At 69.3% G+C, this 53,086-nt stretch carries 61 protein-coding genes and 1 tRNA gene (1 of these 62 cut by a window edge); 31 read left to right on the top strand and 31 right to left on the bottom strand.

The features are described from left to right. Both KBZ12_RS09395 and KBZ12_RS09390 read right to left on the bottom strand, forming a co-directional pair. Nucleotides 1–222, bottom strand: partial view of a transposase gene (locus KBZ12_RS09395; protein WP_254957666.1) — the 5' end (the start) only. It extends 867 nt beyond the left edge of the window; only the first 222 of its 1,089 coding nucleotides appear in the window; its start codon is at nt 220–222; the stop codon falls past the left edge of the window. Next, nucleotides 222–1,085 (bottom strand): site-specific integrase, encoded by an 864-nt coding sequence (locus KBZ12_RS09390; RefSeq protein ID WP_254957665.1) that lies wholly within the window; start codon nt 1,083–1,085, stop codon nt 222–224. Before KBZ12_RS09390 ends, KBZ12_RS09395 begins: the two co-directional genes overlap by 1 nt. A 123-nt stretch (nt 1,086–1,208) precedes the next feature. On the opposite strand from KBZ12_RS09390, the gene KBZ12_RS09385 reads away from it, so the two are divergent. Both KBZ12_RS09385 and KBZ12_RS09380 read left to right on the top strand, forming a co-directional pair. After that, nucleotides 1,209–1,844, top strand: a complete 636-nt coding sequence (locus tag KBZ12_RS09385; RefSeq protein ID WP_254957664.1) for a type I restriction-modification enzyme R subunit C-terminal domain-containing protein — start codon at nt 1,209–1,211, stop codon at nt 1,842–1,844. A gap of 564 nt (nt 1,845–2,408) precedes the next feature. Beyond that, entirely contained in the window at nt 2,409–3,113 is a 705-nt protein-coding gene (locus KBZ12_RS09380) for a B12-binding domain-containing radical SAM protein (RefSeq protein WP_254957663.1), read from the top strand. A gap of 181 nt (nt 3,114–3,294) precedes the next feature. Here KBZ12_RS09380 and msrB read toward each other — a convergent pair whose 3' ends face one another. Genes msrB through gpmI form a run of 3 tightly spaced genes read right to left on the bottom strand, consistent with a single transcriptional unit; the run spans nt 3,295 to nt 5,635 of the window. Beyond that, the gene (gene msrB, locus KBZ12_RS09375; RefSeq protein ID WP_254957662.1) at nt 3,295–3,798 is read right to left on the bottom strand and encodes a peptide-methionine (R)-S-oxide reductase MsrB; all 504 of its coding nucleotides are present in this window, start codon (nt 3,796–3,798) and stop codon (nt 3,295–3,297) included. 5 nt (nt 3,799–3,803) lie between these two features. Next, nucleotides 3,804–4,034, bottom strand: a complete 231-nt coding sequence (secG, locus tag KBZ12_RS09370) for a preprotein translocase subunit SecG (protein WP_254957661.1) — start codon at nt 4,032–4,034, stop codon at nt 3,804–3,806. A 32-nt stretch (nt 4,035–4,066) separates the two neighbouring features. Beyond that, the gene (gpmI, locus tag KBZ12_RS09365) at nt 4,067–5,635 is read right to left on the bottom strand and encodes a 2,3-bisphosphoglycerate-independent phosphoglycerate mutase (RefSeq protein WP_254957660.1); all 1,569 of its coding nucleotides are present in this window, start codon (nt 5,633–5,635) and stop codon (nt 4,067–4,069) included. A 193-nt stretch (nt 5,636–5,828) separates the two neighbouring features. Between gpmI and pyrR the strand changes: the two genes are divergently transcribed. Next, complete coding sequence (gene pyrR, locus KBZ12_RS09360) at nt 5,829–6,389, top strand: bifunctional pyr operon transcriptional regulator/uracil phosphoribosyltransferase PyrR (RefSeq protein WP_254957659.1); 561 nt, start codon at nt 5,829–5,831, stop codon at nt 6,387–6,389. Nucleotides 6,390–6,410: 21 nt separating this feature from the next. Here pyrR and KBZ12_RS09355 read toward each other — a convergent pair whose 3' ends face one another. The 3 genes from KBZ12_RS09355 to KBZ12_RS09345 all read right to left on the bottom strand — a co-directional run bounded on the left by KBZ12_RS09355 (nt 6,411) and on the right by KBZ12_RS09345 (nt 9,149). Further along, entirely contained in the window at nt 6,411–6,629 is a 219-nt protein-coding gene (locus tag KBZ12_RS09355; protein ID WP_254957732.1) for a ferredoxin-thioredoxin reductase variable chain, read from the bottom strand. A gap of 39 nt (nt 6,630–6,668) precedes the next feature. Next, entirely contained in the window at nt 6,669–7,496 is an 828-nt protein-coding gene (locus KBZ12_RS09350) for a hypothetical protein (RefSeq protein ID WP_254957658.1), read from the bottom strand. 99 nt (nt 7,497–7,595) lie between these two features. Further along, nucleotides 7,596–9,149, bottom strand: coding sequence for an Hsp70 family protein (locus KBZ12_RS09345; RefSeq protein WP_254957656.1), 1,554 nt, complete (start codon nt 9,147–9,149; stop codon nt 7,596–7,598). Between the two features lie 120 nt (nt 9,150–9,269). On the opposite strand from KBZ12_RS09345, the gene KBZ12_RS09340 reads away from it, so the two are divergent. The 3 genes from KBZ12_RS09340 to KBZ12_RS09330 all read left to right on the top strand — a co-directional run bounded on the left by KBZ12_RS09340 (nt 9,270) and on the right by KBZ12_RS09330 (nt 10,497). Next, on the top strand, nt 9,270–9,497 hold the full coding sequence (locus KBZ12_RS09340) for a DNA-directed RNA polymerase subunit omega (RefSeq protein WP_216901535.1): 228 nt from the start codon (nt 9,270–9,272) through the stop codon (nt 9,495–9,497). Nucleotides 9,498–9,522: 25 nt separating this feature from the next. Beyond that, the gene (locus tag KBZ12_RS09335; protein WP_254957654.1) at nt 9,523–9,945 is read left to right on the top strand and encodes a DUF1818 family protein; all 423 of its coding nucleotides are present in this window, start codon (nt 9,523–9,525) and stop codon (nt 9,943–9,945) included. Between the two features lie 297 nt (nt 9,946–10,242). Next, complete coding sequence (locus tag KBZ12_RS09330) at nt 10,243–10,497, top strand: DUF2811 domain-containing protein (RefSeq protein WP_254957652.1); 255 nt, start codon at nt 10,243–10,245, stop codon at nt 10,495–10,497. Between the two features lie 16 nt (nt 10,498–10,513). On the opposite strand, the gene KBZ12_RS09325 is transcribed toward KBZ12_RS09330, so the two are convergent. From KBZ12_RS09325 to KBZ12_RS09305, 5 genes are all read right to left on the bottom strand, one after another. Further along, on the bottom strand, nt 10,514–10,981 hold the full coding sequence (locus KBZ12_RS09325; RefSeq protein ID WP_254957651.1) for an EVE domain-containing protein: 468 nt from the start codon (nt 10,979–10,981) through the stop codon (nt 10,514–10,516). Between the two features lie 12 nt (nt 10,982–10,993). Next, the gene (gene murD / locus KBZ12_RS09320) at nt 10,994–12,400 is read right to left on the bottom strand and encodes a UDP-N-acetylmuramoyl-L-alanine--D-glutamate ligase (RefSeq protein ID WP_254957650.1); all 1,407 of its coding nucleotides are present in this window, start codon (nt 12,398–12,400) and stop codon (nt 10,994–10,996) included. Nucleotides 12,401–12,497: 97 nt separating this feature from the next. Beyond that, nucleotides 12,498–12,569, bottom strand: a tRNA-Val gene (locus tag KBZ12_RS09315). A 164-nt stretch (nt 12,570–12,733) separates the two neighbouring features. Further along, nucleotides 12,734–13,507: a photosystem II S4 domain protein gene (locus KBZ12_RS09310; RefSeq protein WP_254957649.1), complete on the bottom strand. Its 774-nt coding sequence runs from the start codon at nt 13,505–13,507 to the stop codon at nt 12,734–12,736. Between the two features lie 12 nt (nt 13,508–13,519). Further along, a complete protein-coding gene (locus KBZ12_RS09305) occupies nt 13,520–14,023 on the bottom strand; it encodes a hypothetical protein (protein WP_216906137.1) in 504 nt (167 codons plus the stop codon). Nucleotides 14,024–14,110: 87 nt separating this feature from the next. Here KBZ12_RS09305 and serA point away from each other — a divergent pair, with 87 nt between their 5' ends. The 4 genes from serA (at nt 14,111) to KBZ12_RS09285 (ending at nt 17,557) form a co-directional block, all read left to right on the top strand. Beyond that, nucleotides 14,111–15,697 carry a phosphoglycerate dehydrogenase gene (gene serA / locus KBZ12_RS09300; protein WP_254957648.1) on the top strand — a complete coding sequence of 529 codons (1,587 nt, stop codon included), beginning with the start codon at nt 14,111–14,113 and terminating at the stop codon, nt 15,695–15,697. Beyond that, nucleotides 15,697–16,641: a 50S ribosomal protein L11 methyltransferase gene (prmA, locus tag KBZ12_RS09295; protein ID WP_254957647.1), complete on the top strand. Its 945-nt coding sequence runs from the start codon at nt 15,697–15,699 to the stop codon at nt 16,639–16,641. Before serA ends, prmA begins: the two co-directional genes overlap by 1 nt. A gap of 142 nt (nt 16,642–16,783) precedes the next feature. Continuing rightward, the gene (locus KBZ12_RS09290) at nt 16,784–17,083 is read left to right on the top strand and encodes a ferredoxin (protein ID WP_094585612.1); all 300 of its coding nucleotides are present in this window, start codon (nt 16,784–16,786) and stop codon (nt 17,081–17,083) included. 78 nt (nt 17,084–17,161) lie between these two features. Further along, entirely contained in the window at nt 17,162–17,557 is a 396-nt protein-coding gene (locus KBZ12_RS09285) for a hypothetical protein (protein ID WP_254957731.1), read from the top strand. Nucleotides 17,558–17,623: 66 nt separating this feature from the next. Here KBZ12_RS09285 and psbV read toward each other — a convergent pair whose 3' ends face one another. Then, nucleotides 17,624–18,166, bottom strand: a complete 543-nt coding sequence (gene psbV, locus KBZ12_RS09280; RefSeq protein ID WP_254957646.1) for a photosystem II cytochrome c-550 — start codon at nt 18,164–18,166, stop codon at nt 17,624–17,626. Nucleotides 18,167–18,262: 96 nt separating this feature from the next. Further along, nucleotides 18,263–19,210, bottom strand: a complete 948-nt coding sequence (gene rnz, locus KBZ12_RS09275; protein ID WP_254957645.1) for a ribonuclease Z — start codon at nt 19,208–19,210, stop codon at nt 18,263–18,265. Nucleotides 19,211–19,297: 87 nt separating this feature from the next. On the opposite strand from rnz, the gene KBZ12_RS09270 reads away from it, so the two are divergent. Both KBZ12_RS09270 and KBZ12_RS09265 read left to right on the top strand, forming a co-directional pair. Next, nucleotides 19,298–20,626, top strand: coding sequence for a SpoIID/LytB domain-containing protein (locus KBZ12_RS09270; RefSeq protein WP_396100944.1), 1,329 nt, complete (start codon nt 19,298–19,300; stop codon nt 20,624–20,626). Further along, nucleotides 20,623–21,396: a glucosamine-6-phosphate deaminase gene (locus tag KBZ12_RS09265; RefSeq protein ID WP_261359947.1), complete on the top strand. Its 774-nt coding sequence runs from the start codon at nt 20,623–20,625 to the stop codon at nt 21,394–21,396. The genes KBZ12_RS09270 and KBZ12_RS09265 overlap by 4 nt, the downstream gene beginning before the upstream one ends. Here KBZ12_RS09265 and KBZ12_RS09260 read toward each other — a convergent pair. Continuing rightward, nucleotides 21,389–22,165, bottom strand: coding sequence for a YebC/PmpR family DNA-binding transcriptional regulator (locus KBZ12_RS09260; protein WP_254957643.1), 777 nt, complete (start codon nt 22,163–22,165; stop codon nt 21,389–21,391). The genes KBZ12_RS09265 and KBZ12_RS09260 overlap by 8 nt on opposite strands. 18 nt (nt 22,166–22,183) lie before the next feature. Beyond that, complete coding sequence (gene truB, locus KBZ12_RS09255; RefSeq protein ID WP_254957642.1) at nt 22,184–23,107, bottom strand: tRNA pseudouridine(55) synthase TruB; 924 nt, start codon at nt 23,105–23,107, stop codon at nt 22,184–22,186. A 12-nt stretch (nt 23,108–23,119) separates the two neighbouring features. Between truB and KBZ12_RS09250 the strand changes: the two genes are divergently transcribed. Then, a complete protein-coding gene (locus KBZ12_RS09250; protein ID WP_254957641.1) occupies nt 23,120–23,875 on the top strand; it encodes a queuosine precursor transporter in 756 nt (251 codons plus the stop codon). Here KBZ12_RS09250 and rpmA read toward each other — a convergent pair. After that, nucleotides 23,872–24,138 (bottom strand): 50S ribosomal protein L27, encoded by a 267-nt coding sequence (rpmA, locus tag KBZ12_RS09245; RefSeq protein WP_254957640.1) that lies wholly within the window; start codon nt 24,136–24,138, stop codon nt 23,872–23,874. The two genes, KBZ12_RS09250 and rpmA, sit on opposite strands and share 4 nt — an antisense overlap. A 51-nt stretch (nt 24,139–24,189) precedes the next feature. Next, nucleotides 24,190–24,591 carry a 50S ribosomal protein L21 gene (rplU, locus tag KBZ12_RS09240; protein WP_254957639.1) on the bottom strand — a complete coding sequence of 134 codons (402 nt, stop codon included), beginning with the start codon at nt 24,589–24,591 and terminating at the stop codon, nt 24,190–24,192. 150 nt (nt 24,592–24,741) lie between these two features. Between rplU and KBZ12_RS09235 the strand changes: the two genes are divergently transcribed. From KBZ12_RS09235 to kaiC, 3 genes are all read left to right on the top strand, one after another. Next, nucleotides 24,742–25,590: a circadian clock protein KaiA gene (locus KBZ12_RS09235; protein ID WP_254957638.1), complete on the top strand. Its 849-nt coding sequence runs from the start codon at nt 24,742–24,744 to the stop codon at nt 25,588–25,590. Between the two features lie 9 nt (nt 25,591–25,599). After that, the gene (gene kaiB / locus KBZ12_RS09230) at nt 25,600–25,962 is read left to right on the top strand and encodes a circadian clock protein KaiB (protein WP_254957637.1); all 363 of its coding nucleotides are present in this window, start codon (nt 25,600–25,602) and stop codon (nt 25,960–25,962) included. Nucleotides 25,963–26,025: 63 nt separating this feature from the next. Then, the gene (gene kaiC / locus KBZ12_RS09225) at nt 26,026–27,570 is read left to right on the top strand and encodes a circadian clock protein KaiC (RefSeq protein ID WP_254957636.1); all 1,545 of its coding nucleotides are present in this window, start codon (nt 26,026–26,028) and stop codon (nt 27,568–27,570) included. Between the two features lie 16 nt (nt 27,571–27,586). Here kaiC and KBZ12_RS09220 read toward each other — a convergent pair whose 3' ends face one another. Both KBZ12_RS09220 and purD read right to left on the bottom strand, forming a co-directional pair. Next, nucleotides 27,587–29,590 (bottom strand): ATP-binding protein, encoded by a 2,004-nt coding sequence (locus KBZ12_RS09220; RefSeq protein WP_254957635.1) that lies wholly within the window; start codon nt 29,588–29,590, stop codon nt 27,587–27,589. Beyond that, a complete protein-coding gene (gene purD / locus KBZ12_RS09215; RefSeq protein WP_254957634.1) occupies nt 29,587–30,945 on the bottom strand; it encodes a phosphoribosylamine--glycine ligase in 1,359 nt (452 codons plus the stop codon). The genes KBZ12_RS09220 and purD overlap by 4 nt, the downstream gene beginning before the upstream one ends. A 115-nt stretch (nt 30,946–31,060) precedes the next feature. On the opposite strand from purD, the gene KBZ12_RS09210 reads away from it, so the two are divergent. The 9 genes from KBZ12_RS09210 (at nt 31,061) to KBZ12_RS09170 (ending at nt 39,722) form a co-directional block, all read left to right on the top strand. Continuing rightward, the gene (locus tag KBZ12_RS09210; RefSeq protein WP_254957633.1) at nt 31,061–32,233 is read left to right on the top strand and encodes a hypothetical protein; all 1,173 of its coding nucleotides are present in this window, start codon (nt 31,061–31,063) and stop codon (nt 32,231–32,233) included. Nucleotides 32,234–32,235: 2 nt separating this feature from the next. Next, nucleotides 32,236–32,988, top strand: coding sequence for a phosphoribosylaminoimidazolesuccinocarboxamide synthase (purC, locus tag KBZ12_RS09205; protein ID WP_254957729.1), 753 nt, complete (start codon nt 32,236–32,238; stop codon nt 32,986–32,988). Nucleotides 32,989–33,031: 43 nt separating this feature from the next. After that, nucleotides 33,032–35,398, top strand: a complete 2,367-nt coding sequence (locus tag KBZ12_RS09200) for a BamA/TamA family outer membrane protein (RefSeq protein ID WP_254957632.1) — start codon at nt 33,032–33,034, stop codon at nt 35,396–35,398. Then, nucleotides 35,398–36,270, top strand: coding sequence for a UDP-3-O-acyl-N-acetylglucosamine deacetylase (gene lpxC, locus KBZ12_RS09195; protein WP_254957630.1), 873 nt, complete (start codon nt 35,398–35,400; stop codon nt 36,268–36,270). The genes KBZ12_RS09200 and lpxC overlap by 1 nt, the downstream gene beginning before the upstream one ends. Before the next feature lie 79 nt (nt 36,271–36,349). Next, complete coding sequence (fabZ, locus tag KBZ12_RS09190; protein WP_254944405.1) at nt 36,350–36,778, top strand: 3-hydroxyacyl-ACP dehydratase FabZ; 429 nt, start codon at nt 36,350–36,352, stop codon at nt 36,776–36,778. Nucleotides 36,779–36,797: 19 nt separating this feature from the next. Further along, the gene (gene lpxA / locus KBZ12_RS09185) at nt 36,798–37,604 is read left to right on the top strand and encodes an acyl-ACP--UDP-N-acetylglucosamine O-acyltransferase (protein WP_254957629.1); all 807 of its coding nucleotides are present in this window, start codon (nt 36,798–36,800) and stop codon (nt 37,602–37,604) included. Continuing rightward, on the top strand, nt 37,604–38,803 hold the full coding sequence (lpxB, locus tag KBZ12_RS09180) for a lipid-A-disaccharide synthase (RefSeq protein WP_254957628.1): 1,200 nt from the start codon (nt 37,604–37,606) through the stop codon (nt 38,801–38,803). Before lpxA ends, lpxB begins: the two co-directional genes overlap by 1 nt. Continuing rightward, nucleotides 38,794–39,420 carry a peptide-methionine (S)-S-oxide reductase MsrA gene (gene msrA / locus KBZ12_RS09175; protein WP_254957627.1) on the top strand — a complete coding sequence of 209 codons (627 nt, stop codon included), beginning with the start codon at nt 38,794–38,796 and terminating at the stop codon, nt 39,418–39,420. Before lpxB ends, msrA begins: the two co-directional genes overlap by 10 nt. 98 nt (nt 39,421–39,518) lie before the next feature. Continuing rightward, nucleotides 39,519–39,722: a hypothetical protein gene (locus tag KBZ12_RS09170; protein WP_254957626.1), complete on the top strand. Its 204-nt coding sequence runs from the start codon at nt 39,519–39,521 to the stop codon at nt 39,720–39,722. A 3-nt stretch (nt 39,723–39,725) separates the two neighbouring features. On the opposite strand, the gene KBZ12_RS09165 is transcribed toward KBZ12_RS09170, so the two are convergent. The 5 genes from KBZ12_RS09165 to KBZ12_RS09145 all read right to left on the bottom strand — a co-directional run bounded on the left by KBZ12_RS09165 (nt 39,726) and on the right by KBZ12_RS09145 (nt 43,650). Next, on the bottom strand, nt 39,726–40,001 hold the full coding sequence (locus KBZ12_RS09165; RefSeq protein ID WP_254957625.1) for a hypothetical protein: 276 nt from the start codon (nt 39,999–40,001) through the stop codon (nt 39,726–39,728). 86 nt (nt 40,002–40,087) lie between these two features. After that, nucleotides 40,088–41,590, bottom strand: a complete 1,503-nt coding sequence (locus KBZ12_RS09160) for a leucyl aminopeptidase (RefSeq protein WP_254957624.1) — start codon at nt 41,588–41,590, stop codon at nt 40,088–40,090. Nucleotides 41,591–41,638: 48 nt separating this feature from the next. Then, a complete protein-coding gene (locus KBZ12_RS09155) occupies nt 41,639–42,265 on the bottom strand; it encodes a GIY-YIG nuclease family protein (protein ID WP_254957623.1) in 627 nt (208 codons plus the stop codon). Further along, entirely contained in the window at nt 42,262–42,912 is a 651-nt protein-coding gene (locus KBZ12_RS09150; RefSeq protein ID WP_254957622.1) for a hypothetical protein, read from the bottom strand. Before KBZ12_RS09150 ends, KBZ12_RS09155 begins: the two co-directional genes overlap by 4 nt. Nucleotides 42,913–42,945: 33 nt before the next feature. After that, complete coding sequence (locus tag KBZ12_RS09145) at nt 42,946–43,650, bottom strand: response regulator transcription factor (protein ID WP_254957621.1); 705 nt, start codon at nt 43,648–43,650, stop codon at nt 42,946–42,948. A gap of 161 nt (nt 43,651–43,811) precedes the next feature. Between KBZ12_RS09145 and KBZ12_RS09140 the strand changes: the two genes are divergently transcribed. Genes KBZ12_RS09140 through pyrF form a run of 4 tightly spaced genes read left to right on the top strand, consistent with a single transcriptional unit; the run spans nt 43,812 to nt 47,647 of the window. After that, on the top strand, nt 43,812–44,135 hold the full coding sequence (locus KBZ12_RS09140) for a DUF1825 family protein (protein WP_254957620.1): 324 nt from the start codon (nt 43,812–43,814) through the stop codon (nt 44,133–44,135). 6 nt (nt 44,136–44,141) lie between these two features. After that, nucleotides 44,142–45,527: a flavin monoamine oxidase family protein gene (locus KBZ12_RS09135; RefSeq protein WP_254957619.1), complete on the top strand. Its 1,386-nt coding sequence runs from the start codon at nt 44,142–44,144 to the stop codon at nt 45,525–45,527. Nucleotides 45,528–45,581: 54 nt separating this feature from the next. Next, nucleotides 45,582–46,883, top strand: coding sequence for a tyrosine--tRNA ligase (gene tyrS, locus KBZ12_RS09130; RefSeq protein ID WP_254957618.1), 1,302 nt, complete (start codon nt 45,582–45,584; stop codon nt 46,881–46,883). After that, a complete protein-coding gene (pyrF, locus tag KBZ12_RS09125) occupies nt 46,883–47,647 on the top strand; it encodes an orotidine-5'-phosphate decarboxylase (RefSeq protein ID WP_254957617.1) in 765 nt (254 codons plus the stop codon). Before tyrS ends, pyrF begins: the two co-directional genes overlap by 1 nt. Nucleotides 47,648–47,802: 155 nt before the next feature. Here pyrF and KBZ12_RS09120 read toward each other — a convergent pair whose 3' ends face one another. Further along, nucleotides 47,803–48,375 carry a peroxiredoxin gene (locus KBZ12_RS09120; RefSeq protein WP_254957616.1) on the bottom strand — a complete coding sequence of 191 codons (573 nt, stop codon included), beginning with the start codon at nt 48,373–48,375 and terminating at the stop codon, nt 47,803–47,805. 183 nt (nt 48,376–48,558) lie between these two features. On the opposite strand from KBZ12_RS09120, the gene KBZ12_RS09115 reads away from it, so the two are divergent. Continuing rightward, entirely contained in the window at nt 48,559–49,065 is a 507-nt protein-coding gene (locus KBZ12_RS09115) for a DUF1993 family protein (RefSeq protein ID WP_254957615.1), read from the top strand. Between the two features lie 7 nt (nt 49,066–49,072). Here KBZ12_RS09115 and KBZ12_RS09110 read toward each other — a convergent pair whose 3' ends face one another. The 4 genes from KBZ12_RS09110 to KBZ12_RS09095 are packed head-to-tail and all read right to left on the bottom strand — an operon-like array spanning nt 49,073 to nt 51,448. Next, nucleotides 49,073–50,113 (bottom strand): DUF3326 domain-containing protein, encoded by a 1,041-nt coding sequence (locus tag KBZ12_RS09110; RefSeq protein WP_254957614.1) that lies wholly within the window; start codon nt 50,111–50,113, stop codon nt 49,073–49,075. Beyond that, nucleotides 50,110–50,319 (bottom strand): hypothetical protein, encoded by a 210-nt coding sequence (locus KBZ12_RS09105; protein ID WP_254957613.1) that lies wholly within the window; start codon nt 50,317–50,319, stop codon nt 50,110–50,112. The genes KBZ12_RS09110 and KBZ12_RS09105 overlap by 4 nt, the downstream gene beginning before the upstream one ends. Next, nucleotides 50,316–50,669 (bottom strand): 2Fe-2S iron-sulfur cluster-binding protein, encoded by a 354-nt coding sequence (locus tag KBZ12_RS09100; RefSeq protein ID WP_315859296.1) that lies wholly within the window; start codon nt 50,667–50,669, stop codon nt 50,316–50,318. The genes KBZ12_RS09105 and KBZ12_RS09100 overlap by 4 nt, the downstream gene beginning before the upstream one ends. A 41-nt stretch (nt 50,670–50,710) precedes the next feature. Continuing rightward, entirely contained in the window at nt 50,711–51,448 is a 738-nt protein-coding gene (locus tag KBZ12_RS09095; RefSeq protein ID WP_254957612.1) for a putative 2OG-Fe(II) oxygenase, read from the bottom strand. Nucleotides 51,449–51,569: 121 nt separating this feature from the next. Here KBZ12_RS09095 and KBZ12_RS09090 point away from each other — a divergent pair, with 121 nt between their 5' ends. Beyond that, complete coding sequence (locus tag KBZ12_RS09090; protein ID WP_254957727.1) at nt 51,570–52,553, top strand: integron integrase; 984 nt, start codon at nt 51,570–51,572, stop codon at nt 52,551–52,553. Nucleotides 52,554–53,086 lie beyond the last annotated feature (533 nt).

The raw sequence follows: 53,086 nt of genomic DNA, 5'->3' as shown, positions 1-53,086 counted from the left end.
GTCCGTGTGCTGGCAGTGGGGGCAGCTGCGGTGGCCGCAGGAGTGGGGAACCTTGAGGCTGTGGCTGCAGTCGCTGCAGCGGAGCACCATCAGGTCGCCGCCCTGGCGGCGGCAGCGCCGCATGGCTTGCAGTGCCTGGTAGTGGCTTGGCAGCAGCTGGGGGCCATGCAGCCGCTCCAGTTCGCCCTGGTGGCGTTCGACCACCTCGGAAAGGAGCACCATCACAGCCCCTCCTCCCAGCGCAGCTGGAAGCCATCGAGCAGCCTCTCGATGCGATCACTGCTGTGATCCCGCACCACCTGGGTGATGTGGGCATAGCGGGCGGTGGTGTTGCTGTTGCTGTGGCCGAGCAGTGACTGGATCAGCCTCAGGTCCATCCCCTGCTCCAGCAGGTGGGTGGCATAGGCATGGCGCAGGCTGTGGACCGTGAGTTTTTTCTGGATGCCACAGTCCAGCCGTGCTGCCCTCAGAGCAGCCTGCACACCACTGGCGTCCATCGGTGCACTGGCGATGCGCACGATGAACTGGTGACCGGCCGGGGAAGGGAACAGCAGCCGTGGGTGGCGGTGGCTGCTCCAGAAGCGGCGCATCGCCTGCAGGGTCAAGGCCGGCAGGGGGACGTAGCGATCCTTGCCGCCCTTGCCATCGCGGATGTGCACGCGACGCTGGCTGCCATCGATATCAGCTACCTGCAGAGCCAGGCACTCACTGATCCGCAACCCCAGGCTATAGACCACCAGCAGAAAAATCCGGTAGCGCAACTTGCGCACCGTGTTGATCAAGAGCTGAACTTCCTCCCGGGTTGGAATGTCCGGCAGCGTGCGCACACGCGGGGGACGGATAATCTTGATCCATTCCATCTCCCGCTCCAGCACATAGCGGTGGAAGAACTGCAGACTGGAGAGGTCAACCTTGATCGTGCTCCAAGAATATTGCTCCAGCATGGTAGAGAAGTAGTCTTTCAACTCATCAGGCTGGAGGTCGTCCGGGCAGCGGCTAAAGTGTCCAGCTATCCGATAGAGCGTGCGTCTGTAACTGTCGATCGTTTTGTCGCGCAGACCATGCAGGTGCATGGCCTGCGTCATTGCATCTAAGCGCGAATCAAATCTGGCCTGCTCAGCAGGATCCATGGGCCGCGTCCCTTCGCGTGGTGTAAATCCCGAGGCCCGAATGCCCTGATCAGAGGTTGAACAGGATGGTGGCAGGACGTGACCTTGCCGATGCTTGAGGAGGTGCGCCGTCGCCTTCGGGGCCTGGTGGGACTGATCGAAACCGAGGCCCAGGATCCCCTCTACACTGACTTCAGTGATGAGATCGTCGCCATCAAGGAGGTGGATGGTGCTGCCCTTCTTACTCGTGATGAATTCCGCCAGTTCCGCCTACGGGCCCAGAACTTCCTCAAACAACATGAGGACCACCTCACCATGCAGCGGTTGCGGCGCAACCAGCCCCTCACCGCCACCGACCTGCAGGAACTGGAGCACTTCCTGATCAGCCATGGCATCGGCAATCAGCCCCTGATCGAACGAGCCAGTGAGGAGGCGAACGGCTTCGGCTTGTTCATCCGCTCCCTGGTGGGACTCGACCGAAAGGCCGCCAAGGAGCAGTTCGCTGACTTCCTCATTGAAGGCACCCACACCGTCACCCAGATCCAGTTCATCAACGGGATCATCAACGAACTCACCAGCCGGGGCGTGATGGATCCAGCCCGCCTCTACGACCCACCCTTCAGTGATCTGGCTCCCACAGGACCGGAAGGATTGTTCTCAGATTCCGAAGTGAACCGCATCTGCGCCCTGCTGAGCGACATCCGCCAGCGGGCCGAGCTGCCACTGGCGGCCTGAACGCATCTCATCCGGTGGCACTTGCTGAAGCCACCGCCACCAGCCTTCGTGCCCGAAGTTGCCCTGCTCACGCTGTTCGCTATCGACTCCGGCGAGCAGCAACACTTTCTGATGACTGACTGTGCTCCGCCGGAACGGCTGGTGCCAAGGCTTGTTCGTTCGATGCACGAGATCAGCCCTGGATCCAGGCCAACCTCCCTGGAGCACCTGAGACACTGCATCCTGCAGGCGGGCGGCCAACCGCTGGAGGGGTCTGAGGATGGCCGCTGCTTGCGGAAGCACCTCATCACCCACTATCTAAAACGCCGAAGGCTTCTCATCTCGTCCTGGTCTCGCCCGGTGGCCTGCAGCCCCTGGCAAAGGGAATGGCTGCCAAGGCCGTTGCTGCTTCATGACACTAAGCGATGGGCACTTTAACGCCAAAAATGCGTCACGCAGCGATCAGCAACTCAGCAGCGGAATGCAGTTGAACTGCATCAAAAGACGTCGATGACTATCACAGCTTCCGCCTGCACTTTCACCCGGTGCCTACGTTGAACGGAACGATTCGGCGCTGCGGGCCGGATGCCTTTTCATGACCTCGGCTGGCGGGGATCTATCTTCATGGTGGATGACAACTTCATCGGCAATCAGCACAACGTCAAACGCCTGCTCCGCGACCTCATTCCCTGGATGCGAGAGCATCGCTTTCCCTTCAACTTCCTGACCGAAGCCTCGGTGAATCTGGCCGAACAGCCCGAGCTCCTGGATCTGATGGCCAGGGCCGGCTTCTTCGGGGTCTTCCTGGGCATCGAGACCCCCGACCAGGACAGCCTCGCGGTCACCCGCAAACAGCAGAACACCCGCCATCCCCTCGCGGAGGCCTGCGGGACGATCAGCGCGGCGGGATTGGTCATCTACGCCGGGTTCATTCTCGGTTTCGACGGAGAACGATCAGGAGCTGGAGAGCGTATCGAGGCGTTCGTCGCTGAAACGGCCATTCCCCAGCCGATGCTGGGGATTCTCCAGGCCCTGCCGAACACAGCCCTATGGACCAGGCTGGAGGGGGAGGGGCGGCTCCTGCCGGAGGCCGATGTTCTCTGCGGCGACCAGAACACCCTGATGAACTTCGTGCCCTCCCGTCCGTCCCAGGACATCGGCCGCGAGTATGTGCGGGCCCTCTGGCGGATGTATGAGCCCGCCGCCTACCTGGAGCGCTGCCTGCGCCACTGCCTCGCCATCACCCCCAATCCCCACTGCTCCCAGCAGATGCACGTGCCGCCGCCCTGAACTCCGCGGCCAGTTCTGGCGACAGCTGCTGCAGATGGCACGGCAGCAACCCCGCCTGCTGCCCCTGTATCTGGGCCTCTGCGCCGCCGGCGAACACGTCTTCGAGTACCGCCAGCTGGCCCGGGAGGCATCGGCGACCAGTTGTGGGGCACGATCCGCTCGCAGCACCGCCGCAGGCGGCTCAGCCCCCAGCCACGAAGGCCAGGGCCACGCCGTTGTTGCAGTAGCGCTTGCCGGTGGGCTTGGGGCCGTCGTCGAACACGTGGCCCTGGTGGCCGCCGCAGCGGCGGCAGTGGTATTCCGTGCGCGGCAGGATCAGCTTGAAGTCGGTTTTGGTGACCACCGCCTTGGGCAGGGGTTGCCAGAAGCTGGGCCAGCCCGTGCCGGAGTCGAACTTGGCGGTTGAGGCGAACAGGGGCAGGCGGCAGCCGGCACACACGTACGTACCGCTGCGCTTCTCCTTGTTGAGCGGGCTGCTGAAGGGGCGCTCGGTGCCCTCTTGGCGCAGCACCGCATAGGCAGCCGGGCTGAGGCGCTTCTTCCATTCCTCCGGGCTCAGCTGCCAGGCGGGATCGGTGGCCTTCGCCGCCGCCAGGGCCCGGTCGGCCGGCAGGAAGGGCAGCAGCCCCGCCAGGGGCGCCCCCAGCCGGGCCAGCAGGCTGGAGAGAAAGTTGCGGCGGTCCATCCGGTTCAGCCCAGCCAGCCGGCGCTCAGCACCACGGCCAGCCCCAGGAACAGGGACAGCAGGGTCCAGGTGACGCGGTTGAGGGTGTTCTCGGCGCTGCGGGCGCTGCTGAACATCGAGCCGCCACTGGAGGCCAGCCCCCCCATGCCATCGCCCTTGGGGCTATGAAGCAGCACGCTGACGATCAGCAGGGCGCCGCTGAGCATCCAGAGCAAGGAAACGATGTTCTTGACCATCGCCCCAGACTAGCCGCCGCTGAACCGGGCCTTCAGGCGCCGAGGGTCTGGGGGATCCGGGCGGTGGGGGCGGTGGCCGGCACCACCAGGGAGGTGCCCGTCATGCGGGCCGGCTTGGGCAGGCCCAGGATCTCCAGCAGGGTGGGGGCGATGTCGGCCAGGCCGCCGTGCTCCCGCAGGCTGACGTCGTTGCCGTGGCCGTCCAACTTGCGCTTTTCGCCCTCCACCAGGATCACCGGTACGGGGTTGGTGGTGTGGGCGGTCCAGGGCAGCCCGTCTGGGCCCTGCATCACTTCGGCGTTGCCGTGGTCGGCTGTGATCAGCAGGGTGCCGCCCATGCGGGTGGTGGCCTCCACCAGCCGGCCCACACAGCGGTCGACCATGGCGATGGCTTCGGTGGCGGCCTCCATCTGGCCGGTGTGGCCCACCATGTCGGGGTTGGCGTAGTTGATCACCACCAGGGAGTAGATCCCCCGGCCGATGGCGGCGATGCAGCTGTCGGTGAGCTTCTCCGCCGACATCGCCGGCGCCTGGTCGTAGGTGGCGACGCGGGGCGAGGGCACCAGGTGGCGGTCTTCGCCGGAAAAGGCCTGCTCGATGCCACCGTTCATGAAATAGGTGACGTGGGGGTACTTCTCGGTTTCGGCGGTGCGGAACTGCCGCAGACCGTGTTCGGAGACCACCTGGCCCAGCAGGCCGTCGAGGGATTCGGGCGGGAAGGCCACCTGCACGGGCAGGCCCTGCTCGTACTGGGTGAACGTGACGACATGGAGGGGGCCGATCCACTGGCGCGGGAAGCCGTCGAAGTCCGGCAGCACCAGGGCGCGCATCAGCTGGCGCACCCGGTCGGGGCGGAAGTTGAAGCAGACCAGGCCGTCGCCGCTCTCCAGCAGTCCCTCGGCGAGGCGCACCGGCTCCAGGAACTCGTCGGTGATGCCCTCTGCATATGAACCCTCCAGCGCCTCGGCTGGGCCCAAGGGGCAGATCTCGGCCGGTTCGGTGAGCAGCCGGTAGGCCTTCTCCGTGCGCTCCCAGCGCTGGTCGCGGTCCATGGCCCAGTAGCGGCCGCAGAGGGTGGCGATCCGCCCCACACCCACCTCCTGGATCATGGCCTGGATGCGGGCCAGATAGCCGGGGCCGCCATGGGGAGCCGAATCACGGCCATCGGTGACCACGTGCACGAGCACATCGCTGAGGCCGCGGCCGGCCGCCCAGCGCAGCAGGCCGCCGAGATGGTCGATGTGGCTATGGACGCCGCCATCGGAGCAGAGGCCGATCAGATGCAGGGGGCGGCCGCTGGCCACCAGCGTGTCGCCCAGGTCGTTGAGGGCCAGGTTGCTGGCGATCGTGCCGCTGCGCACCGCCTGGCCGATTCGCACCAGCTCCTGGCGGATGATCCGGCCGGAGCCGATCGTGAGGTGGCCCACCTCCGAGTTGCCCATCTGGTGATCGGGCAGGCCGACGGCGGCGCCGCTGGCTTCGATGAGGGTATGGGGATAGGCGTGCCACAGGGCGTCCATCACCGGGGTGTCAGCCGCCCTGACGGCGTTGTGGTCACGCTCGTGGCTATAGCCCCAACCATCAAGAATGGCCAGGACCATCGGAGCTACGGGGCCAGCCGCCTCACAGGAAACGCGTTCGGCATTGCCGTTAGCAGACTGCTTCTGGGAGGGAACTGCGGTCACCAGAGAGAAATACTGCACGTTTCAACACAAACCCAACCTACAGCGCTCCCCTGGGAAGACGTTCTTTCGCCCAGAATGCGTCAGGCTTTGGTTACACGCCATACGCTTCATGGCCAGGCCCACGGCCGGTCCGGCACCCGCGGACAGGTTGGAACTGCTCTCCGCCCAGGACCTGGGACGCACCCTCGACAGGCTCGCCTCCCAGGTGCTGGAGGCCGTGGCCGACAGCCAGGACCTGGTGCTGCTTGGCATCCCCACCCGTGGTGTGGCCCTGGCACGGGTGCTGGCCGGACGGCTGGAGGCGATCTGCGGCCATCCGATCGCCCACGGCAGCCTGGATCCCACCTTCCACCGCGATGACCTGGAGCGGGTGGGCACCCGGCTGGTGGAGGCCACCCAGCTGCCGGTGCCCGTGGACGGCCGCCAGGTGGTGCTCGTCGACGACGTGATCTTCACCGGCCGAACGGTACGGGCCGCCCTGGAGGCCCTGCAGGCCTGGGGACGTCCCCGCCGGGTTGGGCTGCTGGTGATGGTGGACCGGGGCCACAGGGAAGTGCCGATCCAGCCCGATTACTGCGGCCGGGTGGTGCCCACCGCCCGCCACGAGACGATCCAGCTCTGCCTCCAGGCCATCGATGGCGAGGAGGGGGTTTACCTGCTGCGGGACTGAAGCGGACTCAGACGGGGACTGTCAGACGGTGGCCAGTTCGTCCTCGCGGAAGTGGGCGCGGAACTTGCCGAAGGCCACCACCACCGGCAGATTCGGGCTGATGGGGCGTCCCTTCCAGTCGTTCAGGACGTTGAACACTTCCCCCTGCTGCCCTTCCATGTCGAAAGCTTCACCCCGGTGCTGGGGGTGGTTGTAGACGACCACGCTGCTGCTCACCTTGACCTGATCACCTGGCTGCATGTCCACCGGGAGGCTCTGCGCAGCCATCCTGTCATGGGCTCAGCGCTGGCAGGCGCTTTCGGGACCGGCCTCGACCACCCGGCCCCCCAGCTCCTTGCAGGCCGCCTGGAACGCCTGCCACTCGTCCATGCCGGCGGCGATGCGGCGTTGCACCAGGCCATCCAGCTTCTCGCCGGAGACCGTGTGGGGCAGGGAGCCGTGGCTGTCGTGCTCCCGGTCCTTGCCCTTGAGCTGGTCGAGGCCCTTTTTCACCTCGAGCCGCAGGGGATCGCTCTGCTGGCGCCACCAGGGGTGGTCGATGCGGTTGAGGCTGTCGAGCGCCTCCCACCAGCGCTTCTGCTTGACCAGAAGCGTCGCCCGCTCCAGCTGGGAGCGGTTGCGGTTCCAGATCTCCTGGAGGTCGTCGCCCATGGAACTGCCATCGTCCTTGCGCTCCTCCCCCAGGGGCGTGAGCGCCGCGAGGGCCCCCGGCAGATCACCGGCCTGGAAGCGGTTCATCGCCACGGCCCGCAGCTGGCGCTGCCAACGGGCGAGCCGCTCGCGGTCGGCGGGGGTGCCGGCCCTGGAGTTGATCACCTGGCGCTGGAGACGCAGGGCCTCGCTCCAGTTCTCCTGGCCCCAGAGCTGGTCGGCCTTGGCCCGCTGACAACGGCCCCGATCAAAGGGGGTGCGGCCGGGCAGCCAGCTAAGGGCGGCCAGCTGCTCGCTGTAGCGAAGGCAATCATCGAGACGGCCGGTGGCGGAGGCCTGCTCCAGGCGCACGGGCAGCTGCCGCTCCCACCAGTAGCCCAGTCCGACGGCGGCGGCGACCGAACCCAGGGTGATGGCCAGCCAGAAGCGCGGGAGTCTGTGCCGGCGGAGGGCCAAGGGGGGACAGCGGGGCGAATCTCTCTCCTTTGTATGCAACGGCGGCCACCGGCGCCCGGTTGCAGGGGCAGCCTGGTCGGCGTCCACCGTCCCTGGCCGTCAGCACACCGGACCGAGGCGTTGGGGCCCCAGGCTCTCAGCCCCTTCAGGGGACTCCAGATCGTCGCCGTCAACAAGGAGCTGGGCCTCGGCATCGATGGAAAACCGCAGCCGCAGCCGGTCGACGCCACGGCGGCCTGGGGAGGCCAGGGGGATGGTCAGCGGCGGCGTTGACCAGGGCCGCACCGGGGCCGCCCCCGCCGGCCGCTCCCGCAGCACCGGCAGCCCCCCCTCGAACACCACCTCGGCCCGCTCCTCGGGCAGGGGCTCCCCCAGAACCACCTCGAACTGGTCCTGACCATCCCGGCTGCAGGCCAGCACCAGCTCCAGGGGCTGCTCGGTGGGCCAGCTCTGGCCCGCCATGAACAGGGGATGCCAACGGTGGCAGCTGCTGCGCCGGTCCCAGCAGCGCAGGGACACGCCGCGGGCCAGCACGTCCCGCACCCGCACCCCGGGCGTCAGGGCCAGGGCCCCCAGGGCCACGGCCTCCACGGGCCGCTCGCCGCGCAGGGGCACGCCCGGACAGCGGCTTTCCAGCCACTGGCGGATCAGGGGGATCCGGCTGCTGCCCCCCACCGGCAGCACCGCGTCGATGGCGGCCAGGCCCAGCCCTTCGCGGCGCGCCGCCGCCAGCACCGTCTCCAGCAGACCATCGAGCAGCTGCAGCAGTCCCCGCTCCTGCAGCAGCCGCTCGAAGGCCGGCCGGCTCAGGGTCAGTTCGCGGAAGGATCCCCCCGTCGATTGGATCTGCCGGGCTTCGGGGGCGCCGCTGAGCTGGCACTTGAGCCGCTCGGCGAGCTGCAGCAGGGCGCCGTCGGCGGGAACGTCCGGGCAGAGGTGGGCCGCGATCCAGCGGTCGATGTCCCGACCACCGAGGGCCACACCCGCCTTGCCGATCACCCGGGCACAGCGCAGGGTCTGGGTGCTGCGGGTCAGATCCCGTCCCGCGAAGCGCAGCAGCTGGGCGATCGGCGCGGCCCGCCCCTCACCGCCCTCCAGGGCCACCAGGGAGAGATCGATCGTGCCGCCGCCCATGTCCACCACCAGCACCCGGCTGCCGGCGGGCAGGCCGGCACCGATGGCGGCGGCGGTGGGCTCATCCACCAGCGCCAGCTCCGGCACCGCCAGCTCGCTGCTGGCCCGCTGCAGCCAGGCCCGGTAGCCCCGGTAGGTCTCGATCGGGGCGGTGAGCACCAGCCGTTCCGGCACCAGTTCCGGCGGCAGGGCCCGCCAGAGCCCCTGCAGCAGCAGGGCACCGGCCCGCTCAGCGGTGAGCCAGCCCGGCGATGGGCCCGTCGCCGGGGCGCCGATGTGGCGCTTGAAATCCCGGCAGAGGCCGGGATGGTCGCCATCGGCCAGGGCCGCCTCCAGCACCTGGCGGCCGATCAGGGGCTGATCGGCCTCGGGGCTCTCCAGCCACAGCAGGCTGGGCACCACGCAGGGGTCGCCGCAGCTGTAGGGGGGCAGGGGCAGCAGCCCGGGGGGACCCTGGCTGTCCTGCCAGGCCACCACGGTGGTGCTGCTGCCCAGGTCGATGGCGAGGGTGCCGCTCATGGGTCGGAGGGGGTGCGGTGTTGGCGCAGGGGCACGGGTGGCCCCCTTCTAGGCCGTGACATTTGAAGTGGGGCGAACGGGGGGCTGAACTACGCTGTTGAAATTGATGATCAGGTCCGCATGCCAAGCAGCGAACTCAACGCCAAGGAGTTGGCCCAGAGAGGAGAGAGCCTGATCCGGCACTCCAGCAACCGCTACCTGACCACCGTTCGCATCGCTTTTCGGGCCAAGCAACGCCGCTTCGACGATTTCGACGGCCTGCTCGATGACTCCATGATCAAACCCGTGCAACGGGCCATCGTCGAACTCAGCGACGAGCAGGACCAGCCCGACCTGCTGCCCGGCTGAACGGGGACCATGCCTCGACCGACCGGTGGAGATCTGCGAAGGTCAGGGCTGGCGGCTGGTGGTGGATCCCTCCCGCAGCCCCTACACCGCCCTGATCGGGGGTGAGGGCTGGGCCTGCGAACTCACCGACGCCGAACTGCTCGCCCTGCAACGGGCCAGCGGGCGGCTCACCGCTCAGCATCTTGCCCTCGCCGGCACCTTGATGGCGGAAGAGGCCATCGATATCGAACTGGAGTTGCCGATCGGCGATCCCCGCTCCAATGCCGGCGGGTCGCTGTGGCTGGGGCTGCGGGGGGATCGCGGCAACTGGTCGCTGCACCTGGTGCTCACCCCGGAGCCCGGATGGCGGGGGATGGAAGGGGGTTGGCCTGCCCCCGCCAGCGCCGCGTTCGCCGCGGCCCTGGAGCGCCTGAGACCCGCTGAGCGGGATGGCGGGGATCAGGATTGATGATCGTTGGCGGATTCCACAGCCGCCAGCTCCGTTTTGCACCGTTTCTCCCCAGGCGCCCCCCCTCGGAGGCTGCCCGCTGGCCGCGGCTGGGGAGAAGCTGTCCTGGCCGCCGCCCCGGCTTGACAGATCACGGCCACCACAGCGGCGCCTGGCTGGTGAAGGCTGAGGCGGCCCCAACGCCTTGCCAGGGCTTGTGTCTCAACCTGAGACCAGGGACCCATCGCCGCAGCCGGCGCCGTTTGACGTTCCCCCTTCGGTGTGGAGAAGTGGCTGACGCGCTGCTTGGAGTCCGCAATGGCCCGCCTAAGTACCCTGCCGTTGGACGGGGCCGAGTCGCTGGTGAGCCTGCGGGCGGAGGTGCCCGAACCGCTGCTGGAGGCGATGCGGCAGTTCATCGAGCGCCACCCCAACTGGGACCAGTACCGGCTCTTCCAGGCCGCCCTGGCGGGCTTCCTGGTGCAGAACGGCATCCGCAACCGGGGGGTGACCCGCTGCTACCTGGCCAACCTGTTTCCGGGCCATCAGGCGTTCTCGGCGCCGGCGGCCTGAGCTGGCCTGGGGCGCCTCAGGCGTCAGGCTCCACCCCCAGCAGGCTGAAGATCCGCGCGGCGCTGGCATCAGCCACCGGCAGGATCGAGAGGCGGTTGCCCCGGCGCACCACCACCAGTTCCTCCACCGAGAAATGCTCCCGCAGGGCATCAAGACCCAGCATCGCCGGGAACGTGGCGCGATAGGCCAGACGGACACAGTCCCAGCGGGGGGCCTCGGGCTTGGAGGCCGGATCGAAGTACTTGGACGTGGGATCGAACTGGCTGGGATCCACCAGCCCCGTTTCGAGCACCTCCATCAGACCGACGATGCCGGGGGGACTGACATTGGAGTGATAAAAAAAGGCGCGATCACCGCTCTGCATGGCGCGCATGAAGTTGCGGGCCTGGTAGTTGCGGATCCCGTCCCAGAGGGTGGTGCCCTCGGCCTGCAGATGCTGGATGCCGTAGACATCCGGCTCGCTTTTCATCAACCACCAGGCCATGGATGTTCGCTCTCAGAGGGACAGCACCAGCTGGCGGAAGTGGTCGCCGCGGGCTTCGAAACTGGTGTATTGATCGAAGCTGGCACAGGCCGGGGACAGCAACACCCCCTGGCAGTCGAGCTCCGGAGCCAGGCTGGCGGCCAGGGAGACCGCAGCCTCGAGATCCTCCACCTGCCGCACCACACCAGCGAAACCGCTGGTGTGCAGGAGGCCGGTGAATTCCTCCCGGGCCGCGCCGTACAGCACGACCGCCGCCGCCCGCTGCTGGAGCTGCTCCAGCCAGGCCGCTGCATCCCCCTGCTTCGATTGACCACCGGCCAGCACCACCAAGGGTCCATCCAGGGCCCGCAGGGCCACCTCGGCGGCATCGTAATTGGTGGCCTTGCTGTCGTTGAACCAGGTGATGCCGTTCAGCTGGCGCAGGCGCTCCAACCGGTGCGGCACGCCGGGGAAGCAGCGGCAGGCGGTCTCCATCGCCGCCGGCTCCAGGCCGGCATGGAGCCCCACCGCCACCGCCAGCAGCAGGTTCTGGCGGTTGTGGGCCCCGGGCATCGCCAGGGCGCTGGCGGGGAACAGGGGCCCCTGGCGCCCCTGCACCATGTCGTGCTCGTCAATCCAGAGCAGCGGATCGAGGCCCGCCGGCAGGGCTTCTTTGGGCCCGGCGGTGATCCAGTCGGCGTGGTCCCAGGTGTCCGCATGGCGGCGGATGTCGGGGTCGTCGGCGTTGAGGATGCGGATCAGCGCGTTCTCCAGCAGGCGCCGCTTGATGGCCCGGTAGGCGGCCAGGGTTCCGTGGCGCTCGAGGTGGTCGGGGGTGAGGGTGGTCCAGACACCGATGGCGGGGGCGACCGCCGACGCCGCCTCCAGCTGGTAGCTGCTCAGTTCCACCACCAACCAGTCGGGACGGGGGCCCTGCTCCAGTCGGCGCTGCAGCACCACCTCGGCGGCGGAGATGCCGACATTGCCGCAGAGCGGCGCATCCTTGCCGCCCTGCTCCAGCAGGTGGTGCACCAGGCAGGTGACGGTGGTCTTGCCATTGGTGCCGGTGATGCCGATCCAGGGCACATCCCGGCTGGCCTGCCAGGCGGGCACGATCTCCCCCTGCACCTGCACCCCCTGGCCGCGCAGCTCCTCCAGCACCGGATGGTTCCAGGCGATCCCCGGACTCACCACCACAACGGACGGTGGCAGGGGCAGGGCCTGGAACGCCTCGACGCGGAGGGGCACCCCCAGGCGCGCCGCGATGGCCTCGTTCTCCAGCTCGGCGGCCCGAGCCCGAAGCTCCGGGGAGTCGCCACTTTCGATCACCACCACCGTCTCGCCGCGGGCGCGAAGCAACCGGGCGGCCCCCAGTCCCGATCGGCCAAGGCCCACCACCACCGTGCAGGACAGGGGTGGATTGGCCTCATTGGGGCTCACGCTGGCAGGCTCTCAACCACGATCGGCCGAGGGTAGCAGCGAAGCGCACATCGACCTCAACCGTGGCCGATTCGCAAGTAATGAATAGATCGGAAGATGGGCGATACTGGAATCGAACCAGTGACTCCTACCGTGTCAAGGTAGTGCTCTACCTCTGAGCTAATCGCCCGTTGCCGGGATCACCGAGGTGTGGGGAAATCGACTGTCATCTCGATGAAGATCGAGAGGAATGGTTGTCGTAACTTCGCCAACGGGAAATCCGTTGGATCCGCTTCTTCCTACGACTTTTCCTACTCGCCGGCCTTCCCTCCTGTCAACTTCGGGCCCGAGGCCTCAATGGCGCTCCATCCGGATCCGGAAGCGCTCCCGCTTGGTGGGATCGATCGCCAGCACCTCCAGCTCCCCCCGCCCCTCCAGCTGGACCCGCGACCCCACGGCCAGCGGCTGGCTGGGGCTGCTGACCACGGTCCAGTCGATGCGCACGGCCCCCTGGCGGATCAGGTTGGCCATGCGGTTGCGGGACAGGCCGAAACCGGCTGACGCCAGGGCATCCAGCCGCAGGGAGGCTTCCACCGTGGTCAGCTGGCGGGGCAGGCGCCGGGCCGGGAGCTGCAGCACCTCGATGGGGCGGGCCTCGAAGCGCACCGGCACCGTGCGCACCACGCCCTCGCCCCCATCCAGCCTCGCGGCCAGGGCCGCCGTGACGATGGCCTGAGCGCCCCGATCACCCCGCAGCCACAGATCGCCCCACTCCGCCGCGCTGGCACCGGAGCGGGCCAGCCCCTCGAGCATGTCGGCAGCAGTGGCGGGATCGAAAAGAAAATTGCCGCTGATCTCCAGCCCCGTCAGGACGGGAGGCACGGGCTCCTGGCCTGCCCGAGCCAGCAGCAGGCAGCGGCGTTCGGCGCCGGGGTGACCGCCGTCGCTGGCCAGACTCAGCTCACTGAGGGCACCGAGCCTGGCCTCGGCCTCCTCCCAGACGACGGCGTCCAGAAATCCACTCACCTGGGGCTCCCAGGTGCGCAGGACCGTTTCCGCCAGGCTGAACAGGCCTTCGAGGGCCTCCGGCTGGCGGCTTCCTGCCAACAGGTCCCGTCGTGGAAGCATGGCGCCAGCGGCTCAGGTGTCGTCCAGCCGCACGACCGCCTTCGGTCGTGCCAGCTGGATGGTGGTCCAGGGGATCTCGCTCCCGGCGGGGGCCTCCAGCAGCAGCAACCAGCAGCCTTCGTCGAGCCGGTTGCGCAGGATGCGGATGCGGTCGTCCTCCTCGGAGCTGACACTGGCGGCGGCGGCGAAGCTGCCCATCCAGCCGGAGCCCATGCCCAGCAGGCCGCCGATCAGCGGTTCTCCGTAGGCCCCGGCGAAGCTGAAGGTGTGCAGGTCGGTGATCTGGGTGAAGGTGAGTCCGGCCAGAAAGCCGAAGGGCAACAGCCAGCGGACCATCGACTGCTGCCGCCGCCGCCGGGCCGTGGCCGGATCGAGCCGCTCCACGTCCGACATGGTCGCCTCACCGCTGCCGATCGCCAGCACCCGGGTCGGGGCGGGCTGCAGCGCCAGTAAGCGTTCCCGCAAGGCCTGCAGGCGATCGCGGTCGTCCAGCACGACCACCACACTCAAGGACATGGGCTCGTCTCCGCACCGCTCTCTACACTGCACCTCCGGCCTGCCCCCCTGGGGGCGTACCCCCCGCCCCCCGCACCGCTGCCGGACATGACGAAGGTTCTGGTCTCTGATCCCATCGACCAGGCGGGGATCGACATCCTCTCCCAGGTGGCCCAGGTGGACGTGCGCACGGGCCTCAGCCCGGAGCAGCTGGTGGGCTGCATCGGCGACTACGACGGCCTGATGATCCGCTCCGGCACCCAGGTCACCGCCGAGGTGATCGAGGCCGCCACCAAGCTGCGCATCATCGGCCGCGCCGGCGTCGGCGTCGACAACGTCGACGTGCCCGCCGCCACCCGGCGCGGTGTGATCGTGGTCAACTCCCCGGAGGGCAACACGATCGCCGCCGCCGAGCACGCCCTGGCGCTGATGCTCTCCCTGTCGCGGCACGTGCCCCACGCCCACGCCAGCACCATGGCCGGCGGCTGGGACCGCAAGTCCTACGTGGGCAACGAGCTCTACAAGAAAACCCTGGGCGTGGTGGGCCTCGGCAAGATCGGCTCCCACGTGGCCCGCGTCGCCCGGGCCCTGGGCATGGACGTGGCCGCCTACGACCCCTTCATCTCCGCCGAACGGGCCCAGCTGCTCCAGGTGCGCCTGCTGCCACTGCCCCAGCTGTTCGCCGAAGCCGACTACGTCAGCCTGCACCTGCCCCGCACGCCCGACACCGAGAACCTGGTCAACGCGGCGCTGCTGGCCACGATGAAGCCCACGGCCCGGCTGGTGAACTGCGCCCGCGGCGGCATCATCGATGAACAGGCCCTGGCCGACGCGGTCGAGAACCGGGTGATCGCCGGCGCCGCCATCGACGTGTACGCCAAAGAGCCGCTGGCGGCCGATTCACCCCTGCGACTGGTCAAGGAGCGCCTGATCCTCACCCCCCACCTGGGGGCCTCCACGGAGGAAGCCCAGGAGAACGTGGCGATCGATGTGGCCGAGCAGATCCGGGACGTGCTGCTCGGCCTGCCGGCCCGCAGCGCCGTGAACATCCCCGGCCTGACCCCCGAGGTGATGGAGCTGCTCAAGCCCCATCTGCAGCTGGCCGAAACCCTCGGCCTGCTGCTCAGCCAACTGGCCGGCGGCCAGATCAGCGAGCTGGAGGTGCGGTTGCAGGGGGAATTCGCCTCCCATCCCGCCCAGCCCCTGGTGGTGGCCGCCCTCAAGGGCATCCTTTCGGCCGCCCTGGGGGACAGCATCAACTACGTCAACGCCACCCTGGAAGCCAAGGAACGCGGCATCCATGTGCTCGAGGTGAAGGACGACGCCAGCCGCGACTTCGCCGGCGGTTCACTCCAGCTCAGCTCCCGCAGCCCCCGGGGTAACCACAGCGTCACCGGCGCGGTGTTCACCGACGGGGAACTGCGCATCACCACCATCGACGAATTCCCGGTCAACGTGACGCCGAGCCGTCACATGCTCTTCACCCGCCACCGGGACATGCCCGGCATCATCGGCCACCTGGGCTCCCTGCTCGGCGAGCACAACGTCAACATCGCCTCGATGCAGGTGGGGCGCCGCATCGTGCGGGGCGACGCCGTGATGGTCCTGAGCCTGGACGACCCGATCCCCCCCAGCCTGCTGGCGGTGATCCACGGCATCAACGGCATCCAGGCCGCCCATCCGGTCACCCTCTGATGGGCCTGGTCTGGTGGCGGCTGGAGATGGCCGCCCCGGCCGAACTGGAGGAATCCCTGCTCTGGAAGCTGCCGCTGCTGGGGGTGCCCCGGGTGGCCCTGCAGCATCCCCCCGAGGCCCCGGAGCGCCGCCAGCTGCTGGCCTGGCTGCCCGAAAGCGACTGGCCCCCCGACCAGCGGCAGGAGCTGGAGCGGGCCCTGGCCCCGTTGGGGGAGCCCTTCAACCTGGCGCTGCCACAGGTCCACTGGCAGCGGCAGGCTGATGAGGACTGGAGCCTGAGCTGGAAGAGCCACTGGCGGCCCGATCCCGTGGGGGAACGGCTTCTGGTGCTGCCGGCCTGGCTGGAGGTGCCGCCGGAACAGGCCGATCGCCTGGTGATCCGCATCGACCCGGGCAGTGCCTTCGGCACCGGCAGCCATCCCACCACCCGCCTCTGCCTGGAGGCGCTCGAAGCCTTGGCAGGCGAACGGGAGCGGGCTGGCCACGGGCCGGGCCTGCGGGGGCTGCGGGTGGCCGACCTGGGCTGCGGCAGCGGCATCCTGGGCCTGGCCGCCCTGCGGCTGGGGGCGGCGACCGTAGCGGCCGCCGACAGCGATCCCCTGGCGGAGCGCGCGACCCGCGAAAACGCCGCCCTCAATGGCCTGGACGGCGCCCAGGCCCTGACGGTGGCCACCGGGTCGGCGGAGGCCCTCGTGGCGCTGCTGGAGGGACATCCGGCGGATCTGCTGCTTTGCAACATCCTGGCGCCGGTGATCGAGGCCCTGATTCCCTGGTTCGAGCACCTGCTGAGCCCCGGCGGCGTGGGCCTGCTCAGCGGCCTGCTGGTGGATCAGGCCCCAGGCCTGGAGCGGGATCTGGCGGCGGCGGGCTGGCGGGTGGAAGGGCGGGTCGAGCAGGACCGCTGGGGCCTGCTGCGGATCCGTTCGGCATCCGATGTTGCATAAGGCACGCTGATCTGTGTCCTGGCTTTGATTGGCCTTCCCGGCCTGCGAGCCCAAGAACGCCGGGAAAGCCCCCTGTCGGATGTAGGAAGGGCGGGTCCTACAGGCCCTGGCTGCCGGGTGTCTGTGAGCTCCAATCTCTTCCATGGCTTCCTACAAGGTCACCCTCGTCAATGAGAGCGAGGGGCTGAACAAGACCATCGAGGTTCCCGACGACCAGTACATTCTCGACGCCGCCGAAGAGCAGGGCATTGATCTGCCCTATTCCTGCCGTGCCGGCGCCTGCTCCACCTGCGCTGGCAAGCTCACTGCCGGCACCGTCGACCAGTCGGACCAGAGCTTCCTTGACGACGACCAGATCGAGGCCGGCTTCGTCCTCACCTGCGTCGCCTACCCGACCTCCGACTGCACCATCAAGACCCACACCGAAGAAGAGCTCTACTGAGCTCCTCGCCGGGCGATTCACGCGGATCGCCCCTTGAACCCCGTGTTCTTCTCCGCCACCCTCAGGGGTGGCTTTTTCATGTCACTCCAGGTGGACACCGTGCTGGCCTCCGGCAGCGAGCATCCCAGCCCCGGCGGCCAGTACAGCTACCGGGTCCTGGGGCCCTGCTGTCGCCTGTTCGATCGGGAGGAACTTCCCTGGCCCTGCTGCCGCCTGGCCTGGCGCAGCAAGGAGCCCAGCTGGCGCCGGGTCGGCCGCCGCTTCGTGCCCGACCTGGCCGCCCGCCGCTGCCCCTCCTACGCCGTGGAACTGCTCCAGCCGGGGGCCAGGCCCACCCGCACCGTCATCACCCTGTTCCCCCAGCGGTTGGCCCCCGGGCTGCAGGAGTGGTGGTACAGCAAGCTTCCTGGCTCCCTTGAGGCCGTCAACCTAGCGCCGCCTCCACCGCCACCAGCCCCCGTCCCGGTGCCCTGAGCCCCTGGATTCAGGCCATGAAAAAGCCGGCCAGCACTGGGCGGCCGGCTGGAGGGTGGTCGGGACTCAGAAGTAGATCTTGCCGCCGCCCCACTGGATGCCCTGAACCTTGGGGGCCACCAGGATGTAGCCGGCGATCAGGCGCAGGTCCTCGTCGTCCAGGTCGCGCATCTTCACGAACACATCGCTGCTGCGCAGGCTGGGATGGACGTCGGAGATGCTGTATTCCCCGTCGTAGGAGGTGGGGTCCTTCATGTAGTCCACCAGGGCGTCAACCGAATCCCGGGCCGGGGTGGCCAGGGCGAGGGTCTCGGGATCCAGGCCCACGTTCTGGTTGGTCTTGGTGATGCCGCCGGCATGGCAGGTGCCGCAGCTGTCGTTGAAGAGCTTGCGGCCGGTCTTGACCTCCTTCTCGGTGAAGGTCACCAGGGTGCCGTCAGGGGACACCGGCACGGTGAGATCGTCGGCGCTCCACTGGGCCGCCGCCGCGGGACCCGCGAAGCAGACCAGCAGGGCCAGAGGAAGGATCAGCAGGGTCCGGGCGACGGCACGGACAAGCGAGCGGCGGACGGCTGAAAAGGGGGCGGCTGAGAGAAAGAGGGGGGCCATGGAAGAAGCCGGCGAAATGGCGGTGGGACCGCAACTGAGACCTTGTATCACGGGCAATGGGTCCCCCGCAGTGGAATCACGCGAACTGTTGCAGGCTCAGCCCGCCTCCCCCACCTCAAGGCTGAGGAAGTCCCTGGCCACGAGCGTCTCGGGGAAGATGGCCCGCGCTTCGGCCACCAGGTCGTCGGGGGTCATGGGGTTGCCGGCCACGTAGCGGGGACTGAGGTGGGTCAGCACCAGCCGCTTCACCCCCGCCTCCAGGGCGGTCTGGGCGGCCATGGTGCTGGTGGAGTGCTGACGGGCGATGGCCAGGTCCGCCTCGCCGTGGGAAAAGGTGGATTCGTGGATCAGCAGGTCGGCGCCCTGGGCCAGGGCCACCGCCGCCTCGCTGAACACCGTGTCGGTGCAGTAGACGACGCTGCGGCCCGGCCGCGGCGGTCCGCACAGGGCTTCGCCGCGGATCACCCGGCCGTCGTCGAGCGTGACGCTGCGACCGGCCTTGAGCTCCCCATAGACCGGCCCGGGAGGGACGCCCAGGGCCCTGGCCCGTTCCACATCGAAGCGGCCCGGCCGCGGCTTCTGATCCACCCGGTAGGCGTAGGCCGGCACCCGGTGGGTGAGCGCCGTGCAACGCACCGTGATGTCGTCGTCATCCAGCACCAGGCTGCCCCGGGCGGCGGCCTCCTTGACCCGGTGGGTGCGCAGGGGATAACCGATGCGGGTGGAGGAGTTGCGCATCACCCCCTCCAGGTAATCCCGGAGCGGATCCGGTCCGTAGAGATCGATCCCGCCACAGCTACCGGCCAGGCCCAGGCTGGCCAGCAGCCCCGGCAGACCGAAAACGTGGTCGCCGTGCATGTGGGTGACGAAGATCCTGCGCAGCTGCGACACCCGCAGCTCACTGCGCAGGAACTGGTGCTGGGTGCCCTCGCCGCAGTCGAACAGCCAGAGCTCCGCCCGCTGGGGGAGACGCAGGGCGACGGCGGAGACGTTGCGGGCGCGGGTGGGAACGCCGGAGCTGGTTCCCAGGAAGGTGACCTGCACATCCGGGGGGCCTCAGCGGGCATGCTGCCACGCCGCCAGCCGGTGTGGTGGCCGTCGCCATGGCCAACCCCGGTGGCGCCGTCCAGAATGACCCGTTGTCGCTCGCGCGCACTCGTGTCCTTGCTCCGCTTCGGATGGCGCGCCGGCCTGCCCCTGGCGCTGCTCCCAGCCGCCGTGGCGGCGCCGATACCCATGGAGGCCAGGGGGGCGCCGGTCCCCTTGGTGCGGGTGCTGCTGCAGGAAGCCCCCAGCCTGGAGCTGGAGGCCGATAGCGCCCCCCTGCGCCTGGGCGATGGGGCGGGCCGCACCCTGCTGGAGCTGGCCCCGGGGGCCCGGCTGCAGTTCGTCCTCAGCGGCGCGGCCCTGGAGGCGAGGCTTCAGGGACCGGCCGGCAGCCCAAGGCGGCTGTCGTTGCCATCGGGTCAGGCCTGGATCGATCCCGCCCCGGGCCAGGGCGGCGGCAGCGAGGCCATGCTGACCCTGCAGCAGCGCCGCTACCGGGGCCGGCTGCTGGTGCGGAGTGAGGGCGATCGCCTGCAGGCGATCAACCTGATCGATGTCGAGAGCTACCTGCCCAGCGTGGTGGGCAGCGAGATGCCGGCCAGCTGGCCGCTCGCGGCCCTGCGGGCCCAGGCGGTGGCAGCCCGCACCTACGCCCTGCGCCAGCGCCGGCCGGAGGCCCCCTTCGACCTCAAGGCCACGGTGGCCAGCCAGGTCTACAAGGGGGTGGAGAGCGAAACCGACTCCACCCGAGAAGCGGTGCGCAGCACCCGGTCTCAGGTGCTGGTGCACGGTTCCGCCCTGATCAACGCGGTCTTCCACAGCAGCAGTGGCGGCCTGACGGAAAACAGCGGTGATCTCTGGCGCCAGCAGCTCCCCTACCTCGTGAGCGTGCCCGATTTCGACCAGGCCAGCCCGGTCCACGCCTGGCAACTGCGGATCGAGCCCGACAAGCTGGCCAGGGCCTTCCGGGAGATCAATGGGGCCTTCCGCATCGAGGTGCTCTCCACCACCGGCTCCGGCCGCATCCGCCAGGCCAGGGTGACGGGACCTGGCGGCACGCTGCTGCTCACGGGCGCCGAACTGCGGCAGCGGCTGGGCCTGCGCAGCACCCTGGCCCGCTTCGACTTCGAGGCCCCCAGGGCCTACCCGTTCCCTCCTCCGCTGCCCTCCCTGCAGGGCATGTTCACCCCCGAAGGGATCCGCTCCCTGGCCTCCGGCATGGTCCAGGCCCCCTGGCGCAGCCCCCGGCCACCGGCAGCGCCGACGCTGCTGGTCAGTGGCCGTGGCTACGGCCACGGGGTGGGCATGAGCCAGTGGGGGGCCTACGGGCTGGCCCTGCGCGGCGATGATTACCGCCAGATCCTGCAGCATTACTACCAGGGGGCCAGGATCCTCCCCTACAGCTCCCTTTGAAGACCGGCCACCCCTCCACCACCAGCACCGCGATCACACCCGTCGTTCTGGGCGATGCGGCGGCGGTGGCCGAACGGGTGGCGGCCCTGCTGCTGGCGGATCGGCTGCACCCGCAGCGGCCCCTCGGCCTGGCCACCGGACGCACCATGGAGCCTGTCTATGGGGCCCTGGCCCGCCGGATGGCTCGGCTGGACCCCACCCTGGCGGCCAAGGTGCGCGACACCTGGTGCAGCTTCAACCTGGACGAGTACGTGGGGCTGACGCCGCAGACTCCCACCTCCTTCGCCGCCACCATGGCCCGCCAGCTGGTGGCGCCCCTCGGCCTGGACCCTGAGCGGGTGCGGCTCCCCGATGGGCAGGCCGCCGATCCGGAGGCCGAAGCCCGTCGCTATGGCGCCGCCGTCGGCGCGGCCGGTGGCATCGGCCTGCAACTGCTGGGCCTGGGCCTCAACGGCCACGTGGGCTTCAACGAACCCCCCTCGGACCCTGCGCTTACCTGCCGCTGTGTGGAGCTCAGCGGCCACACCCGCCGCCAGAACGCCGGTGGCTTCGGCGGCGACCCCGGCGCCGTCCCCCGGCGGGCCATCACCCTGGGACTGGCCGAGATCCTCTCGGCCCGCCGGGTGTTGCTGGTGGTCACCGGGGCCGAGAAAGCGGCGATCCTGCGCCGCACCCTGGAGGAGCCCCCTTCAGCGGAGCTGCCCGCCAGCTGGCTGCAGCACCATCAAGGCCTGACGGTGATCGCCGACACCGACGCCATGCTCAGCTGAGCAGGACCGCTTCCATCAGGGCCTCATCCGCTTCGAGATTGGTCGTCACGCTGCGCACGTCGTCGAGGTCCTCGAGCACATCCAGCATGCGCAAACAGGCGGCGAGCAAGTCCCCGTCCTCGAGGCGACAGGGCAGGGAGGCGATCCAGCGGTGCTCCCAGCCCGCCAGCGGCAGGCCCAGGTCCCTCAACCCGTCCTGGAGGACTTCCAGGTCGGCAAAGGCCCCGAACACATCGACGCCGTCCACGTCGATGGCGTAGCCCACCGCCGCCGGACCTCCCCGCTCCTCCAGGGCCAGGAGGCTCTCCAGCAGGGTCTCCTCGTCGGCACCGGGCAGGGCCAGCCGCACCACGGACCGCTGCTCGAACAGGTAGCTGACGCAGCCGGTCTCGCCGAGGTTGCCGCCATGCTTGCCGAAGGCCAGCCGCAGGTCGGCGGCGGTGCGGTTGCGGTTGTCGGTGAGGGCCTCGACCAGCACGGCCACCCCCCCGGCGCCATAGCCCTCGTAGCGCACCGCCTCAAACAGGTCGGCACCACCGGCGCCCTGGCCGCTGCCCTTGGCCACGGCCCGGTCGATGTTGGCGTTGGGCAGCCCCGCCACCTTGGCCTTCTCGATGGCGGTGCGCAGCTGGAAGTTGCCGGCGGGATCGGCACCACCGCGGGCCGCCACGGTGATCTCCCGCCCCAACCGGGTGAAGAGCGCCCCCCGCTTCGCATCCACCACCGCCTTGGTGCGTTTGATCTGGGCCCATTTGCTGTGGCCGGCCATCGCGATGTCGGGAGAGGTTCAACCGGTGGCGTCGAACACCAGCCGGGGCAGGAGCAGGCCCTTGCCGTCGGCACGGGCGATGCCAGCCAGACTGCCATCCGGCGTGAGTACGGCGACGGCCCCCTCGGGCAATTGCTCCACCGTTCGTGGCAGCGCACGGCCGCACCGCCACGGCGACAGCTGGGACGGATCCAGACGCTGCCGCGGCAGATCCACCAGCACGTCGAGGGGATCCAGCAGGGGGGGCATGGGGCCGCCCGCCAGGCGCTCCATCGAAATGGCCTGGTGCAGGCCGAAGCCGAGGGCGGCGGTGCGGCGCAGGCTGGCCAGGGCACCGCCGCAGCCCAGGGCCTCCCCCAGGTCCCTGGCCAGGGCGCGCACGTAGGTGCCGGCGGAACAACGCACCTCCAGCTCCAGGCGGCCACTGGCCGCGTCCCAGCCGAGCAGATCGAGGCCATGGATCACCACCGGTCGGGCCGCCAGGGCCAGCTCTTCCCCCGCCCGCACCCGGGCGTAGGCCCGCTGGCCATCGACATGCACGGCGGAGACCTGGGGAGGAACCTGCAGGATCTCCCCCCGGAAGGCGGCCAGGGTCCGCTCCAGCTCCTCGGGGCCGAGGCGGGGCACGGCTTGCTGCTCCAGCACCTCACCCTCGAGGTCGTCGGTGCTGGTGCGCAGCCCCAGTTGCACGGTGCCGCGGTAGGTCTTGTCGCCAGGGAGGTAGGGCAGCAAGCGGGTGGCGGGACCGAGGGCGATCGGCAGCACGCCCGTGACCGCCGGATCCAGGGTGCCGCCATGGCCCACCCGCCGCAGGCCGGAGGCCCGGCGCACCCGGGCGACGACGTCGTGGGAGGTCAGGCCGGCGGGTTTGTCGAGCACGAGGAAGCCGCAGCCGTGGCGCGACGGGGGGGAAGGCGGCAGCCTGGTGGAACCTTCCTTCATGCCCAGGCGCCGATGACCCTGCAGGACCGGCGCGAGGTGGCCTTTCTGGTGCTGGCCGGCCTCTTCCTGGGGACCATGGGCATGCTGAACATCCTGGGCCTGACCCGCTTCCTGACGCTGGGCAGCATCGGCTCCTTCCCGATCATCGTGGCGATCGGGGCCCTGCCGTACCCCGTCACCTTCCTCTGCACCGACCTGATCAGCGAGATCTGGGGCGAGCGGCGCGCCTCCCAGGTGGTGTGGGTGGGTCTGATGCTCAACGGCTGGATTGTGCTGGTGCTCTGGCTGGGAGGCATCCTGCCGGGCCTGGACGGTTTCGGTGGGTTGGCAGGTCTGCCGACCGACACCCAGGCCGATGGGGTGCCGGTGTTCTTCGAGGTGCGGCGGCTGGCCTTCGGGGCGGTGGGGGCCTCCATGGCCGCCTACATGGCCGCCCAGTTCACCGACGTGCGCCTGTTCCATTTCTGGAAGCGGTTCAGCAACGGCAAGGCCCTGTGGCTGCGCAACAACGGCTCCACCCTGATCAGCCAGATCGTGGACACTTCAGCGGTGGTGCTGATCAGCCACTACGCCGCCCATGTGCTGCCGATCAGGCCGGGCGAACCCGTGCTGCCCCAGCTGGGGGTGTTCATCGCCAGCGGCTATGTGTTCAAGCTGGTGGCGGCCCTGGCTGACACCCTGCCCTTCTACCTGCTGGTGGGCTGGCTGAGGCGCTACTTGGAGGTGCCGGGGGACGGCACCGAACTGGGAGAGGTGCCCCTGACCTAGGCGGCGGCGGCGATGTTGATGCGCTTGCGATTGCGCAGGCCGCGTTTGATCGATTCGAAGTTGACAACGCCATCCACCAGGGCGAACAGCGTGTCATCGGAGCCACGGCCGACGTTGACACCGGGGATCACCGAGGTGCCGCGCTGACGGATCAGGATCGAACCGGCGCTGACGGTTTCACCGCCGTAGCGCTTGACACCGAGGCGCTTGGAGTTGGAATCGCGACCGTTACGGGTCGAACCTGTGCCTTTCTTGTGGGCCATGGGGAAAGCGGGGGGTGGAGTGGAAGCTGGGAGGGACGCTGGAGAGCCGGATCAGACGATCGCCTTGCCGCCCACCTTGATGGCCTGGACCATCACGCGGGTGAGTTCCTGGCGGTGGCCGTTCTTACGGCGGGTTTTCTTCTTGGGACGCATCTTGTAGACGATGATCTTCTGGCCGCGGCGATGGGCCATCACCTTGAGCTCCACGGTGGCGCCTGCCACATAGGGCTGGCCCAGGGTGGTGCCGGACGAATCCTTCACCAGAAGCACGTTCTCCAGGGTGACGGTGCTATCGACGTCGGCGCTGAGTCGATCCAGGTCGACGTAGCGATCGGTCTGGAGCCAGAACTGCTGACCGGAGGCTTCGACGATGGCGTAGGCACCGGTGGTGTCCGTCGTGGCGGCTCCTGTTGCGGCGTCGCTCGGGAGGTCCTGCTGGGGGGCTTGGGTCATCACGTCAAGGGGCGTGGCCAGGCTGGCGGCAGGGAGCCGCCATTGGGCCTGGGCGCACGGAATCGAAAGACAGAACTAAGATCTTCCCGTCCGGGCCCACCTTCCGTCAAGATTCAGCCCGCCCAGGGGAGCTCCCCGCCGCAGCGGTCGATGCCCCAACCGGTTCTCACCATCCTTACCCTCCTCCAGACCCCCGCCCTGGCCGAGGCCTGCGTCCAGTCGCTCAAGGGTGGCCGCTACCGGCTCATGCCGGTGGACCCTGCCGTCGAGCCCCTGGCACAGCTGGAGCGCCTCCGGGAGGACATCGACGGCCTCCTGCTCGAGGAGGGGGCGGTCGACGGAGGCTTCTACGGCACCCTGCACGAACGGGGGCTGGAGCTGCCGGCCGTGCTGATCGGACCCGTCAGCGGCGACGTTCTCTTCCATGGCGCCGAAGTCCGCCTGCCCCCCGACCAGCTGGAGCAGTTGAGCTACAGCCTTGATGCGGCCGTCTCCCGGTTTCTGCGCAGCCACATCCCATCGGCCAGCAGCGAAGCCCAGGCGACCACCCCCGATGGCTGGAAGCTGTCGAACCGGCTGAACGGCCGTCTCGGCTATCTCAGCGTGTACTACAAGCGGGATCCCTCCCGCTTCCTACGCAACCTGGAAGCCGAAGAACGCGACGAGTTGCTCGACTCCCTCAGGCGCAGCTACCGCGATCTGCTGATCAGTTACTTCAAGGATCCGGCCACAGCCAACCAGGCCATCGAAAGCTTCGTGAACACAGCCTTCTTTGCCGATCTACCGATTACCAAAATGGTTGAGATCCACGTGAATCTGATCGAAGAGTTCTGGAAACAGCTCATGCTCAAAGGACAGAAGAACGATTTCCTGCAGGACTACCGCCTGGCCCTCCTTGACGTCATGGCCCACCTCTGTGAGATGTATCGGCGCTCCATCCCTCCAGACGTGCCGATCGTGCCTTCCCCCATACCCGAAGCATCCAGCCCTTCCGCCTGATCCACTGCCATGACTTTTCGCAAGACTTACATCCTCAAGCTCTACGTGGCAGGCAACACGCCCAACTCCATGCGGGCTCTTAAGACACTCCGCGAAATCCTCGAGTCCGAGTTCCGCGGGGTCTACGCCCTGAAGGTGATCGACGTCCTCAAGAATCCCCAACTGGCCGAGGAGGACAAGATCCTGGCCACACCCACCCTGGCGAAGATCCTCCCCCCGCCCGTGCGGCGGATCATCGGCGACCTGTCCGACCGGGATCGGGTGCTGATCGGCCTCGATCTCCTCTACGAAGAACTCTCGGAGGAGGACTTCAAGCTGGACATCGACGATCTCGAAGCAGGCGGTGAAGCCTCCCCTCCCGAATCCTCCTGAAGCCTTCCAAGCCAGTCCAGTCGTCTTCCCAGTCCCTTATCCCCTTCCCCTTCCATCCTTTCGATGCCGGATTCCAACGACCACGACCTCTCCGCCAACCGGATGCAGATGCAGAAGCTTCCCACGGGGATCGAGGGCTTCGATGACATCTGCCATGGCGGTCTGCCGATCGGTCGATCGACCTTGATCAGTGGCACCTCAGGAACCGGGAAAACGGTCTTTTCGCTGAATTTTCTCTGCAACGGGATCCGCCAGTTCAACGAGCACGGCATTTTCGTCACCTTTGAGGAATCTCCCCTCGACATCCTTCGCAACGCCTCCAGCTTCGGCTGGAACTTGCAGGAGATGGTGGAGCAGAACAAGTTGTTTGTCCTCGACGCCTCCCCGGATCCCGATGGCCAGGAAGTCTCCGGAAGCTTCGACCTCTCCGGGCTGATTGAACGCATCCATTACGCGATTCGCAAGTACAAAGCGAAGCGGGTGGCGATTGACTCCATCACCGCCGTCTTCCAGCAGTACGACGCTATTTCCGTGGTTCGCCGGGAAATCTTCCGGCTGATCGCCCGGCTCAAGGAGATCGGCGTCACCACGGTGATGACCACCGAACGGGTCGATGAATACGGCGCCATCGCCCGCTACGGCGTCGAGGAATTCGTCTCCGACAACGTCGTGATCCTGCGCAACGTGCTGGAAGGCGAACGGCGGCGTCGCACGGTGGAAGTGCTCAAGCTCCGGGGCACCACCCACATGAAGGGGGAGTTTCCCTTCACCATGGGCAGCCACGGCATCAGTGTGTTCCCCCTGGGGGCGATGCGCCTCACCCAGCGCTCCTCCAACGTGCGTCTGAGCTCGGGCGTTCCCAGGCTGGACGAGATGTGCGGGGGCGGCTTCTTCAAGGACTCCATCATCCTGGCGACCGGCGCCACCGGCACCGGCAAGACCCTTCTGGTCAGCAAATTTGTGGAGGATGCCTGCCGCAGCAAGGAGCGGGCGATCCTGTTCGCCTACGAGGAATCCCGCGCCCAGCTGCTGCGCAACGCCACCAGCTGGGGCATCGATTTCGAGCAGATGGAGCAGGACGGCCTGCTCAAGATCATCTGTGCCTATCCGGAGTCCACTGGCCTGGAGGATCACCTGCAGATCATCAAGACGGAGATCAGCCAGTTCAAACCGTCCAGGATGGCGATCGACTCCCTCTCCGCCCTCGCCAGGGGCGTCAGCCACAACGCCTTCCGGCAGTTTGTGATCGGGGTGACGGGCTATGCGAAGCAGGAGGAAATCGCGGGCTTCTTCACCAACACATCCGAAGAATTCATGGGCAGTCACTCGATCACCGACTCCCATATCTCCACCATCACCGACACGATTCTGTTGCTTCAGTATGTGGAGATCCGTGGTGAGATGGCCCGGGCTCTGAACGTGTTCAAGATGCGTGGGTCCTGGCACGACAAAGGCATCCGGGAGTTCGTGATCACGGGCAACGGACCGGAGATCAAGGATTCCTTCGCCAATTTCGAGCGCATCATCAGCGGTGTTCCCCATCGCATCACCACAGATGAACGGGCCGACCTCGGGCGCATCATGCGCAGCGTGGATGGGGAGAGCTGATCAGGCGGGTGCCCCCTCAGGCCACGGCGGTTCGCCGCTCCTTGTCCATGACGGCCAGGCTCGAGGAACGCTCCGCCTGGACCTGCAATTCATCGCCGTCGGCATCCTCCAGGGGCAGGTCGAACCAGAAGGTGGTGCCCGCACCGGGCTCGCTGGCCATGCGGGCCTGGCTGCCGTGTTTCTCGAGAATGCCGCGCACGATGGAGAGTCCCAGCCCGGTGCCGGCCTCGGTGTGGACGGCATTTTCGACCCGGAAAAACCGCTCGAAGATCCGGGCCTGGTCGGCCTCGGAGATGCCGCAGCCGGTGTCGGAGATCTCGACCCGCAGCCGGGGCAGGGGGGAGGTGAGGGCGCAGGAGGGGTGGTCGCCGGCGCTGGCGTCCGGATCCAGCAGGCACTGGTCGGGCCAGGGGTAGGCCCGCAGCAGCAGCTGGCCGCCGCCCTGGGTGAACTTGAGGGCATTGCCCACCAGGTTGTCGAACACCTGCAGCAGCAGATCCCAGTTACCACGCACCCTGGGCAGGTGCTGATCGCCGGTGAAGATCAGGGTGACCCCCTTCTCCTCAGCGTTCAGCCGGTAGGTGCGCAGGGTCTGCTCAATGGCCGGGGCCAGGTCCAACGGCTCCAGCTGCCAGACCCGGTCGGATTCCAGCCGCGACAGGTCGAGCACGTCGGTGACCAGCCGTGACAGCCGGTCGGTCTCGGCGTTGGCGATGCTCAAGAACTCCTTCTGCTCCTCCGCACTGAGCAGGTCGCCCATGTCGTGGAGCGTCTCCACGTAGCTCTTGATGTTGCAGAGGGGGGTGCGCAGCTCGTGGGAGACATTGCTGATGAAGCGGCTCTGGGCCGCATTCAGCTCCACCTCCCGGGTCAGGTCCTGGATGGTCATGGCGATGCCCTTGAGGCTCTCGCCGCTGGCATCCCGCACCGACTGGAGCACGATGCGCAGGGTGCGGGCGGGATCGCCGAAACTGCAGCGCACGTCAGTGTTGTCCCGCTCGCTCAGGATCAGGCTCTCCAGCGGATCGTGCAGTTCCATCGCCAACCGATCGGGCAGTTCGGTGGCCAGTTCACTGCCCTCCAGGTTGCGCCCCTCCCAGCGGAACAGGCGCCGGGCGGTGGGGTTGGCCAGCACGATGTGCCCTTCCGCGTCGAGCAGCACCGCGCCATCGGCCATGGTGGCGATCAGCGACTGCTGCTTCACCTGGGCGGCGGTGAGTTCCTCGATGTTGGCCGCCTTGTAGACCTCCAGCTGGGAGGCCATGGTGTTGAACCCGTTCAGGAGTTCGCCCAGTTCCCCCCCCACCGGCAGGGCGATGCGGGTCTCGAAATTGCCGCCGGCGATCGAGCGCACCCCCCGCAGCAGTTCCTTCACCGGCTGGGTGATGGTGAGGGCGTTGAACACCGAGCCCAGGATCACCAGCACCCAGATGGAGATGAACACCGCCACGGTGACTTCACGGGTGAGGGCGGCACTGGCCAGGAGTGTTTCGTTGGGGTTGATGCCCAGGGCCACCACGCCCAGATAGCGGCCGTCGCTCACCATCGGCACGAACACATCGGTGACCTGGCCGTCCGGCGTGAGGTGCTGGCGGATCAGGGGGTTGTCGGGGCGGCGCTGGATGTCGGCCGGCAGCTCCAGGCGGCGGCTGAGCAACCGTTCACCCATGCCGGTGCTGCCACCCATGGGGATGCCCAGATAGATCACGCCATCGGGATCGGCGAAGAAGATGTAACGGAGGCTGCGGCTGGACTGCCAGAAGCGTTCGGCCACCGAGGCCAGTTCGCGGTCGTTGCCCTCCGCCACCAGGGGGGTGACGTTGGCCGAGAGCAGCAGCCCGAGATCGCGGGCAAAGCGGGTGTCGCTCATGCGGGCATCGCGCTGGATGCCATTGAGCGCCAGAAAGGTGATGCCCGTCATCAGCAGGCTCACCACGAGGGTGGCGACCGCCAGCAGTTTCGTCTGCAGGCTGAATTCGGCCCACCAACGCTGCAGGCGCTCCCTCCAGGTGAGTGTCATGGCCGCACCGGCGGACGCGTCCGCACCTGGTGGCCGATGTCGCGGCGATAGACCATGCCCTCGAAGCCCACCCGCTCCAGGCCGGCATAGGCGCGCTCGAAGGCGGCATCGAAATCCTCGGCCTGGGCCACCACCGCCAGCACCCGCCCGCCCGCCGTGACCACCTGGCCGCCCTCGCCCCGTCGACTGCCGGCGTGAAACAGCTGCAGGTCGGGGTCGTCCGTCAGCTCCCCATGGATCGGATCCCCACGACGCCCCTCGCCGGGATAGCCCTCGGCGGCGGCGATCACGCAGGCACTGCAGCGGGGCACGATCGTCAGGGGCGGGGCCTCCTCGAGGCGGCCGGTGGCACAGGCCAGCAACACCCGGGCCAGCTCAGGGCCAAGCAGGGGCATCAGGGTCTCGCATTCCGGGTCCCCGAAGCGGCAGTTGAACTCGATCACCCGCAGGCCGTCCTCGGTGAGCATCAGGCCGGCGAAGATCACGCCGCGGTAGTCGATGCCCCGGGCCCTCAGGGCCGCCAGGACCGGCTCCAACACCAGCTGACGCACCTGTTCCAGCCCCTCCCCATCCAGCAACCGGGCCGGGGCATAGGCCCCCATGCCACCGGTGTTCGGACCGGTGTCCCCCTCGCCAATGCGTTTGTGGTCCTGGGCCGGGGGCAGCAGCACCATGCTGCGGCCGTCGGTGAGGGCGAACACCGACACCTCCGGGCCGTGCAGGCGCTCCTCCAGCACCAGGGAGGCGGCGGCGGCCGGCTCACCAGGGGCGGCGGTCTGGAAGCGGCCGGCGAACACCTCCTCGATGGCGTCGCGGCACTGCTCAAGGCTGTCGGCCACCGTCACCCCCTTGCCGGCCGCCAGCCCATCGGCCTTCACCACCAGGGGTCGGCCGTGCCGCTCCAGGGCCTCCAGGGCCTCCTGCCGAGACGTTGCCGCCCAGTAGCCCGCCGTGGGCACGCCCGCTTCCCGCATCAGATCCTTGGCCCAGCGCTTGCTGGCCTCCAGCAGGGCCCCATCCGCCCCGGGGCCGAAGACCGCCAGCCCCTCCGAGCGCAATCGATCCGCCAGACCGGCCGCGAGCGGCGCTTCCGGCCCCACCACCACCAGGTCGATGGCCTGCGCATGGCAGGCCGCGGCCAGGGCGCCATGGTCGGTCTCGGCGATGGCCAGCTGGCCGCAGCCCGCCAGGGCCGCGGTGCCGCCGTTGCCAGGGGCCACCAGCACCTGCTCCACCCCCGGGCAGCGCGCCAGGGCCCAGCCCAGGGCGTTCTCGCGGCCACCGCCGCCCACCACCAGGATCCGGGCCGGTACCGGGCCAGCGGAGGAAGCAGCAGTGGGGGTGGGTGAAGCCATGGGCGGAAGAGGGGAGGCAGGACGGGGGGTGGATCGGGGAGGAGAGGTCCCCTAGGTTGAGCGCCGGCACGGGTGCTGCACCGGTTGCCCTCACCTGCCTTGCTGCCACTCCCCTTTGCCATTCTCTCCGACCGCCGCCTCGACCGCTGCCCCGCCCAGCGGATCCGGCCCGACCACCGGCCTTTCCCTGGGCGGGCGGCGGTGGCCCCTGGAGTGGCGTCGGCCGCTCCTGAGGACCCTAGGAGCCCTGGCCCTCCTCGGCCTGTTCACGCCACTGGGGGGTGCGGCGGCCATCCCCACCACCCCTGCGCCGTCGGTGGCACCAGACCAGGCACCCCAGGGTCCTGCCGCAGACGGGGCCGGGGCCGGACCCTCCGGGCCACCGGAGGAAACCGAAAAACCACCACTACTCCTCAGTGATAAAGCCTTCGCCGAGCTGCTGCGCGACGGGGACCTGGAGCAGCTCGATGCGGCCTGTCGCCAGAGCGCCGATGCCGATCTGGGCGAGCGCCTGAGGCAGCTGCAGCAGCGGCTGCTGACACTCCACCCGGCCCCCCAGCCCCTGGAGGTGGTGCTGGCCAACGCCGACGTGCTGCTCAGCTGCCGGGCCCCCAGCGAGGCGATGGACGTGCTCAACCGCTTCGGACCGGCCGCCGGAGCCGAGCGGGTGCAGTGGTTGCAACTCCAGTGGCGCGCCGCCGCGGCGGGGCTGGACCACCGCCGGGCCGCCCTGGCCCTGGAGCGGCTGCGGCAGGAAAGCGGCACCTCCCTCGATGCCATCGCCCTGCCGCTGCTACGCCGGGAGGATGGCACCGTGATCAGCCGCTCGGCCCTGGAACTGCTGGCCCTGCATCTGGAATCACGGGGCTTCCCCAAGGTCGGCGGCGAGCTGCTGGTCCGGGCCCGCCAGGGCGGCCTGGCGGGGGCCCTGCGTCTGCAACAGGCCGTGGGGTTGCTGGCGGAGCTGCCGGCGCCGCAGCGGGAGGCCCTGCTGGAGGCGGCCCTCGACCAGGCGGCGGCGGCGGGGGCCTGGGGCCTGGTGGCCGAACTGCTGGACACCCAGGCCGCCCTGCCCTCGGGGCGGGCCGTGGAGCGCCGCCTGCGGCTCAGTCGCCGCCTCGACGACGCCTACGGGGAATGGCGCTGGCGGCGCGAGGATCCGGCTTCGGCCCCACGCACCCGCCAGTTGGAGATCCAGCTGCGCTCCCCCCGCGACCCCGGCGGCCATGCCGCCGACCTTCCGATACCGGCGACGGAACCGGCCCCGACCACCACTCCCGCCCCATGACCCTGACCCCTGCCACCGGCCCCCTCCTCTACGAAGGCAAAGCGAAGCGGGTGTTCGCCACCGATCAGGTCGACGTGGTGGCCGTGGAATACAAGGACGACGCCACGGCCTTCAATGCCCTCAAGAAGGCCCAGCTGCACGGCAAGGGGTCCCTGAACTGCCGCATCTCCGCCCTCCTGTTCGAGCATCTGGAGCGGCTGGGGGTACCCACCCACTACCTGGGCCTGCACGGGGATCACTGGATGATGGTGCGGCCGGTGCGGGTGGTGCCGGTGGAGGTGGTGGTGCGGAACGTGGCCGCCGGTTCCCTCTGCCGCCAGATGCCGATCCCGGCGGGGACCCCCCTGGATCCGCCGCTTCTCGATCTGTACTACAAGGACGACGCCCTGGGCGATCCCCTGCTCAGCGAAGCGCGGCTGGAGCGGCTCCAGCTGGTGACCTCCACCCAGATGGAGGCCATCAGGGACCTGGCCTTCCGCGTCAACGACGCCCTGCGCCAGCTGTTCGCCGAGGTGGGGCTCGAACTGGTGGATTTCAAGATCGAACTAGGCTTCACCGCCGCCGGCACCCTGGTGGTGGCGGACGAGATCAGCCCCGACACCTGTCGCCTCTGGAACCGGGCGGTGAGCGATGAGGAGGAGCGAATTCTCGACAAGGACCGTTTCCGCCAGGACCTGGGCGGCGTTGTCGAGGCCTACGGGGAGGTCCTCAAACGGGTCCAAGGGGCCTGTCCCGAACCGCGGGTCTACGGGTAAGGTCAGCGGAATTTGCGGCCTGGCCGCTCTGCAGACGACATCCATGATTGGCGTTCGCCTCGGCAGGCCCCACATCCTTCGAAGCGTCACGCCCCGGGCGGCGACCGCCTCCTTGCCCCTGCTCGTGGCCCTGCTGCTGGCCGGCGGCCAGTCCAGGGCGGCCGAGAGTCCCCCCACCAAGCGGGAGGGGCAGGCCCCGGTGCCCGCGTTGGCCCAGGCCGGCGCCGATCCTTTCGCCGCCCCGGCGGACACCACCCCTCCGGCCGGGGCGTCCCCGGCGGCTCCCGCCCCCGCCACCCCAGCCCCGGGCGCCCCCGCCGCCCGCGACGACCGGCCGGGCAAGCCCTCCCTGGGTCCAGCCCCTGCACCGTCGGCCTCGGCCGAACCCCGGGTGCTGATCAGCGAGGTGGTGATCGAAGGTCTGGCAGACCACCCTGAGCGTGAGCGGCTCGAGCTGGCGGCCTACGCCGCCACGGCAGTGACGCCCGGCAATGCGATCACCCGCAGCGAACTGGAAACCGATCTGCAGGCCATTTATGCCACGGGCTGGTTCTCCGACGTCCGGATCCAGCCCCAGGACGGCCCCCTCGGGGTGAGGCTGGTGGTCTCGGTGGTGGCCAACCCGGTACTCACCAAGGTGAGCCTGGACCCCGCCGACGCCAAGGTCCCGCAAACGGTGGTGCAAGACACCTTCGCCGGTGATTACGGCAAGACCCTCAACCTGGTCACCCTGCAGGGCCGCATGCAGGAGCTGCAGAAGTGGTACGCCGATCAGGGCTTCTCCCTGGCCCGCGTCACCGGCCCCTCCCGGGTCGGCCCCGATGGCGATGTGCAGTTGCTGGTGCGCCAGGGCACGGTCAAAGGCGTGGAGGTGCAGTTCCTCAACAAGGAGGGATCGGCCACCAACGACAAGGGCCAGCCGATCAAGGGCAAGACCAAGGCATGGGTCATCACCCGGGAGATCTCCATCAAGACCGGCGAGGTCTTCAACCGCCGCAACCTGGAGGACGACCTCAAGCGCCTCTACGGCACCGGCCTGTTCAGCGACGTCAAGGTGACCCTGCGGCCCGAACCGGAGGATCCCGGCTCCGTGGTGATCGTGCTGGGGGTGGTGGAACAGTCGACCGGTTCCCTCTCCGGTGGCCTGGGCTACAGCCAGAGTCAGGGGGTCTTCGGGCAGATCCAGCTGCAGGACAGCAACCTGCTAGGCCGCGCCTGGGACCTCTCGACAAGCTTCACCTACGGCCAGTTCGGCGGTCTGGCCGACATCTCCTTCAGCGACCCGTGGATCAAGGGGGACCCGTTCCGGACGGCTTTCCGGCTCAAGGCCTTCATCAGCCGGGACGCCCCCCAGGTGTTCCAGAGCCAGAACAACGGCAACATCTTCACCGTCACCGATTTCTACCAGCCCCCCGGCACCCAGGTCTCTTACAACATTGAATCGCTGTTCAACCCCCTCGGGGCTTTCTTCCCTTCGGTGACGGCGGCCCGCATCGCCGCCGAGACCAGAGGCAAGAACCTCAGCTGGTTCAAGTATGACGGCAACAGCGTCCTGATCCAGCGCGTCGGCGCCAACGTCCAGTTCGTGCGGCCGCTCAACGGCGGCAACCCCTTCAAGCGCGCTCCCTGGACCGTGCTGCTGGGTCTGACCGGCCAGGTGGCCACGCCGATGGACTTCTCCGGCACCTCCCGCCGCTTCGGTCTGGCCATCCCAAACGAGTCCACCTCCCTGTTCTCGGCTCCCACCAACTCGATCATCTGCCTGGCCTACAACTGCGCCGCCCGCAACCAGCTGGTGGGCCTGCGGCTGGCGGCAACAATGAGCACCCTCAACGATCCCCGCAACCCCACCAAAGGCAACTTCCTCAGCCTCGGCACCGAACAGTTCATCTCGGTGGGTCCCGATTCCCCCACCTTCAACCGGTTGCGGGGCAGCTTCACCCACTACATCCCGGTCCGCTGGCTGAAGTTCTACAAGGGGTGCCGACCCAAGGCCGGTGAAACCGAAGATTGCAAACAGGCCCTGGCCTTCCAGGTGTCGGCCGGCGCGGTGATCGGCGATCTGCCGCCCTATGAAGCCTTCTGCCTGGGCGGCGGCAACTCGGTGCGCGGTTACTTCGACTGCGATCTCGGCGTGGGCCGCAGCTTCGGCGAGGCCACGATCGAATACCGGTTCCCCCTGTTCAGCGTCGTCAGCGGCGAGCTGTTCGTCGATGGCGGCACCACCTTCGGCAGCCAGACGAACGTGCCCGGCAACCTGGGCGGCCTGCTCAAAAAGCCGGGCTCCGGCTTCTCGATCGGCACCGGCCTGATCGTCACCACCCCGGTCGGCCCACTGCGGCTGGAAGTGGCCAGCCAGGACTTCACCGGCGAGTGGCGCTTCAACCTCGGCGTGGGCTGGAAGTTCTAGTGACCAGCTGGCCCAGCGACTATCGCCAGGCATGGACCCTGGGCTCCTGCGTGGAACGCACCGGAGTCGGGCTGCACAGCGGCGCCGTCTCCCGGGTCCGCCTCGGCCCCTCGGAACGGCCGGGCTACTGGCTGGGCTGGCTGGACGACCCGCAACGGCCCCTGCAGCAACTGGGCCCCTCCCAGGTGAGTGACACCCGCCTCTGCACCTGCCTGCAGCTGGGGGATCGGCGCCTGGCGACGGTGGAGCACCTGCTGGCGGCCCTCGCCGGCACCGGGGTGAGCCAGGCGGAGCTGCTGGTGGACGGGGAGGAGATCCCCCTGCTCGACGGCTCGGGGCTTCCCTGGGTCGAAGCGATCGGTGAGGCGGGGATCTGCAGCCGGGGTGAGCGCCTCGAGCCGCCCCTGCCGGCCCTGCCAGTCACCCTTCAGCAGGGTCAGAGCTTCGTGGTGGCCCTGCCGGCCGACCGGCTGCGCCTGGCGGCGGCCATCGACTTTCCCCAGGCGGCCATCGGCCGCCAGCTCTTTACCCTGGATCTCACCCCGGAGAGCTTTGTGGCGGAGATCGCCCCGGCCCGCACCTTCGGCTTCCAAGAGCAGGTGGAGCAGTTGCTGGCCGCGGGCCTGATCCGCGGCGGTGCCCTCGACAATGCCCTGGTCTGTGACGGCGACGGCTGGGTCAATCCGCCGTTGCGCTTCGCTGATGAACCGGTGCGCCATAAGCTGCTGGATCTGCTGGGAGATCTGGCGTTGGTGGGCCTGCCCAGGGCCCACGTCTTCGCCTACCGCGGTTCCCATGGCCTGCACACCGCCATGGCCGCGGCCCTTGCGGCCCAGGCATCCCGCCTGCCCGTGCCCGTACCGACCCATTGATTCCTTGACCGTTCTTCCTTCCGCCGCTCCTGAGGCCGCCCCGGCAGCCTGCCCCGACGCCGATGCGGCCCGGGCCGTGGTGCTCAGCAGCGAGCAGATCCTCAACCTGCTCCCCCATCGCTACCCCTTCGCCCTGGTGGATCGGGTGGTGGAGTATGTCCCCGGTAAACGGGCGGTGGCGCTCAAGAACGTCACCTTCAACGAACCGCAGTTCCAGGGCCATTTCCCGGGCCGCCCCCTGATGCCTGGCGTCCTGATCGTTGAGGCCATGGCCCAGGTGGGGGGCCTGATCGTCACCCAGATGCCCGATCTGCCCAAGGGCCTGTTCGTCTTCGCGGGCATCGACGGTGTGCGCTTCCGGCGCCCCGTGGTGCCCGGCGACCAGCTTCTGATCACCTGCGAACTGCTCAGCCTGAAGCGCAAACGCTTCGGCAAGGTGCACGCCACCGCCACGGTCGATGGCGAGCGGGTCTGCTCGGGTGAGCTGATGTTCTCGCTCGTGGACTGACGCGATGTCGAGTACTGCCATGACGACATCCGTGCATCCCACGGCCCTGGTCGATCCCCGGGCCCGGTTGGCCCCGGGCGTGGAGATCGGCCCCTATTCCGTCATCGGTCCGGAGGTGGAGATCGGCGAAGGCAGTCGCATCGGCCCCCACGTCGTGATCGACGGGCGGGTGCGGATGGGCAAGGGCAACCGGATCTTCCCGGGGGCCTGCATCGGCCTCGAGCCCCAGGACCTCAAGTACGGCGGTGCCCCCACCGAAGTGGTGATGGGGGATGAGAACACGATCCGGGAGTGCGTGACCATCAACCGCGCCACGGCCGAAGGGGAGAGGACCGTCCTAGGCAACGGCAACCTGCTGATGGCCTACAGCCACATCGGCCACAACTGCCAGCTCTCCGACCGCATCGTGATCGCCAACGGTGTCGCGGTGGCGGGCCACGTGGTCATCGGGGAGCGGGCCGTGATCGGTGGCGTGCTCGGCATCCACCAGTTCGTCCACATCGGCAGTCTGGCGATGGTGGGCGGCATGAGCCGCATCGACCGCGACGTGCCCCCGTTCATGACGGTGGAGGGCCACCCCGGCCGCCTCCGGGGGCTGAACCGCGTCGGGCTGCGACGCAGCGGCGTGGCCCAGCTCGACGATGGCGCCCAGTTCCGCCAGCTGCAGGATCTCTGGACCCTCATCTACCGCAGCGATCTGGTGCTGGCCGCCGCCCTGCGGCAGGCGCGGGAGCGTCCCCTGCTGGCCGCCGCCGATGAGCTGTGTGCCTTTCTGGAGGCCTCGGTGGGGCCGGGCCGGCGCGGACCGCTGCCGGCCCAGCGCTGATGGTGCGACTCCTGGTCAGCACCGGAGAAGTCTCCGGTGATCTGCAGGGATCCCTGCTGGTCAAGGCCCTGCACGAAGAGGCGGCCCGCCGTTCCCTGCCCCTCGATGTGGTGGCCCTCGGGGGCAGTCGGATGGAGCGGGCCGGCGCCCAGCTCCTGGCGGACACCACCAAACTCGGGGCCATCGGCCTGTGGGAACCGATCCCCCTGGTCATTCCCACCCTCAAGCTGCAGGCCAGGGTGCGCCGCTGGCTGCGCCAGCACCCCCCGGATGCGGTGGTGCTGATCGACTACATGGGGGCGAACGTGAACCTGGGGCTGCGCCTGCGGCGGCTCTACCCCACTGTGCCGATCACCTATTACATCGCTCCCCAGGAGTGGGCCTTCCGCCTCGGCGACGGCGGCACCACCCGGTTGATCGGCTTCACCGACCGCATCCTGGCCATCTTCCCGGAGGAGGCCAGCTTCTACGCCGCACGCGGCGCCCAGGTCACCTGGGTGGGCCATCCCCTGATCGACACCCTGCAGCAGCGACCCTCGCGCCAGGAGGCCCGCCAGGGGCTGGGCCTGCCGGCGGAGGCACCGGTGCTGCTGATGCTGCCCGCCTCGCGGCGGCAGGAGCTTCGCTACGTGCTGCCGCCGATGGCCGCTGCGGTGGCCCTGCTGCAGCGGCAACACCCTGACCTGCAGGTGCTGCTTCCCGCCGGCCTGCCGGGGTTTGAGGCGGTCCTGGCAGAGACCATGCGGGCGGCGGGAGCCAAGGCGGTGCGGGTGATCCCGGCCGGTAAGGCCGATGCCCTGCGGCCCCTGCTCTGTGCCGCTGCCGATGCCGCCCTGACCAAATCCGGCACCGCCAACCTGGAACTGGCCCTGCGGGGGGTGCCCCAGGTGACCGGCTACCGAGTGAGCCGGCCGACGGCGTTCCTGGCCAAACATGTGATCCACTTCAACGTGGCCCACATCTCCCCGGTGAACCTGGTGCTGGGGGAACGGCTCGTGCCGGAACTGCTGCAGGATGATTTCAACCCTGACGCCATCCTGGCGGCCCTGCTGCCCCTGTTCGATCCCGCCTCCGGGGCGCGGAAGCGGGTGCAGGAGGGCTACGTTCGGCTGAGGCAGAAGCTGGGGGAGCCGGGCGTCACCCGCCGGGCGGCGACGGCGATCCTCGAACCGTTCTCAGGACACACGCCATGCGACTGATCGCGCTGCTGCTGGGTCTGCTGATGGCCCTGGGGGGCCCGGTGGCTCCAGCCCTGGCGGCCACCGAAGAGGCGGTGCTGGCCGGCGGCTGCTTCTGGTGCCTGGAGCACGATCTGGAGGTCCTCCCCGGCGTCCTGGACGTGGAGAGCGGCTACAGCGGCGGCAAAGGGTCCAACCCCACCTACAAGCAGGTCTCGGCCGGGGGGAGCGGCCATCAGGAGGTGGTCCGGGTGCGCTTCGACAACACCGAGATCCGCTACGACACGCTGCTGCGGGCCTACTGGCGCAACATCGATCCCCTCGACGGCGGCGGACAGTTCTGCGACCGCGGCGATTCCTACCGGCCCGTGATCTTCACCACCAGCGCCAACCAGGCCGTGGAGGCCCGCAACAGCCTCGTGGCGGCGGCCCGGGAGCTGGGCAAGCCGGCGACAGCCATCAAGGTGGCGATCCGCCCCCTGGCGAAGTTCTGGCCGGCGGAGGGCTATCACCAGAACTACGCCAAGCGCAATGGCGTCCGGTACAACTATTACCGCTGGTCCTGTGGGCGCGACCGACGCCTGGACACGGTCTGGGGCCGACGGGCCCGCAGCAGTCAGCGCTGGCAGGGCAGCTGAGCCGAACCCGACCGGATGATGCAGACACGGTGCTTTTGCACCCTGTCGCGACCCCGAAGAATGCCTTAGCGTTCGGCACACGACCGGAGGGCCTCTGTATGTATCTGCTGACCATCCGTGACGGTCTGCAGACGCGCCATATCGGGCCCTACACGAGCCCCAGGCAGGCGTCCGACGACCTCGACAAGCTGCAGGCCAGCTTTGGTGAGAAGGCCACCTGGCAGATCCATCGCCTTGAATCTCCCGCCGAACTGCACGTCCCCGTGAGCGGCAGGGGCGACACCGAGCCGGTGGCGGTCTGAGCCTCAGGCCCGGGGCGGGGTGCGGGGATAGCCGCGCAGCAAACCGCTCTCGACCATCAGACCGACGCCCGCATTGATCAGGATCAATCCCAGGGCGCCGTACCAGACCCAGGGACCGGCCTCCGGCAGCGACTGCCCATGATCTGCCGCTGCCGCCAGGGCCGACCAGGTCTGGATGCCCTTGCGGATCACCCCCTCCCCGAACAGGCAGAGGCCGGCGGGGAGCAGGAGCACACCGAGCTGGGCCTTCACGTACCAGCGGATCTTGTGAACGGCCATGGGGCGATGCGTTGTCTGGTCTGGCGGCAAACCTAGGCCGCAACCTTCAGCCGCCTGATCCGGGGGGGGGGCCGGTATTGATGGGATCAGCTGGCGGCACCCGCCAGCAGCCAGGCCACCAGGGTGCGCACCCCGAAGCCGGTGGCCCCGGCCGGATCCACCCCGCGGGCTTTGTCGCTCCAGACGGTGCCGGCGATGTCGAGATGGGCCCAGGGCAGCCCCTTGGTGACGAAGTCCTGCAGGAAGAGGGCGGCGGTGATCGAACCCCCCGGCCGCGGCCCGGTGTTCTTCAGGTCGGCGATGGGGCTCTTGAGCCCCTTCTTGTAGGAGGGGCGCAGGGGCATGCGCCAGAACGCCTCCCCGCCGGCGTTGCCGGCGCTGAGCAGGGCCTCGGCCAGGCCGTCGCTGGGGGACCAGAGCCCGGCGATCTCCTCGCCGAGGGCGATCACGCAGGCGCCGGTGAGGGTGGCGAGATCGACGATGGCATCCGGCTCCAGGCCGCAGGCATAGACGAGGGCATCGGCCAGGGTGAGCCGCCCCTCGGCATCGGTGTTGTTGATCTCGATGGTCTTGCCGTTGGAGGCGGTGAGCACATCACCCGGATGGATGGCGCCACCGCTGATCATGTTTTCGCAGCTGGCCACGATCACGTGCACCTCCAGCCCGGCAGGCCGGATTTCGGCGATGGCACGGGCGGCCCCCAGCACCGCGGCACTGCCGCCCATGTCGTACTTCATCATCTCGATCTGGGAGCCGGCCGTCTTGAGGTTGTAGCCACCGGAATCGAAGGTGAGCCCCTTGCCCACCAGCACCACCCGCCGCGTCACCGCCCCGGTGGGCCGGTAGGTGAGATGGATGAACTTGGGGGGCAGATCCGAGCCCTGGGCCACCCCCAGGTAGGCCCCCATGCCGAGCGCCTCACAATCGTCCCGCTCCAGCACCTTGAGCTCGAGGCCGAAGGCGGCGGCAATGGCGGCGGCCTCATCAGCCAGGGACTGGGGGGTCGCCTTGTTGGGAGGTGCCGCCACCAGCCGCCGGGCCAGTTCCACGCCGCTGCAGATGGCCGCCACATGGGCCAGGCCGGACTCGGCCCCTGCCACCACTCCGAGCAGGCTCACCCGGGAGGGAAGGGACGGGGGTTCCGCCTCGCTTTTGAAGCGTTGGTCGGCATAGAGCCCGAGCCGCACCGCTTCGGCCATGGCGGCGGCGGCCGACGCCGGCTCCAGACCCTCGACCGGAAGCCAGAGGCCGAGCTCCACGGCGCCGGCAGTGGCGGCGGCACGGGCCGCTTCGGCACCGGCCTGGCGCAGGGCCTCGAGGCCGAAGTCGGCCGGATCCCCCAGGCCCAGCAGGATCAGGCTGGCCGGGGAGCCACCCGGCCGCTCCAGGGTGATGCTCTGGCCGGACTTGCCCTCGAAACGGCGGCGCTGCAGCAAGGCTTCGAACCCCTCGCCCACCAGCTCTTCGGCCAGGGCCCGACCGCTGCCTGCGGCGGGGGCGAACAGCCCCACCACCAGGGTGTCACCCGTCCAGGCCTCCTTCAGAGCACCAGGGACGGCAGGGGTGACGGCAAGACAGCGAAACTCCATGGACCCAGCGCAGGCGGCCCGTGATCGTAGCCAGCTCAGCCCTGGAGATCAGGCGGGATCGGCCGTGAACGGCGTGGCCCAGCGCTCCCGGGTCTCCTTGTTGAACGGGGGCAGCCAGCGCCGGATCAGGGCCTGCTCCAGGGCCCGGCGCGGGGACACCGCCGCCGGCACGTCGCTCCAGAAGCGGATGCTCGGCCGCGCCTCCAACCCCACCCGGGCCAGAGCTTCGCCGTAGGCCGCCAGGTATCCCTTGCAGTCGTGGTCGCCCTTCCAGCGCTGGTCTGCCCTCCCCGTCTCGCCGACGTAGAGCAGCAACGGCACAGGCAGCCCCGCTGGACGGTCCATCACCAGGTAGAGGGCCGCCCCTCGCTGGGGGAGCCTGGGCCAGCGCCAGAACGAGAGGCTCTGGGGACTGAGGCTGAGGGGATCGAAGCGGCGCGCCACCGCGTCGGGATCGCCGGGGTCAGCCGCCATCGGCAAGAGCTGCCCCTGCAACAGGGCGGCGGCCCCACCGGCCGTGGCCGTGGCGAAGAGCGGCCCCTGGTGCTCGGCCAGCCGGCCCTGCCAGGTGAGCAGTTGCTCCCGCAGCAGGGGGAGTTCAGGAAGCGGCGTGGCGCCGGCCGCTCCTGCCTCAGCGGCGGCCGCGGCCGTGAACAGGTCCCCCTGGCGGCTCATGGGGCCGGGCTCCGGGACGGCGGCAGCACCGGTCCAGGGGCGGTGGCATAGCGGAACCGGCCGATCCAGCGTTCGGCCTGATCGGCGGGCAGCTGCAGCCGCTGCTGCAGATCGGCCAGGTCCCGGAAGGGCTCGCGGGCCCTCTCCTGCAACAGCCGCCGGCAGCGCTCCGGCCCCAGGCCGAGACGCTCCCGCAGCAGGCCTTCAGAGGCCTGGTTGATCGCCAGGGGCACCGGCGCCCGGGCAGATGCCGGCTCCCCTTGCCGCGCGAACCGAAGCACCGGCAGCCAGATCAGCACCTGCCCGGGGGGGACCTGCAGCGCCGCGGCCAGCTCCCCGGGGCCGCGCCACTGGATACCGTCGCGCTGCATGGCGATCAGCCGATCCACCAGATCGGGCCGGCAACCCGGCAACCGCAGCCAGTCGGCCGCGGCGGCCACGTTGACCTCAAGCGTCCAACCCAGGGCGGCCGCGTGACGCACCTCAGCGGCATCGCGCAGCCGCAGGTCGGGGTTGTGGGCCAGTTTGAGGGCGAGCAGCTCCCGCTCCACCGCCTCGTCGGCAGCTGCCGCTGGAGGCGGGGGGAGCTGCCCGGTGGCCACCAGCAGCTTCCGGGCCAGGGGATCCAGCCAGTGGCGCCCTGCCATCGAGGCCCACCTGCATGCACGTCGAGCCTGAAGCTAGCGGGTGCCTCCTGTCCGGGGCCAGTCGACCAGGCCCAGCTGCAGGCCGGTGACCACCGCCTGGATGCGACCGCTGACCCGGAGCTTGAGGAGCACGTTCCGCACGTGGGTCTTCACCGTGTCGACCGACACCATCAGCTCCCCGGCGATCTCGGGATTGCTCAGGCCCCGCACCACCCGGTCGAGCACCTGCCGTTCACGGGCACTGAGCCGCTCGTGCCCGGCGGCGGGCTCCTGGCCGGCGCGGTAGGCGCCGACCAGGGAATGGTCCAGGTACAACCCGCCGCCGAGCACGGCGTGCAGGGCCTGCAGCCCGGAACCGTGCAGCAGCCGCGACTCCGGCACGATGGCGTCGCAACCGGCGCGCAGGGCCGCCTGGATCAGGGCCTGCTGGTGCTCCTGGGACACCACCAGCAGGGTGCGGACCTCGGGATGGCGGCGCTTGACCTGCACCACCAGGTCGACGCCGCAGCCTCCCTCCAGGCGGTCGCTGACCAGGAGCAGGCTGGGTTGGTGCCGGCGCACCAGGGCCAGCCCCTCGGCGGCGGTGGTGGCGGCACCCAGGATCCGGGCGGGTGTGCCCATCAGCAGGGCCACCTGGGCCCGGCTGCCCAGGCAGAGCACCAGCCGGACCCCTTTCAGCAGAGCCAGTCCCTGGCGAACATCGTCACGCACCTGGGGCAGCAGGGGGGTGAGGTCCACGGGAACAGGGGGCTCGGTCGCCCCAGCGGATGGAGATCCATCTTCAACAGATGCTGCGCGTCCATTCGGTAGCGGCCATGGCGATACGTGGATCCGCACTCCCCAGGAGCCCGCGGCCTCTGCAGAATCGACCTCTCAAGCAGACCGGAGCCAACCTCCCCATGGCTTTCTTCGAGTCCGAGATCGTCCAGGACGAGGCGAAACGGCTGTTCACCGATTACCAGCAGCTGATGCAGCTGGGCAGCGAGTACGGCAAGTTCGACCGCGAAGGCAAGAAGCTGTACATCGAACGGATGGAGCAGATGATGGAGCGCTACCAGGTGTTCATGAAGCGCTTCGAATTGTCCGAGGACTTCCAGGCCAAGCTCACCGTCGAACAGCTGCGCACCCAGCTCGGCCAGTTCGGCCTCACCCCGGAACAGATGTTCGAGCAGATGACCCTCACCCTGGAGCGCATGAAGAGCCAACTGGAAGCCGCCGGCTGACCCCCCGTGAAGGATGTCGTCGTTGTCGGAGCGGGGCTGGCGGGGCTGGTGGCGGCGCGGCAGCTGCGCCGGTCCGGCCTGTCGGTGGGGGTGATCGAGGCGGCGCCTTCGGTGGGGGGCCGCATGGTGCGCACCCCCCTGGCCTTGGAGGAAGCCCGGACGCCGGCCTGGGTCGACCTGGGCGGTCAGTGGGTGGGGCCCAGCCATTCCCGTTTTCTGGCCCTGCTCGACGCCCACGGTCTGCGCCGTTTCCCCTCCCCCCACGGCGGTGAAACCGTCCTCTGCTTCGGCTCCCATCGCTGCACCTTCAGCGGCTTCTTCCAGGGGTTCCCGGAGGGGCAGCCGCCGTCGGTCCCCAGCCGGGACTGGGACGATGCCATGGCGGCCCTGAAACAGTTCCAGGAGCTGGTGGCGTCCCTGCCCGAGGGCCATCCCCATCACCATCCCGATGCCGCCGCCCTCGACCGGCTGAGCTTCCAGGACTGGATCGAGGCCCACACCCACACCCCCTTCGCCGCCTGGTACTTCGCCTATTTCTGCCGGGCCGTCGGTTTTCTCGGGCCGGCGGAGCCGGATCAGGTGTCGTTGCTGCACGTGGCCTGGGGGCAGCGCACGGCGTCCCAGGGGGACCACCCCGAGGAGGAACTGATCCATGGCGGCGCCGGCCAACTGCCGACGTTGCTGGCCGAAGGCCTGGGGGATGCCCTGGTGCTCGGTGAGCCCGTGCGGGCCATCCAGCAGCCCGAGGGCGAGGCGGCTGTCGCGGTGATCACCGATCGCGCCAGCCACCGCTGCCGGGCCGTGATCGTGGCCATGCCGCCGGCACTGGCGGGCGCCATCCGCTTCACGCCGGCGTTGCCGGCCGACCGGGTCGCCCTGCAGGAGGGGATGGCCATGGGGAACTGCACCAAGGTGCTGATCGCCTACGGACGGCCCTGGTGGCGGGAGTCGGGGCTCTCCGGCATCGCCATCGGCGATCGCCCCTGGGTGGAGCTGTGCGCCGACAGCTCCGACCCGGAGACGGGTCTGGGGGTGATCGCCGCCTTCGTGGTGGGTCGCCGCCGCGAGCGCTGGGCGGCCCTGGGGCCGGAGCAGCGGCGGGCAGCGGTCCTCGAAGATCTGGCCGCCTACTTCGGCCCGATGGCCCTGGAGCCGCTGGAGTATGTGGAGAAGAACTGGCCCGAGGAGCCCTTCGTCGGTGGCGCCTTCGCCGCCTGGATGCCCCCCGGGCTGTGGACCCGCAGCGGCGACGCCCTGCTGCGGCCCCATGGCCGGGTGTTCTGGGCCGGCACGGAGGTGGCGGAGCGCTGGCCCGGTTTCTTCGAGGGTGCCGTGGACAGTGGCGAGAGGGCCGCGGCCGCCGCGGCCGCCGTGGTCGCCCTGCTGGGCTGATCAACCACAGCACCATGGCTGCCTACCATCGCCCCAGGCAGGCGGCTGGCGTAGATGGGCGAAGCAATCCCGGCGAAGCAGACGGAGCCACCGGCCCTGCCGCCCCTCCCCGAAGCCCTGGCCAGGGGCATCGCCGACCTGTTTCCCGCCGGTCGGGATCCCGACCCTGACCAGCGCCTGGAGGCCAGGCTGGCGGAGTCGGCGCACCAGGGGCGGCCGCTGCGGGTGAAGCTGGGCATCGACCCCACCGGCAGCGACATCCACCTCGGCCACAGCCTTCTGTTCCGCAAGCTGCGGGCCTTCCAGAACGCCGGCCATACGGCCGTGCTGATCATCGGCGACTTCACGGCCCGCATCGGCGATCCCACCGGCAAGAGCAGCACCCGGGTGCAGCTCGACGCGGCGGCAGTGGAGGCCAATGCCGCCACCTACCTGGCCCAGCTGGGCCAGGGCCAGCCCCCCGAGCGCGCCCTGCTCGATTTCGACACCCCCGGCCGGCTGGAGGTGCGGCGCAACTCCGAGTGGCTCAAGGGCCTGAATCTGCCGCAGGTGATCGAGCTGCTGGGCATCAGCACCGTGGGCCAGATGCTGGCCAAGGAGGACTTCGCCAACCGCTACGGCTCGGGAACCTCGATCAGCCTGCACGAGTTCCTCTACCCCCTGCTGCAGGGGTACGACTCGGTGGCGATCCAGGCCGACCTCGAACTGGGCGGCACCGACCAGAAGTTCAACGTGGCGATGGGGCGCGACATGCAGCGCCATTTCGGCCAGCGGCCCCAGTTCGGCCTGCTGCTGCCGATCCTGCCGGGCCTCGACGGGGTGCAGAAGATGAGCAAGAGCCTGGGCAACACGGTGGGGTTGCTGGAGGACCCCCTCTCGATGTATTCCAAGCTCGAGAAAGTGCCGGACGCGGTGGTGGAGGACTACCTCACCCTGCTCACCGACCTGGACACGGCGACGTTGCCCAGCGGACCCCGGGAGCGGCAGAAGGCGATGGCGCTGGAGGTGACCGCGAGCCGCCATGGGCGCGACGCGGCGCTGCAGGCCCAGGCCGATGCGGCCGCTCTGGTGGCTGCCGGGCTGTCCGGAGCGGGGGCAGGGGCCGGACTCCAGGCGGACAGCGTGCCGGAGGCCTCCCTGGCGGGACTGGCCTTCCCGTTGAAGGCCTTCTATCTGCTCAGCGCCCTGCAGGTGTGCGCCAGCAGCAGCGAAGGGCGGCGCCAGATCCAGGGGGGCGGCGTGAAGCTGGACGGCGAGAAGCTGAGCGACCCCAACCAGGAATTCAGCAGCCCCGAGCAACTGGCCGGCAAGGTGCTGCAGCTGGGCCGGAAAACCTTCCGCAGGCTGGTGGCCTGATGGCGGACGCCGAACGCCCCGCCACGGCCTTGGAGCCCACCCTTGACCCGGCAGAGCGGATCATCCTGGCCCTCGACCGCGGCACGGCCGAGGAGGCCCTGGCACTGGCGGCGGCGGTCCCGGAGCTGCGTTGGGTGAAGGTGGGCCTGGAGCTGTTCACCGCCGCCGGGCCAGGGGTGGTGCGGGAGCTGCGGCAGCAGGGCCTGCGGGTGTTCCTGGACCTCAAGTTCCACGACATCCCCGCCACCATGGCCGGAGCCTGCCGCAGTGCCGCCCGCCTGGGCGCCGAGCTGATCACGGTGCACGCCTGCGCCGGGGGCGAGGCCCTCGCCGCCGCCCAGGCCGCGGCTGTGGAGGGGGCCGCCAGTGAGGGCCTCGGCGCGCCCACCCTGCTGGCGGTGACCGTGCTGACCAGCTGGGATCCCGACCGCTTCCAGCAGGAACTGGCCATCTCCACACCCCTGGCCGCCTACGCGACCCAGCTGGCCGCGATGGCCGCCGCGGCGGGCCTCACCGGAGCGGTGTGCTCCCCCTGGGAGGTGGCCAGCCTGCGGGCCGCCCACCCCCAGCCCTTCTCTCTGGTGACCCCCGGTATTCGCCCCGCCGGCAGCGCCGCGGCCGATCAAAAGCGGGTGATGACGCCAGCGGCGGCGGTGGCGGCGGGTGCCAGCCAGCTGGTGATCGGTCGACCGATCAGCGGCGCCACCGATCCGGCGGCGGCCTTTGCGGCCTGCTGCGAGGAACTCCGGGACGGGCCGCTCTGAGCGGTCTCAGAAACTTCGCCGTCTTATGGACACAGGCTGGCCGGGAGGCTCCATCGCGGCATCGTTTCGAACCACGAAAAACCCCCGCTCCGATGGCGGAGCGGGGGTAGGCGGAGCAAGGGCTGGAGACGGATCGGACCAGCCCAGAGGCGGCCTCAGCCGACGAACTCGCGGCTGGGGGCGGAGACACCGGCGGGGGCGGTGCCCTTCAGGTAGGCCAGCATCGTGTCGGCGTCGGAGCACTCGAAGGGGTCGGTGGGGCAGTTGTCCTCGAGCCCGGGCTCCACGAACATCTTCTCGATGGTGCCGTCGTTGACGAGCATCGAGTAGCGCCAGGAGCGCGCACCGAAGCCGAGGTTGTCCTTCTCGACGAGCATGCCCATCTTGCGGCTGAACTCACCGTTGCCATCGGGCAGCAGGAACACCTTGTCGGCGCCCACCTGCTTGCCCCACTGGAACATCACAAAGGCGTCGTTGACGGACACGCAGACGATGCTGTCGACACCCTGGCCCTTGAACTCCTCGAACAGGGCCTCGTAACGGGGCAGGTGGTTGGAGGAGCAGGTGGGGGTGAAGGCGCCGGGGAGGGAGAACACCACGACCTTCTTGCCCTTGAAGATGTCGTCGGTGGTCAGGTCCTGCCAGCGGAAGGGGTTGGGGCCGGGCACGGATTCATCGCGCACACGGGTCTTGAAGACGACGCTGGGGACCTTTTCGATGGCAGCCATGTGAATCTGTGAAGAACGACTTGACGACGCGCCGCCCGGAGCAGCGATCGCATGGAGCTTAACTCGTATTCGGTCCGCCTTAGGGTGGAAACCGGCTGAGTGTTTGTGCTCATCGCCGCCCCCGGGCCACCCCGTCGACCGCCCTACAGTCCGGTCCGCCTGCCCCCGGCCCTCGCCCCAGCCATGTCCCTCTCGATGTACGAGGCGGCCGTTCCGCCCCTGGCCCGCAGCCTGACCAACCTCAGCGGCATCCTGGCCAAGGCGGCCGCCCACGCCGAAGCCAAGGCGATTGATCCGGCGGCGCTGCTGCAGGCCCGCCTCTACCCCGACATGTTCCCCCTGGTGCGCCAGGTGCAGATCGCCACCGACATCGCCCGCCGCGGCCTGGCCCGGCTGGCCGGGGTGGAGAGCGCCTCGATGGAGGACAACGAAGCCAGCTTCGAAGAGCTGATCGGCCGCATCGAAACAACCCTCGCCAGCCTCGAGGCCTTCTCCCCCGGGCAGATCGACGGCACCGAAGCCAAGCCGATCGAACTGCCGATCCGCGGCGAAACGCTCCACTTCAGTGGCCAGAGCTTCCTGCTGCTCTTCGTGCTGCCCAACGTCTATTTCCACGTCACCACCGCTTACGCCATCCTGCGCCACAACGGCGTGGAGCTGGGCAAGCGGGATTTCCTCGGCGAACCATGAGGCGCCTTCAGGCCAGCGGCCGCCGCAGGGCCGCCGGATCGAGGCCCTCCCGCAGGGCCAGCACGATCCCGGCCGCTTCCGCATAGCTGGCGGCCGGGATCACCGGCAGCCCCAGGGCTTCGCCGCTGACCTCAAGCAAGCAGGGATTGCCTTCCACGGCGATCACGGGCACGCCCCGCTCGGCGCAGGCCAGCACCGCCTCACCCCCCAGGGCTCCCGCCGGCGCCACCACCGCCCCGAGATCGGTGCCGTGCAGCAGCCCGTTGCCGCTGGCCGGCTCGGGCCGCAGCGAGGGGGCCCGGCTCAGGCCCACCAGCACGCAGGGCAGGAAGGTGTGGCCCAGCTCCTCCGCCGCCGCCCGCGGATCCAGCCCTGGGTCGGGCGGCAGCGGCGCCAGGGCGGGGGCATGGGCGCAGGGCACCCCGAGGTGGCGCACCAGCAGGTGGCTGATCACGGCTTCCGCCCCGGCCAGGGCGTCCACCCCGGTGCCGTGGCGGTAGGCCGCCAGGGCGTCGCTGCCGGGATCCTCGGGGAAGCGGGCCACCACGGCGATGGCCGTGGCCCCGGCAGCCAGCAGCGCTTCACCGGCCCGCAGCAGCGCATCCGGCCGGCCCATGGTGCCCCAGCTGCTGCCGCTGGGGCCGATCGACAGGCTCACCTCCAGGGGCCCATCGCTGCTGAGCACCGGGCCGATCGTCAGCCCCAGGCTGGCGCGGCAGGCGTCGATCACCTGGCGGTGGCGCAGCAGCAGCTCCGCTTCGATGCCCGCATCCAGCAGCACGCCCACCCGCTGGCTGGGCACCGGAGAGAGGGCCAGCTCACCGGCGGCGAAGCGGTCGAGGCTCCAGCCCTCCACGTAATGGAGGCGCCGGTCGCTCCAGTAGAGGGTGGCGGCGTTCATCACGTTGGGGTGGGTGATCAGGCAGCCGCTGGCCGCCGCCAGCAGCCGGGCCGCCGGCAGGCCGTCGCCGGCGAAGCCACCCACGGCGCAGCCCACCCCGGTGGGGATCACCAGCAGGGTGGGCAGGGGCGGAACCGCCGCGCTCAAGGGCCGGGGACCGGCGCCGGGCCCACCACGATCCCCTCCAGCCGCAGGCCGCGGACGGGATCCACCGCCGTGATCGCCCAGCGCAGGGGCTCGGCGCCCTCACCGGCCAGGCGGCGGGCCTCCTTCACCAGCGCCTGACGCAGCTGGGGAAGCCGGGGGCCGGGGGCGGGGCGCACCCACAGCTCCAGCGGCACCAGGGAACTCACTTCTGGAACTGACCGAACTGGGCCTCGTAGAGGGCGTCCTCCTGGCCGGCCAGCAGGTCGAGATCGGAGCGGGGATAGGAGACGCACAGAAGGGCATAGCCCTTGGCCTGAAGTTCGGCCTTCACGCCCATGGCATCGGGCTGGTGCACCGTGCCGCTGCGCAGCAGGGCGGCGCAGGTGGTGCACACCCCCGAGCAGCAGGAGCTGGGCAGGGGCACCCCGGCGGCCTCGGCGGCGCCCAGCACCGTCTGGTCGCTGCGGCAGGAAAAAATGTGGGTGACGCCATCCAGGTTGGCGCTGATCTGAAAGACGTTCGGCTCTGCGGTGGTCGCTGGTGTGGTCTCAGGCACGGGGGATGGGGGTCCGGGAGGGCGGCGGTGGCAGGGGCGGCTCAGGCTCCCGACGCGTTGCCATCCTCCCCGATCGCCAACCAGCGGCCGGGATGGGGGGCGAGGTACTCACCCGGATGGGGCGCCGCCTCCGGGGCCGTGAGAACGAAGTCGATGCTGAGGGAAAAGCGGGTGTCGTCGGGGTCGTCGTTGGGCAGCACCGCATGGTCGACCGAGGCGGGGAACAGCAGCAGCAGGCCGGCCCGGGGCGCCACGTCGTGCCAGGGCTGGTTGAGGGCCGCCGTGGCGTCGATCGGACCGTCCTGGCCCACCGCCAGGCCCGGCACCAGCTCATTCACCTGCCGGGGGGCGAACAGGCGCAGGCAACCGCAGCGGCCACTGCCGTCGCCATTGAGGTAATAGATGGCGCTGAGGTGGGCGTTGGGGTGGTGGTGGCGCCCCACCTGCTCACCGACGTCGCTGAGAACCGGCCAGCTGCGCTGCACATGCAGCGCCACGCGCCGGCGATCGAACCCCAGCCCGGCCAGGTACGGCCAGGCATGGTCCGACAGCCGGCTGATCAGGGGGGCGAACAGGAGATCACGGTGCAGCTCCCCGGCGCCACGCACATCGCCGGTCCAGGCGACGCCCTCCTCGCTGGGGACCTGCTCCCGCAGGGCCAGGGCCCTCTGCAGCAACAGGGCCGTGTCGAGGGGGTCGGGCGCCAGCTGCACCCGGCCCAGGGCCATCGGGAACAGGGGCTGGATCGCAAGGCTGGCGGGGACGGCAGGGTCGGCCATGGGCGGGGGCGTCGAGAGGAGGCGGCGAAGGGACGCGGCAAGAGGACGATCCTGCCGGCGCGCCGGAGCGCCGGAGACGACCGGGCCAGGGAATGCTGGCGAAAGGGTCCGCCGCCGAGCCATCCAGCCACCCCCGAGCCCACGACGAGCGCCGCGCCTGCTGGAGAAGCTGCGGGAGGAACTGGCCGTGCGCCACTACGCCCGCCGCACCGCCGGGACCTACGAGCAGTGGGTGCGGCGGTTCCTGCGCTTCCACGGTCTGCGGCCGCCCCGGGAGATGGGGCAGGAGGAGATCAATGCGTTCCTCACCCACCTGGCGGTGGAGGAAAGGGTGAGCGCCTCCAGCCAGACCCAGGCCCTCTCGGCGCTGCTATTCCTCTATCGCCACGTGCTGGGGAAGGATCCCGGCGACCTGACGGGGGTGGTGCGGGCCCGGGTGCGGCGGCGAATGCCGGTGGTGATGACGCCGGCGGAGGTGCAGCAGGTGCTGGGCCAGCTGGAGGGCACCACGGCCCTGGTGGCGAGGCTGCTCTACGGGAGCGGAATGCGGCTCATGGAAGCCTTGCGGCTGCGGGTGCAAGATCTCGACTTCGGCCACCGGCAGATCACGGTGCGCAGCGGCAAGGGCGACAAGGACCGCCTCACCCTGATGCCGGAGCGGCTGGTGGCACCACTGGAAGCGCACCTGGAGGGGGTGCGGCAGGTGCATGGCGCCGATCTCGCCGCCGGCTGGGGGAGGGTGGTACTTCCCCATGCCCTGGAGCGAAAGTATCCAAATGCCGCCATGGAATGGGGCTGGCAATGGGTGTTCCCCCAAAGCCGTCGCTGGCGTGATCCAACCAATGGCAGGGAGGGACGGCATCACCTGGACCCGTCGATCGTGCAGAAGGAGGTGCGAAGGGCTGTGCAGGCCGCAGCGATCCCCAAACGGGTGAGCTGCCACACCTTCCGCCATTCATTTGCCACCCACCTACTGGAGAGAGGCGCCGACATCCGCACCATTCAGGAGTTGCTCGGCCACAACGACGTGCGCACCACGATGATCTACACGCATGTGCTCAACCGAGGCCCATGCGGCGTGCGCAGCCCCGCCGACCTGCTGTGAGCTGGACGGAGCTGCCGTGAGCTGCGCCAATCCGCCAACAGGGAGGGAGGGCGTGCGTGCATCACCGGAACCGCAATGTGCGCAAGCCACCGGACAGCACACCCAAGAATGCCTCCAGGACAGGGGATTTCAGCGACACCCCCGGCAACTTCCGGCTAAATGGGCGGCAGAGAGTCACCCCGCTTCAGATGAACGGGCAAAGTTCGGCGCCACCAAAGGCGCCTACCATTGCCGCAGGGCTTGGCTTGGGTGCATAACGGAAGCGCGATGCAAGCAGATCAACGAGCACGGATGCCGAGGAACCCAGACGGGAAGGAGCCCGCTCCGATGGCCGGCCCAGAATGCCTCTGCATAGGCGGCGATCTGAGAGGCCCTGGGTGGGCATCACGGAACCACCCATTTAGTAGTTGGACCGACCAGTAGCTGGGCCCTCGTACCAGTCCGCTGCTAAGCCGCTACACTGGCTTGAGGAGGTGGCTTCAATGTCTAGACAATTTGATGTAGTAGTCGAAAAGGATTCAGAAGGGTTCTTC

Source organism: Cyanobium sp. Cruz CV13-4-11 (assembly GCF_024346055.1).
In the GTDB taxonomy this organism is placed as follows: Bacteria; Cyanobacteriota; Cyanobacteriia; order PCC-6307; family Cyanobiaceae; genus Cyanobium.
This window is presented reverse-complemented; position numbering and strand designations above follow the sequence as displayed.

What these genes read in the sequence shown, in the direction of transcription:
- KBZ12_RS09390 (WP_254957665.1), bottom strand. Translation starts at nt 1,085, where the DNA reads ATGACGCAGGCCATGCACCTGCATGGTCTGCGCGACAAAACGATCGAC.
- KBZ12_RS09380 (WP_254957663.1), top strand. Translation starts at nt 2,409, where the DNA reads ATGCCTTTTCATGACCTCGGCTGGCGGGGATCTATCTTCATGGTGGAT.
- msrB (WP_254957662.1), bottom strand. Translation starts at nt 3,798, where the DNA reads ATGGACCGCCGCAACTTTCTCTCCAGCCTGCTGGCCCGGCTGGGGGCG.
- secG (WP_254957661.1), bottom strand. Translation starts at nt 4,034, where the DNA reads ATGGTCAAGAACATCGTTTCCTTGCTCTGGATGCTCAGCGGCGCCCTG.
- gpmI (WP_254957660.1), bottom strand. Translation starts at nt 5,635, where the DNA reads ATGGTCCTGGCCATTCTTGATGGTTGGGGCTATAGCCACGAGCGTGAC.
- pyrR (WP_254957659.1), top strand. Translation starts at nt 5,829, where the DNA reads ATGGCCAGGCCCACGGCCGGTCCGGCACCCGCGGACAGGTTGGAACTG.
- KBZ12_RS09355 (WP_254957732.1), bottom strand. Translation starts at nt 6,629, where the DNA reads ATGCAGCCAGGTGATCAGGTCAAGGTGAGCAGCAGCGTGGTCGTCTAC.
- KBZ12_RS09345 (WP_254957656.1), bottom strand. Translation starts at nt 9,149, where the DNA reads ATGAGCGGCACCCTCGCCATCGACCTGGGCAGCAGCACCACCGTGGTG.
- KBZ12_RS09340 (WP_216901535.1), top strand. Translation starts at nt 9,270, where the DNA reads ATGCCAAGCAGCGAACTCAACGCCAAGGAGTTGGCCCAGAGAGGAGAG.
- KBZ12_RS09330 (WP_254957652.1), top strand. Translation starts at nt 10,243, where the DNA reads ATGGCCCGCCTAAGTACCCTGCCGTTGGACGGGGCCGAGTCGCTGGTG.
- KBZ12_RS09325 (WP_254957651.1), bottom strand. Translation starts at nt 10,981, where the DNA reads ATGGCCTGGTGGTTGATGAAAAGCGAGCCGGATGTCTACGGCATCCAG.
- KBZ12_RS09310 (WP_254957649.1), bottom strand. Translation starts at nt 13,507, where the DNA reads ATGCTTCCACGACGGGACCTGTTGGCAGGAAGCCGCCAGCCGGAGGCC.
- KBZ12_RS09305 (WP_216906137.1), bottom strand. Translation starts at nt 14,023, where the DNA reads ATGTCCTTGAGTGTGGTGGTCGTGCTGGACGACCGCGATCGCCTGCAG.
- serA (WP_254957648.1), top strand. Translation starts at nt 14,111, where the DNA reads ATGACGAAGGTTCTGGTCTCTGATCCCATCGACCAGGCGGGGATCGAC.
- prmA (WP_254957647.1), top strand. Translation starts at nt 15,697, where the DNA reads ATGGGCCTGGTCTGGTGGCGGCTGGAGATGGCCGCCCCGGCCGAACTG.
- KBZ12_RS09290 (WP_094585612.1), top strand. Translation starts at nt 16,784, where the DNA reads ATGGCTTCCTACAAGGTCACCCTCGTCAATGAGAGCGAGGGGCTGAAC.
- KBZ12_RS09285 (WP_254957731.1), top strand. Translation starts at nt 17,162, where the DNA reads ATGTCACTCCAGGTGGACACCGTGCTGGCCTCCGGCAGCGAGCATCCC.
- psbV (WP_254957646.1), bottom strand. Translation starts at nt 18,166, where the DNA reads ATGGCCCCCCTCTTTCTCTCAGCCGCCCCCTTTTCAGCCGTCCGCCGC.
- KBZ12_RS09270 (WP_396100944.1), top strand. Translation starts at nt 19,298, where the DNA reads ATGACCCGTTGTCGCTCGCGCGCACTCGTGTCCTTGCTCCGCTTCGGA.
- KBZ12_RS09260 (WP_254957643.1), bottom strand. Translation starts at nt 22,165, where the DNA reads ATGGCCGGCCACAGCAAATGGGCCCAGATCAAACGCACCAAGGCGGTG.
- truB (WP_254957642.1), bottom strand. Translation starts at nt 23,107, where the DNA reads ATGAAGGAAGGTTCCACCAGGCTGCCGCCTTCCCCCCCGTCGCGCCAC.
- KBZ12_RS09250 (WP_254957641.1), top strand. Translation starts at nt 23,120, where the DNA reads ATGACCCTGCAGGACCGGCGCGAGGTGGCCTTTCTGGTGCTGGCCGGC.
- rpmA (WP_254957640.1), bottom strand. Translation starts at nt 24,138, where the DNA reads ATGGCCCACAAGAAAGGCACAGGTTCGACCCGTAACGGTCGCGATTCC.
- rplU (WP_254957639.1), bottom strand. Translation starts at nt 24,591, where the DNA reads ATGACCCAAGCCCCCCAGCAGGACCTCCCGAGCGACGCCGCAACAGGA.
- KBZ12_RS09235 (WP_254957638.1), top strand. Translation starts at nt 24,742, where the DNA reads ATGCCCCAACCGGTTCTCACCATCCTTACCCTCCTCCAGACCCCCGCC.
- kaiB (WP_254957637.1), top strand. Translation starts at nt 25,600, where the DNA reads ATGACTTTTCGCAAGACTTACATCCTCAAGCTCTACGTGGCAGGCAAC.
- kaiC (WP_254957636.1), top strand. Translation starts at nt 26,026, where the DNA reads ATGCCGGATTCCAACGACCACGACCTCTCCGCCAACCGGATGCAGATG.
- KBZ12_RS09220 (WP_254957635.1), bottom strand. Translation starts at nt 29,590, where the DNA reads ATGACACTCACCTGGAGGGAGCGCCTGCAGCGTTGGTGGGCCGAATTC.
- purD (WP_254957634.1), bottom strand. Translation starts at nt 30,945, where the DNA reads ATGGCTTCACCCACCCCCACTGCTGCTTCCTCCGCTGGCCCGGTACCG.
- KBZ12_RS09200 (WP_254957632.1), top strand. Translation starts at nt 33,032, where the DNA reads ATGATTGGCGTTCGCCTCGGCAGGCCCCACATCCTTCGAAGCGTCACG.
- lpxA (WP_254957629.1), top strand. Translation starts at nt 36,798, where the DNA reads ATGACGACATCCGTGCATCCCACGGCCCTGGTCGATCCCCGGGCCCGG.
- lpxB (WP_254957628.1), top strand. Translation starts at nt 37,604, where the DNA reads ATGGTGCGACTCCTGGTCAGCACCGGAGAAGTCTCCGGTGATCTGCAG.
- msrA (WP_254957627.1), top strand. Translation starts at nt 38,794, where the DNA reads ATGCGACTGATCGCGCTGCTGCTGGGTCTGCTGATGGCCCTGGGGGGC.
- KBZ12_RS09170 (WP_254957626.1), top strand. Translation starts at nt 39,519, where the DNA reads ATGTATCTGCTGACCATCCGTGACGGTCTGCAGACGCGCCATATCGGG.
- KBZ12_RS09165 (WP_254957625.1), bottom strand. Translation starts at nt 40,001, where the DNA reads ATGGCCGTTCACAAGATCCGCTGGTACGTGAAGGCCCAGCTCGGTGTG.
- KBZ12_RS09160 (WP_254957624.1), bottom strand. Translation starts at nt 41,590, where the DNA reads ATGGAGTTTCGCTGTCTTGCCGTCACCCCTGCCGTCCCTGGTGCTCTG.
- KBZ12_RS09155 (WP_254957623.1), bottom strand. Translation starts at nt 42,265, where the DNA reads ATGAGCCGCCAGGGGGACCTGTTCACGGCCGCGGCCGCCGCTGAGGCA.
- KBZ12_RS09150 (WP_254957622.1), bottom strand. Translation starts at nt 42,912, where the DNA reads ATGGCAGGGCGCCACTGGCTGGATCCCCTGGCCCGGAAGCTGCTGGTG.
- KBZ12_RS09140 (WP_254957620.1), top strand. Translation starts at nt 43,812, where the DNA reads ATGGCTTTCTTCGAGTCCGAGATCGTCCAGGACGAGGCGAAACGGCTG.
- tyrS (WP_254957618.1), top strand. Translation starts at nt 45,582, where the DNA reads ATGGGCGAAGCAATCCCGGCGAAGCAGACGGAGCCACCGGCCCTGCCG.
- pyrF (WP_254957617.1), top strand. Translation starts at nt 46,883, where the DNA reads ATGGCGGACGCCGAACGCCCCGCCACGGCCTTGGAGCCCACCCTTGAC.
- KBZ12_RS09120 (WP_254957616.1), bottom strand. Translation starts at nt 48,375, where the DNA reads ATGGCTGCCATCGAAAAGGTCCCCAGCGTCGTCTTCAAGACCCGTGTG.
- KBZ12_RS09115 (WP_254957615.1), top strand. Translation starts at nt 48,559, where the DNA reads ATGTCCCTCTCGATGTACGAGGCGGCCGTTCCGCCCCTGGCCCGCAGC.
- KBZ12_RS09095 (WP_254957612.1), bottom strand. Translation starts at nt 51,448, where the DNA reads ATGGCCGACCCTGCCGTCCCCGCCAGCCTTGCGATCCAGCCCCTGTTC.